We start from the raw sequence: 56,804 nt of genomic DNA on the forward strand, positions 1-56,804 counted from the left end.
CTTCTCGGCGCCGGCCGGCTGCTCGGCGAGCTTGGCGGCGACCTCCCGCTCGGCGGCCTGCGGGGCGGCGGCGGGAGCCGAGGCGCTGCGGGTGGCGCGGCGGCGCGTACGACCCTTCGGCGCGTCCTCTTCGGCGACAGGCTCGGCGACCGGCTCGGCCTGCGCGGGGGCCTCCTCGACGACGGCAGCAGGAGCCGAGACGCTGCGCGTGGCACGGCGACGCGTACGGCCCTTGGGCGCGTCCTCCTCGGCCACCGGCTCAGCAACGGGCTCAGCCTGCGCGGGGGCCTCCTCGACGGCCTTCGTGGCAGCGGCGGGAGCCGAGGCGCTGCGGGTGGCACGGCGACGCGTACGACCCTTCGGCGCGTCCTCCTCGGCCACCGGCTCAGCAACGGGCTCAGCCTGCGCGGGGGCCTCCTCGACGGCCTGCGGCGCGGCGGCGGGAGCCGAGGTGCTGCGCGTGGCACGGCGACGCGTACGACCCTTCGGTGCGTCCTCCTCGGCCACCGGCTCAGCGACCGGCTCGGCCTGCGCGGGGGCCTCCTCGACAGCCGCAGCCGTCTCGTCGGCGGCCTGGGGCGCACCGGCGGGTGCGGAGGCGCGGCGGGTCGCACGGCGGCGCGTGCGCGGGGCGGGGGCGGCCTCCTCGGCGGTGTCCTGCTCCGGCGCGGCGGGCGCGGGGGTCTCGGCGACGGGCTCGGCCGCCTCCGCGGTCTGCGGGGCACCGGCGGGCGCGGAGGCACGGCGGGTGGCGCGGCGGCGGGGGCGGGCGGCCGGTGCGGCCTCGGCCGCGGGCTCGGCGACCGGCGCCGGGGCCTCGACGGCCTCGGTCGTCTCCTCGGTCTCCGCGGCCTCGGGGGCCTCTTCGGCGGCGGGGGCGGCCGTTATGGCCGGGGCCGCGGCTTCGGCGGCACCCGTCGGCGGGCCCGCCGGACGCGACGCGGCACGGCGCCTGCGGCGCGGCGGCAGGGTGTCGCTCGGGGTGTTGTTCTGCGAACCCTCAGTGGGGTCGTTCGGCTCAAGCATGCGGGCTGTTCTCCCGTCACGCTCCCGGGCGCCGCGCCTGGTCCGGTGATGTCCGCGGCTCGCGCTGTGCGCGGGGCCGCCATCCGGGGGCGTGGGCGCCGCACGGGAGCTCTATGTCTTGTCTCGCCGGTTCCGTACGCCCATGTGCGGACGGCCTGGCGAAAGTCTCGGTCAGTGCGCTGCCCGACCCAGGTGGCTCCCGAGTACGAGGGCTGCGCGTCGACGTACGTCCCTAACGGGGGCCTTCCGGCGCCGGCGCCTTCGCGGCGGCAGGTACGGCGGCCGTGGGTGGGGCGGCCGTGTCTGCCTCGCGGTCGGGCGCGAGCGGGTCGGTCACCGTGCCGGTCTCTTCATCGAAAAGCCCCTGCGCCAGCCTGGTCACCGCTGCGGGGACCGGCGGCGCCAGGTCGGCCACAGCTCGGAGACCGGACAGGACGTCGTCGGGTCGTACGGCAGGTGTCACGTGCCGAACAACCAGCCGCAGTATCGCACAGGGCTTGTCGGTCGGCCTATCAGCGTCGTGAGCGACTGGTTCGCCGTCGGCGAGTGCGAGGCTCACGACGGCCTCGCGTGCGTCGAAGGTACGCATGCCGTTCTTCGTGCGGCGCTGGACCTCGACCTGCTCCGCCGCCGTGAAGGCGGCGGCGGCGCGCTCCGCATCCGCGGGCTCCACACCGACGAGGCGCAGCTCCCAGACGGAGGCCGTGAGGCGGTCGGCGAGGCCCGAGGTGCGGGCCTCGACGGCGTCGACGATGTCGAGCCCGGCGGGCATCGACTCGTCGAGGAGCTCACGGAGCTTGTCGGGGTCGCGCGGCGCGGTGAGCGCGATCTCCAGGTACTCGGCCTCACTGCCCGTGCCGGTGGGTGCGGCATTGGCGTACGACACCTTCGGGTGCGGGGTGAACCCCGCCGAGTACGCCATGGGCACCTCGGCGCGGCGCAGCGCACGCTCGAAGGCGCGCTGGAAATCACGGTGGCTGGTGAACCGGAGGCGGCCGCGCTTGGTGTAGCGCAGTCGGATGCGCTGCACCGCGGGTGCGGGCGGCGGGCCTACGGGCTGTCGCTTGCCCAGTGTCGTCAGTCCTTCATGAGTGCCGTCGTACTGCTACCTAGAGTACGTGTCTCGGGCGCGTCAGGTTCCCGCCGGGCCACCGGTACGGGCACCGGCTCCCTCGGGGCGCCGAAGAGCATCCGCCGGACGTCGGCCCTGGCCTGGCGCACGCTGTCGCGCGCGGACGCGAGGGCCTGCCGTGCGGTGCGGCCGACGCTCCGGGCGGCCGCGGCGGCGGGCCGCCAGATCGCGTCGCGGACCGCGTGCCCGACGGGCGTGAGGATCGAGCGGTACGCCCACCGCACCGGCTCGACGAAGATCCACCGCAGGAGCTTGCCGAGGAAGCGGCCGACGGCGAGGGAAATGTGCCCGGCGATCCGCCAGGCGTGTCCGAACGCGGCGCCGACCTCGCGCGCGACGACGGCGATCGCCCGCCCGACCGGGGCGAGCACCCACCGCCACACGGCGACGGCGGGCACGACGAAGATCCAGCGGAACAGCGTCGCGATGCCGTGCCCGACCGGGGTGAGCACGGACCGGTACAGCCAGACGGCGGGCACCACGACCAGTGTCCGCACCAGCCAGGCGAGCGCGACGCCGACCGGCACGACCACGTACCGCCACAGGCCCACCCACGGCCAGACGAAGACCGCCTTGAACAGCCACACCAGGACGGTGCCGATGCCGCGCCCGGCAGCGGCGGCCCCGGCGCCCAACCACCGTGCCAGCCGGCCGAATCCGTGGCCCATCGGTGTCAGCACGCGCGCGTACAGCCACTCGGCGGGGATCACGAACAGGACCCGTCCGAGCCAGGCGATGCCGCGGCCGACGGGCGTGAGCACGCGCGCGTACAGCCACACCGCGGGGACCACGATCAGCATGCGTCCGAGCCAGCCGAGACCCTTGCCGACCGGCACGAGCACGTACCGCCACAGGCCCACCCACGGCCAGACGAAGACGGCCTTGAACAGCCAGGTCAGCACCGTGCCGATGGCGAGTCCGACGGGCCGCAGCACGGTGCGGTGGACGAAACGGCCGCACACGGCGAGCGCGTCCCACACCAGGCGCACGGGGACGACGAGCACGAGCACGACGATCCGCACCGGGATGCGGATCGCGACGGCGAGACACCCTTCGGCCTGCGGGGGCTGCCGGTCGGTCCGCCCCTGCGAGGGCTGCGGGACAGCCTCGTGGTGAGGCCGTTTTTCCAGGTCCATGTAGTCCTAGACGCTCTTGGCGCCGGTTCGGATCCAGTACCGCAGCTTGCCGCCCCGTTCGTCCTCGAACGTGCCGCCCGCCGCCTCGATGACCTTGCGCGAGCCGGTGTTGTCGGTGTCGCAGGTCACCAGGACGGATGCCAGGCCGAGCCGGGCGGCGTACGGGAGGCAGCCGAGCAGCATGCGGGTGGCGTGGCCGCGGCGGCGGGCGGTGGGGCGGACGTCGTAGCCGATGTGGCCGCCGTACTCGCGCAGGAAGCGGGTGGCGACGGTGTGCCGGATGGCCAGCCGGCCGAGATAGTCGGCGCCGTCGACGTACCAGAGGGTGGTGACGGGCACGGAGTACGGCTCGGCGGGGTGGACCGCGGCGCGCACCTCGGTCACGTACCGCTCGAAGACCGCGGGGTCGTGCCACTTGTCGCCGTAGTCGCGCAGGGCGCGGCCGAGCGTCGTGTCGTCGTCGGGCCCGCCCTGCCCCTCGGCCCGGAACTCCTCCATCGCAGCGATGAAGGAGTGGTGCACCAGGCCGGTGGGCGGGGCGAGTCGCGGCACGTACGGCTACTTGACGACCGTGAGCGGCAGGAGCTTCTTGCCGGTGGGGCCGATCTGGATGTGCGTGTCCATCTGCGGGCAGACACCGCAGTCGAAGCACGGCGTCCAGCGGCAGTCCTCGACCTCGGTCTCGTCGAGCGAGTCCTGCCAGTCCTCCCAGAGCCAGTCCTTGTCGAGACCGGAGTCCAGGTGGTCCCAGGGCAGGACCTCCTCGTACGTACGCTCACGCGTGGTGTACCAGTCGACGTCGACGCCCATCTCGGGCAGCGTCTTCTCGGCGCACCGCATCCAGCGCTCGTAACTGAAGTACTCGCGCCAGCCGTCGAAGCGGCCGCCCTCTTCGTAGACGGCGCGGATGACGGCGCCGACGCGGCGGTCGCCGCGCGAGAGGAGGCCCTCGACGATGCCGGGCTTGCCGTCGTGGTAGCGGAAGCCGATCGAGCGGCCGTACTTCTTGTCGCCGCGGATCTTGTCGCGGAGCTTCTCCAGGCGGGCGTCGGTCTCCTCGGAGGAGAGCTGCGGGGCCCACTGGAAGGGGGTGTGCGGCTTGGGCACGAAGCCGCCGATCGACACCGTGCAGCGGATGTCGTTCGAGCCGGAGACCTCGCGGCCCTTCTGGATGACCTTCGTCGCCATGTCGGCGATCTGGAGGACGTCCTCGTCGGTCTCGGTGGGCAGGCCGCACATGAAGTACAGCTTCACCTGGCGCCAGCCGTTGCCGTACGCGGTCGAGACGGTGCGGATGAGGTCTTCCTCGGACACCATCTTGTTGATGACCTTGCGCATGCGCTCGGAGCCGCCCTCGGGGGCGAAGGTCAGGCCGGACCTGCGGCCGTTCCTGGTGAGCTCGTTCGCCAGGTCCACGTTAAAGGCGTCGACGCGGGTCGAGGGGAGGGACAGGCCGATCTTGTCCTCCTCGTACCGGTCGGCGAGGCCCTTCGCGACGTCCGCGATCTCGCTGTGGTCCGCGGAGGAGAGCGACAGCAGGCCGACCTCTTCGAAGCCGGTCGCCTTCAGACCCTTGTCTACCATGTCGCCGATGCCGGTGATGCTTCGCTCCCGCACGGGGCGCGTGATCATGCCGGCCTGGCAGAAACGGCAGCCGCGGGTGCAGCCGCGGAAGATCTCCACGGACATGCGCTCGTGGACGGTCTCGGCGAGCGGGACGAGGGGCTGCTTGGGGTAGGGCCACTCGTCGAGGTCCATGACGGTGTGCTTGGACACGCGCCACGGCACGCCGCTGCGGTTCGGGACGACGCGGCCGATGCGGCCGTCCGGGAGGTACTCGACGTCGTAGAACGCCGGGACGTAGACCGAGCCCGTCCTGGCCAGGCGGAAGAGGACTTCCTCGCGGCCGCCGGGGCGACCCTCCGCCTTCCAGGCGCGGATGATCTCGGTCATGTCGAGCACGGCCTGCTCGCCGTCGCCGATGATCGCGGCGTCGATGAACTCGGCGATCGGCTCGGGGTTGAACGCGGCGTGGCCGCCGGCGAGCACGATCGGGTGGTCGACGGTGCGGTCCTTGGACTCCAGCGGGATGCCCGCGAGGTCCAGGGCCGTCAGCATGTTGGTGTAGCCCAGCTCCGTGGAGAAGCTGAGCCCGAAGACGTCGAAGGCGCCGACGGGGCGGTGCGAGTCGACGGTGAACTGGGGGACCCGGTGCTCGCGCATCAGGGCCTCCAGGTCGGGCCAGACGCTGTAGGTGCGCTCGGCGAGCACGCCCTCGCGTTCGTTCAGGACCTCGTAGAGGATCATGACGCCCTGGTTGGGCAGGCCCACCTCGTACGCGTCCGGGTACATGAGCGCCCAGCGGACGTCGCAGGATTCCCACGGCTTGACGGTGCTGTTCAGCTCACCGCCGACGTACTGGATGGGCTTCTGCACATGCGGGAGCAGAGCTTCGAGCTGTGGGAAGACCGACTCGGCAGACATCGCGAACCTTCATGAGCGGGCAGGGGTGACCATCAAGCGTACCCCGGCGCTCAGCCGCCCAGTGCCGCCCGCACCTTCTCCCCGGACGCCTCGGCCCACACCCCCGGCAGCTCGCGCTCCCGGTCGGCGCCCGCCGCCTCCTCCTGGCCGTACAGCAGCCCCCAGGTGAACGCGGACTCCCCCGCGAGGTGCGCCTGGATCGCCAGGGCGCGCAGGGCCTCGCGCGCGACGACGCTGTCCTGGTGGTCGCCGAGCACGGTCTGCACGGCCTTCATCCGCCTGGCGAACCGCTTGGCGGGCTTGCCGAGCGCGGGCACCGCCGACTCGCCCGCGTACCTGGCGCGCTTGGCGGCCTTGCGGGCGTCGTGCAGGGCGAGGTCGCGCTGCTTGCCCGGCGGCAGTTGCAGGGCGTGCTCGACGCGGGCGGCGAGGCGGGCGTAGTCCTTGAGGGCCGCCTTGGGGAGCGCTTTCGCGGGGGGCGCGGAGGCGGCGGGACGCAGCGGGGGCGCGGCGAGCAGGGCGTCGAGCTTGTCCAGGAGGGCGAGGTAGCGCTTGCTGTCGAGGACGGCGACCGTCCTGCGCCGGGATCCCGCGCTGCGGGCGACGTTCCAGATGCGGAGGCGGCCGCGCACCGGGCCGAGGAGGAGCGTCCTCGGCAGCGCGTCGATGCGGGTGGTGAGCCGCTCGGCGAGGACTTCCTGGTCGCGGTCGACGCCGAGTTCGCCCGCGAGCCACTTGAGCTCGTCGCCGACGGGGTCGGTGGCCGTCCGGTCGAGGAGCTTCCGGTACGACTTGAGTGCGCTGCGCATCCGGCGGGTGGCGACCCGCATCTGGTGCACGGAGTCGGGCAGGTCGCGGCGGACGGCGGGGTCGAGCGAGACGATCGCGTCGCGCTGGGCGCGGAGGTAGGCGAGGACGTGGTCGCCCGCGGTGCCCGTGCCCTTGCCGACGGCCGCGTCGACCGCCTCGGCCACGGCTTCGCCCTTGCCGGCCTTCTTGCCGCTGCGGGTCGCGGTCTCGGGCTCGGCCTTCTCCGTGCCGCTCTTCTTCGTCCCGCTCTTCTGCGTCCCGCTCTTTTTCGTCGTGCTCTTCTGCGGCGCGGTCTCCTGCGGCGCGGTCTCCGCCAGTGCCCTGGCCAGCTTCGACGGCGCGGAGGAGCGTCGCGCGCCCGCCTTCTTCAGCTTCTTCTCGACCCTGTCGAGGATCGCGGGGTCGCCGCCGTCCGCCAGCTCCACCTCGGCCTCGGACCATGCGGCGGTGCCGGTGCCGCCGTCGAGCCGCTCGGCCCGCACCTCGTCGATGCTGACCTCGGCGAGCAGAGTGCCCTCGGCGTCGAGGAGGTGGCACAGGTTCCTGGCGGACCGGAGCCTGACGACGGGGACCAGTTCGGCCTCGCGCACCCGGGAGCGCACGAGGCCGGCGAGGGCGCGCGGCACCGTGTCCGAGAGCGGGGCGTGGACCTCGTCGCGCACGCCCTCCGCGAGGGAGACCGGCAGCTTCAGGTGCCAGCCCGCGTCGTCGCCGCCGGTGCGCCGCCGCAGCGTGACCGACCCCGCGGCGAGGCGCTGGTCGGGGGTGTCCCAGTAGACGGCGTCCAACTCGACGACGCCCCTGTCGACGACGTCCTCGACCCCGGCGACGCCCGACAGGTCGGGCAGCGTCGCGCCCGCCCCGACGTCGTACTTCCGCTCGATCTCGCGCTTCGTCTCCGCCATGAATTGAATCTAGACGCGAAACGCGAGGCCAAACATGCCCGCGACGGGACTTCCGGCAGGGCTACGCGGACATCGGCCGCTGCACCTTGATCGACTGGAGCAGTCCGACGGCCACCCAGACCGCGAACATCGACGAGCCTCCGTAACTCACGAAGGGCAGCGGAAGGCCCGCGACCGGCATGATGCCGAGGGTCATCCCGATGTTCTCGAAGGCCTGGAAGGCGAACCACGCGATGATGCCCGCGGCGACGATCGTGCCGTAGAGCTCGGTGGTCTCGCGGGCGATGCGGCAGGCGCGCCACAGGACGACGCCGAGCAGGACCAGGATGGCGCCCGCGCCCACGAAGCCGAGCTCCTCGCCCGCGACGGTGAAGACGAAGTCGGTCTGCTGCTCGGGGACGAACTGGCCGGTGGTCTGGGAGCCCTTGGTCAGTCCCGTGCCGGTCAGGCCGCCCGAACCGATCGCGATGCGCGCCTGGTTGGTGTTGTAGCCGACGCCCGCCGGGTCGAGGGCGGGGTTGGCGAAGGCGGCGAAGCGGGCGATCTGGTAGTCGTCGAGGACGCCGAGCTGCCATATGGCGATGCCGCCGGCGACGCCGGCGCCGAGCAGTCCGAACACCCAGCGGTTGGAGGCGCCCGAGGCGAGCAGCACCCCGAGCACGATCATCACCATCACCATGACCGAGCCGAGGTCGGGCATGAGCAGGACGATCATTATCGGGACGGCGGCGAGGCCGAGGGCCTGCACCACGGTGCGGTGGTCGGGGTGCTCGCGGTCGCCCGCGTCGACGCGCGCCGCGAGCAGCATCGCCATGCCCAGGATGATCGTGATCTTCACGAACTCGGAGGGCTGGAGCGAGAAGCCGCCGATCACGAGCCAGGCGTGGGCGCCGTTGATGGTGGCGCCGAGCGGGGTGAGGACGAGCAGCACCAGGAAGACGGAGATGCCGTAGAGGATCGGCACGGCCGTGCGCAGGGTGCGGTGGCCGAGCCAGATCGTGCCGGCCATCAGCGCGAGCCCGATGCCGATGTTCATGACGTGCTTGAGCAGGAAGGCGTACGGGTCGTCGCCGACGAGTTCCGTGCGGTTGCGGGTCGCCGAGTAGACGAGCGCGGAGCCGATCACGGAGAGCGCGAGGGCGCAGAGCAGTATCACCCAGTCGAGCCGGCGGACCACCGAGTCGCGGGCGAGGAGCCGCGACATGCCGGAGCGCTCGGGTCCGTATCCGGAGACGGAGAAGCCACTTCCGGTCATCAGTCCCGCCTCCAGTTCGCCGGGGCACCGGCCAGCTCCTGCTGCTCGGTCGGCTCCTTGGGCGGCTCGGGCTTGTACGGCTTGATCTTCGGGGAGTGGATGGAGCCGTCACCCTTGATCCTGGGCAGGGACTTCTGCGGCTCGGGCAGGAGGGCCTTCTTCAGGTCCTGCTTGCCGTTCTCGTCCAGGCCGTAGATCGCGTCGTAGATCTTGCGGACGGCGGGTCCGGAGGCGCCGGAGCCCGTACCGCCCTGGGAGATCGTCATGATGATCGAGTAGTCCTTGGTGTACGTCGCGAACCACGAGGTGGTCTGCTTGCCGTAGACCTCGGCGGTACCCGTCTTGGCGTGCATCGGAATCTTGTCCTGCGGCCAGCCGCCGAACCGCCACGCGGCCGTACCGCGCGTCGCGACGTCCGCGAGGGCACCGTCTATGTCCTTGCGGAGCTTGGCGTCCATCGGCAGTCTGCCGTGCGACTTCGGCTTGATCTCCTCGATCCGCTTGCCGTCGGCGCTGATGATCGCCTTGCCGACGGTGGGGTCGTACATGGTGCCGCCGTTGGCGATGGCGCTGTAGATCGTCGCCATCTGTATCGGCGTGACGAGGGTGTCGCCCTGTCCGATGGAGTAGTTGACGGAGTCACCGGCGCGCATCTTCATGCCTTCGAGGCAGTTCTCGTACGCGATGCGCTCGGCGTAGTCGCCGCCGCTCTTCTTGCCCTGCTTGCACCAGGCGTCCTTGTTGGCCTTCCAGTAGTCCTTCTTCCACTGGCGGTCGGGGACGCGTCCGGTGACCTCGTTGGGCAGGTCGATGCCGGTCTCCTTGCCGAGGCCGAACTGGTGGGCGGTCTTGTAGAACCAGTCCTTGGCGTCCTTCTTCGGCTTGTTGCCGCCGTCCTTGGCCCACTGGTCGTGCGACAGCTTGTAGAAGACGGTGTCGCAGGAGACCTCCAGGGCCTGGCCGAGGGTGATGGAGCCGTGGCCCTTGGACTCGAAGTTCTTGAAGGTCTGGCCGCCGATCGAGTACGAGCTCGGGCAGGGGTAGCGAGCGTTGAAGTCGTAGCCCGCGTTGACCGCGGCGGTGGTCGGGATGACCTTGAAGATGGAGCCGGGGGCCGCCTGGCCCTGGATGGCGCGGTTGAGCAGCGGGTAGTTGGACTTCTTGCCGGTGAGCCGCGCGTAGTCCTTGCCGGAGATGCCGCCGACCCAGGCGTTCGGGTCGTACGTCGGGTTGGAGGCCATGGAGACGATGCGGCCTGTCTTGTTCTCCATGACGACGACGGCGCCCGCGTCGGCCTTGTAGTTCTCACCGGTGTTCTTGTCGAACTCCTGGCGCGCCTTCTTCATCGCGTCGTTCAGCCAGTACTCGGAGACGGCCTGCACGCGCGCGTCGATGCTGGTGACGACGTTGGCGCCGGGCTGGGCCGCGTCGGACTCGGCCTTGCCGATGACGCGGCCGAGGTTGTCGACCTCGTAGCGGGTCACGCCGGCCTTGCCGCGCAGCTGCTTGTCGTACGTCCGCTCCAGGCCGGAGCGGCCCACCTGGTCGGAGCGGAGGAACGGCGAGTCGGTGTTCTCGGCCTTCTTGATCTCTTCGTCGGTGACGGGCGAGAGGTAGCCGAGGACCTGCGCGGTGTTGGACTTGCCGGGCGCGGCGTAGCGCCGCACGGCGGTGGGTTCGGCGGTGATGCCGGGGAAGTCCTCGGAGCGCTCGCGGATCTGGAGGGCCTGCTTGGGCGTGGCCTCGTCGGTGATCGGGATGGGCTGGTACGGCGAGCCGTTCCAGCAGGGCTGCGGCGTCTTGGAGTCGCAGAGGCGGACCTTGTCGGAGACCTCCTTGGGCTCCATCTCCAGGACGTCGGCGAGCTTGGCGAGGACCGCCTTGCCGTCGTCTTTCATCTTCATCAGGTCCGTGCGGGAGGCGGAGACGACGAGCCGCGTCTCGTTGTCCGCCATGGGCACGCCGCGGGCGTCCAGGATCGAGCCGCGCACGGCGGGCTGGACGACCTGCTGGACGTGGTTGCCGGAGGCCTCCTCCGCGTACTCGTCGCCGTTGCGCACCTGGAGGTACCAGAGGCGGCCGCCGAGGGTGAGGAGGAGGGAGACGACGAGGATCTGGATGATGACGAGACGGATCTGCACGCGGGGCGTGCGCCCCGTCTCGGGGATGTTGGTCACAGGCGCTTGACCCCCTTGATGCGTCCGGCGCGGGCGACGCGGGCCTTGGCCGCCTTCGCCCGCAGGCCGCCGCCGCGCTGGTCGCCGATGCGCAGTCCGGTGCCGGACGAGAGCCAGCCGGAGGAGACGTCGGCCGCCTTGTTGGCGGGTGAGTTCTCCCCGAGCGGGTCGTTGTCGGCGCGCCGGGCGAGCGCGATGATCAGCGGCACCGTGAAGGGCGCGAGCAGCAGGTCGTAGAGCGCGGCGGTGAACAGGAGCCCGACCAGGCCCACATGGCGGGCGGCGGTGTCGCCGACGAGGGAGCCGACGCCCGCGTAAAGGAGTGTCGATCCGATGGCGGCGCTGACGACCACGACGAGCGGGCCGGTGGCGGAGCGGAGTCTGCCGCCGTCGGGCTTGGCGAGGCCCGCGAGGTAGCCGATGACGCAGAGCACCAGGGCGTACCGCCCGGCGGCGTGGTCGGCGGGCGGGGCCAGGTCGGCGAGGAGGCCCGCGCCGAAGCCGACGAGGGCGCCGCCGACGTGGCCGTAGACGAGGGCGAGGCCGAGGACGGTGAGCAGCACCAGGTCGGGCACGGCGCCCGGCAGCTGGAGCCGGGCCAGGACGCTGACCTGGATGACCAGGGCGACGACGACCAGTGTGGTGGACAGCAGGATTCGGTTGAAGCGCATGGGTCCGGTCTCCTACTGCTCGTCGTCGGCGGCGCCGTCGGCCGGGGGCTGTCCCGAGGGGGTGGCCGTCACGGTCACCGTCGGGGTCGGCTTGGGCTTCTCGGGCTTCTTCGGCAGGACCGTGTCGCGCGGGTCCTCGCGGGGCGCCTCGACGACGACACCGACGATGTCGAGCTTGGTGAACCCGACGTACGGCTTCACGAAGACGTTGCGGGTGAGGTCGCCGCCCGAGGGGTCGACGCGGACGACCTCGCCGACCGGGACGCCCGGCACGAACGGCCGGTCCTTCTGCGAGCCGAAGGTGACGAGCCGGTCGCCCTTCTTGACCTCGGCCTTGCCGTTGAGCAGCTGGACGGAGAGCGGACGGTCGCCCTGTCCGGTGGCGAAGCCGAGCTCGTCGGTCTTCTCCATGCGGGTGCCGACGGTGAAGTCGGGGTCGTTGGCGAGCAGGACGGTCGCGGTGCCCGGGCCGACCGTGGTGACCCGGCCGACCAGGCCGTCGCTGTTGAGGACGGTCATGTCGCGCTTGATTCCGTCCTTGGCGCCGGCGTCGATGGTGACGGTCCAGGAGAAGCCCTGGGCCGCTCCTATCCCGATGACCTCGGCGCCCTTGATGCCGTACTGTCCGGCGCCCGCCTTCTTGAGCATGCCGTCGAGCTGGCGCACGCGGCTGCGGTTGCGGTCGTCGCTGCCGAGCTTGGCCTTCAACGCGGCGTTCTGCCGCTCCAGTTCGGCGATGCGGCTGTGGCGCTCACCGGAGTCGCGGACCGCGCCGATCGCGTTGCCGATCGGGTCGACGGCGGAGGACATGCCCTCCTCGACCGGCCCGAAGACCGTGGCGGCGGCCCGGCGGGCACCGTCGACCGGCGAGTCCTCACCGCCGCGGATGTCCACCGTGATCAAAGCGAACGCGATGGCGACCAGCAGCACAAGAAGCAGCCGGCTCTCTCGTGTGTCCCTCACGTGCGGCGGCGTGCCTTCCTCAATCGGATTCCGTGGAAACTGCGGGTTCCACGAGGTTCTGGGGAATTGTCGTGCCTTGCGGGAATTGCGTGTCTTGCCTCTATATCAACGATCCGCCGCACGAAGTGGCAGGCACTCGTACGGCGGATGTTCTCGCGTCAGATCATCTGCGCGGCTGGGCGTCGAGCACCTGCTGCAACGCCTCGAACTCCTCGACACACTTCCCGGAGCCGAGCGCCACGCTGTCCAGCGGGTCCTCGGCGATGTGGATCGGCATACCGGTCTCGCGGCGCAGCCGCTCGTCGAGGCCGCGCAGCAGGGCGCCGCCACCCGTCAGCACGATGCCGCGGTCCATGACGTCGCCCGAGAGCTCGGGCGGGCACTTGTCGAGGGTGGTCTTGACCGCGTCGACGATCGCGTTGACCGGCTCCTCGATGGCCTTGCGGACCTCGGCGGCGGAGATGACGACGGTCTTGGGCAGCCCGGAGACCAGGTCGCGGCCACGGATCTCGGTGTGCTCGTCGGCGTCCATGTCGTACGCCGAACCGATGGTGATCTTGATCTGTTCGGCGGTGCGCTCGCCGAGGAGGAGGGAGTACTCCTTCTTGATGTGCTGGATGATCGCGTTGTCCAGCTCGTCGCCGGCGACGCGGATCGACTGTGCCGTGACGATTCCGCCGAGCGAGATGACGGCGACCTCGGTGGTGCCGCCGCCGATGTCGACCACCATGTTGCCGGTGGCCTCGTGGACCGGCAGGCCGGAGCCGATGGCGGCGGCCATCGGCTCCTCGATGATGTGCACCTGGCGCGCGCCGGCCTGCGAGGAGGCCTCGATGACGGCGCGGCGCTCGACGCCCGTGATGCCGGAGGGCACGCAGACGACCACGCGCGGGCGGGCCAGATAGCGCCGCTTGTGGATCTTCAGGATGAAGTAGCGGAGCATCCGCTCGGTGATCTCGAAGTCGGCGATCACGCCGTCCTTCAGGGGACGCACCGCGACGATGTTGCCGGGGGTGCGCCCGATCATCTTCTTGGCTTCCGCACCGACCGCGAGGATGCCGCCGGTGTTGGTGTTGATCGCGACGACGGACGGCTCGTTGAGTACGATCCCCCGACCCCTGACGTACACCAGCGTGTTGGCGGTCCCGAGGTCGACAGCCATGTCACGGCCGATGAACGACATGTTGTTCCCCATGAGGATGCGTCTGGCCTTCCCTATTGGAGCTTGTGATGGCTTTTTAGGTAGGCGAGGTGGGTGCTGAGTGGCAGTGGAGGCTTCCATCGTAGTCTCGGCCGCGCGAAGACGGCGCGAGGGTCTTCGCCATTGTCAGCAGATGATGTGCTGCCCCGCCTTTGGAGACGTGCCATCGGAGGCACGGGTTCCCCCAATTGGGGCGCATATGCCAAAGGACGGCCGAATTCCTTCGGCCGTCCCGGCGCGTGCGGCGCTCTGCTGACGCGAAGTCAGACGTCCGTCGGAGTACTAGGCGACACCCGGGAAGAAGATCTTCAGCTCGCGCTCGGCGGACTCCTCCGAGTCCGAGGCGTGGATCAGGTTCTCCCGGACGATCGTGCCGAAGTCGCCGCGGATCGAACCGGGCGCCGCGGCGATCGGGTCGGTCGGCCCGGCGAGCGCGCGGACGCCCTCGATGACCCGCTCGCCCTCGACGACGAGCGCCACGACGGGGCCGGACGACATGAAGGCGACCAGCGGCTCGTAGAAGGGCTTGCCCTTGTGCTCGCCGTAGTGCTGCTCCAGGGTCTCCTGGTCGAGCGAGCGCAGTTCCAGCGCCGAGATCGTCCAGCCCGCCTTGCGCTCGATGCGGCCGATGATCTCCCCGATCAGGCCGCGACGGACGGCGTCGGGCTTCAGCAGGACGAGGGTGCGCTGGCTCATGTGCGGCTCCAAGAAGGTGTTCGTACGATCTCTGCGATCACGGGGATTGGGCCGCACGATACCGGGGTCGGCTACGCGGCGTTACCTCCGGCCTCCGCCTGCCCCTCCGCCATGGCCGCGAAGCGCGCCTTCGCCTCGTCGATCTTGCCCCCGAAGTGGACCGACGCCCACCACAGGGCGGCGAACACCGCGCCGAGGAAGAACATCGTCGGCACCACGAAACCGCTGGCGATCAGCGCGATCTGGAGGGCCCAGCCGAGCTGGATGCCACCGGGGCGGGTGATCATGCCGCAGAGCAGGAGGCTCAGCAGCATCGCGACGCCGCAGACCGTCCAGACCGTGCCCATGGACAGGTCGTCGTCCTTCATGGCGACCAGACCCGCGAAGCCGATGACGAAGAACTCGCCGATCAGCGTCGAGGCGCAGAGCATACGCACAGGAATTCAGCCTCTCCCCAGGAGCAGTCGGGCCTCGCCGACCGTGATGACGGAACCAGTGATGAGGACGCCGGCGCCGGCATACTCCCCCTCTTCCTCGGCGAGGGTGATCGCCGCCTCCAGGGCGTCGTCCAGGCGCGGCTCGACCTGCACGCGGTCGTCGCCGAAGACCTCGACGGCGAGTCCGGCGAGCGTGTCGGCGTCCATCGCGCGGTGGCTGGAGTTCTGCGTGACGACGACCTCGGTGAAGATCGGCTCGAAGGCTTCGAGGAAGCCCTTCATGTCCTTGTCGTCGCTCGCGCCGATCACGCCGATCAGCCGGCTGAAGTCGAAGACCTCGCTGACCGCGGCGGCGGTGGCGCGGGCGCCCGCCGGATTGTGCGCGGCGTCCAGGACGACGGTGGGCGAGCGGCGGACCACCTCCAGGCGGCCCGGCGAGGAGACCGAGGCGAAGGCCTTGCGGATCGTGTCGATGTCCAGCGTGCGCGCGTGCTGCGAGCCGATGCCGAAGAACGCCTCGACGGCGGCGAGCGCCACGGCGGCGTTGTGCGCCTGGTACTCGCCGTGGAGCGGCAGGAAGATCTCCTCGTACTCCCCGCCGAGGCCTCGGAGCGTCAGGAGCTGGCCGCCGACCGCGACCCGGCGGGCGACGACGCCGAACTCCAGGCCCTCGCGGGCCACCGTCGCGTCGACCTCGACGGCCTTCTTCAGGAGCACCTGCGCGGCGTCCACCGGCTGCTGGGCCATGATCACCGTCGCGTCCGGCTTGATGATGCCGGCCTTCTCCTTGGCGATCTCGCCCGGCGTGGAGCCCAGGCGGTCCGTGTGGTCCAGGTCGATGGGGGTGACGACGGCGACCGAGCCGTCGATCACGTTCGTCGCGTCCCAGCTGCCGCCCATGCCGACCTCGACGACGGCCACGTCCACCGGGGCGTCGGCGAAGGCCGCGTACGCCATGCCGGTGAGGACCTCGAAGAAGGAGAGGCGGTACTCCTGCCGGGCGTCGACCATCTCCACGTACGGCTTGATGTCGTGGTACGTCTCGATGAAGCGCTCGGCCTCGACGGGCGCGCCGTCCAGGCTGATCCGCTCGGTGATCGACTGGACGTGGGGCGAGGTGTACCGGCCGGTGCGCAGCTCGAAGGCGGAGAACAGCGCCTCGATCATGCGGGCCGTGGACGTCTTGCCGTTCGTCCCCGTGATGTGGATCGAGGGGTACGCGCGCTGGGGCTCGCCCAGGACGTCCATCAGGGCGGCGATGCGGCTGAGGGAGGGCTCCAGCTTGGTCTCGCCCCAGCGGGTCGCGAGCTCCGTCTCCACCTCGCGCAGCGCCCGGTCCACCTCCGGGTCGGAGGGGCGCGCGGGGACGTCGCCCTGCGGCGGGCCCCCCTGGGTGCGCAGGGTGCGGCTGCCCGCCTCGATCACCGCGAGGTCGGGGTCCCTGTCGGTCTCGGCGCCCACGATGGTCTCGAAGGCGTCGTCGGCGTCGTCGGCGGGGCGGTCTGCGTGCTCGTCGTGCGGGGGGAGGTCACTCACGCACGCCAGTCTACGGAGCGGCACCGACACTCGGCGTCCGGACCGGCCGGAGGCGTTCACTCCGCCTCGTCGGGACTTTCGGCCCGTCCGATTCGGGACTTTGGTCCCTCCGCTTCGGGCGGCCGCCGGGCAAACTTGGCGATCATGGACATAGGTATCGACCTCGGCACTGCCAACACCCTCCTGTACGTGCGCGGCAAGGGGATCGTGCTCAACGAGCCGTCCGTGGTCGCCGTGCGGGCCGACCGGGGCGGCAAGAGCGGGGTGCTCGCCGTGGGGGCGGAGGCCAAGGAGACCATCGGGCGGACGCCCGGGTCCATCACCGCCATCCGTCCACTGCGGGACGGCGTGATCAGTGACTACGAAGCCGCCGAGGAGCTCATCCGGCACTTCGTGCGCAAGGCCCTGCCGGGGCGCCGGCCCCGTACGCGCATGGTCGTGTGCGTGCCGAGCGGGGTCACACCCGTCGAGCGGCGCGCGATCGTGCACGCGTCGCAGCGGGCCGGCGCGCGGGCCGTCCACCTCATCGAGGAGCCGATGGCGGCGGCCATCGGGGCGGGGCTGCCGGTCTCCGAGCCGCGCGGGTCGATGGTGGTCGACATCGGGGGCGGGACGACCGAGGTCGCCGTCATCTCGCTGGGCGGCATCGTCACCGCCCAGTCCCTGCGGGTGGGCGGCGACCGGCTCGACACGGCCATCACCGACTTCGTCCGCAAGGAGCACGCCCTGCTCATCGGTGAGCGCACCGCCGAGGACATCAAGGTCGCCGTCGGCTCGGCGTGGCCCGTGCCGGGCGACGACGCCCTGGAGATGCGGACGTTCACCGTCCGGGGGCGCGAGAAGGTGGGCGGGCTGCCCAAGACCGTGGACCTCACGGCGCGCGAGGTGCGGGCCGCGCTGGACGAGCCCGTCGAGCAGATCATCGCCGCGGTGAAGGCGACCCTGGAGGAGTGCCCGCCGGAGCTGTCCGGCGACATCATGGAGCACGGGATCGTGCTGACCGGCGGCGGCGCGCTGCTGCCGGGCCTCGACCTGCGGATCGCCTCCGGGACGGGGATTCCCGTCTTCGTCGCCGACGAGCCGCTGGACAGCGTGGCGATGGGCTGCGGGAAGTGTGTGGAGGACTTCGACGGGCTGGAGCGGGTGATGACGGCGGCGTGAGCCTGCGGCGCGGGGTGCCCTTTTTGTCTGCGGGCCGGTGGGGGTTGCTCGCGCAGTTCCCCGCGCCCCTGGGTGGTCCTCCCTCGCCGGATGCGGAAGGTGCCGCCAAAGGGGCGCGGGGAACTGCGCGACCGGCCCCCACCGGCCCGCAGCAGGCGACGGCGCGTCGAGCCTAGGCCAGTTCGCCCGGCGAGAGAGTGGCCCGCACCTCGTAGACCGCCCCCCGCCGCCCCGCGGCAAACGTGCCGCCCACCGCACGGATCCGCTCCGCCATCCCCGTCGTACCCGTCCCGGAGGAGACCGGGGCGGCAGTCGGCGCCTTGGCGGGCAGCGGGTTGCGGACCGTGATCTCCAGGCGGGGGCCGCGCAGGGAGACGTGGACCGTGACCCGCTCCCCCGGCGCGTGCTTCGCCGCGTTCGTCAGGCACTCCTGGACCACCCGGTGCACCGCCGCCTGGCGGAGCGGCGAGAGGCGGTGGGCCGCGTCGTCGATCACGAGGTCGACGGGGCTGCCCGCCCGGACGCTGCGCTCGGCGAGTGCGGGCAGGGCGTCGAGGCCGGGCGTCGGCGTGCCGTCCGTGCCGCGCTGCACGATGATCTCGTTCAGCATCCGGTGCGCGCTGCGCGCCGTCTCCGAGAGCTCCTCGAAGCCGTCCTCGAAGGGGCCGCCTTCGGCCCTGCGCGCGAGGACCTGGGAGCGCACGCTCAGCAGCGTCAGCTCGCGGCCGACGAAGTCGTGCACGTCCCGCGCGATGCGGGTGCGCTCCTGCTGGACGGCGTGCAGCGTGGCCGTCTCGGCGCGCTGGGCCTCCAGGGCACGGACCAGGTCCTGCCGGTTCGCGGCGACGCCGACGCCCGCCGCGAGCACGCCGATCGGGACGACGAGGCTCAGGAACGAGCCGAGCGTGTCCCCGCGGTGCACCGGCCAGCCCGGCAAGTTGAACATCACGTACGCGAACGAGACGTAGCCGATGACGCCCAGCGTCCCCGCCGCGCGCCCCCGGTAGCGGCCGAGGGAGTAGAGCGCGAACTGGGCCAGCGTCAGCTCGTGCAGCCAGCCCAGGAAGAGCAGCGCGACCGCGTAGGTCAGCCAGGGCCACCTGCGGCGCAGCAGCAGCGAGGACGCGCCGCCCACCAGGGCCAGCGCGGCCAGCGGGCCGTTGAGGCCGTTGTCCTCCGCCTCGGCGAGGCCCGGGATGTCCAGGCTCATCAGCGCGAAGGCGCTCAGTGCCGCGAGCACGTCGAGGGCGCGCGGCGCCTGCGACCAGCGCCCGCAGAGGCGGCCGGCCGTGGCCGCCGCCTGGCGGATCGCCTGGGCGGCGGGCAGGGTGCGCATGCCTCCATCATCCAAGGTCTTTCGACCCGTTTCACCGGCCTTACGTCCCTGTTTCGGTGATTTGCCGCACCCCGGGAGGGTGTACTTCCGGCGCGGCTGCCCGCTCCCGGCTTGCGCCGGGGGTCAAATCGGACCATGTGGTATGCCCAAGATCCCGCCAAGAGGACCCATCAGCTCGCCGGTGACGCCGGGGTCCTCGTCTGGACCGCGCTGTGGGCCGCCGCGGCCGTCGTCGCGTACCGGCTGTCCTGTGCGCTCGCCCTCCCCCGCGCCCTCCAGGAACACAGCGCGCCGCTGCCGCTGGTCGGCGGCCGCGTCGACACCGCGCTGCGGCGCGTCGCAGGCGCCGTCGACGCCATGGACCCGGTCCTCGTCAGGACCGCCGTGGCCGTGGGGGCCGTCGCCCTCTTCGTGGTCCCCGTCGGCCTGCTCCTGAACGCGTGGCTGCCGCGCCGGCTGCGGTGGATCCGGCAGGCGGGCGCCGCACGTGACCTCGCCGCGTCCGACGACGGCCGCGAACTGCTCGCCCTGCGTACGCTGCTGCGGCCGCTCCACGAGGTGGCCCTCACCGCGTCGGAGATCCCGGACGCGACGCCCGGCAGCCTCGCCTGGGGCTGGCGGCACGGCGATCCGGAGACGCTGGACGCGCTGGCCGCGGCGGAGCTGGAACGGCTCGGCCTCGACCTCGCACCGTCCCGGACGGATTACGGCACCCTGGCCCACCCGCTGCCGGCCCAGGCCACCGAGACGGTGACGGGCCCGGTGGCCAGCGAGGTCTAGGAGACGCACGAGGGCCCCGGGACCGATGGCGGTCCCGGGGCCCTCGTCTGCGTACGCGGTTACGCCGTTACGCGGCCGGCAGCGCCTCCAACTGCGCCTGGAGGCGGGCGATGTCGGCCTCCGCCTTGGTGAGGCGGCCGCGGATCTTCTCCACGACCTGGTCGGGGGCCTTCGCCAGGAACGCTTCGTTGCCCAGCTTCGCCTCGGCCTGCGCCTTCTCCTTCTCGGCGGCGGCGAGGTCCTTGGCCAGGCGCTTGCGCTCGGCCTCGACGTCGATCGTGCCGGACAGGTCGAGCGCGACCGTGGCGCCCGAGACCGGCAGCGTCGCCGTCGCCGTGAAGGCGTCGCCCTCCGGCTGGAGGCGCAGCAGCTGGCGGATGGCGGCCTCGTGCGGGGCGAGCGCCGTGCCGTCCAGGGTGAGGCGGGCCGGGACCTTCTGGCCCGGCTGGAGGCCCTGGTCGGCGCGGAAGCGGCGGACTTCGGTGATGACCTGCTGGAGCGTCTCGATCTCGCGCTCGGCGGCCGCGTCGCGGAAGCCGCTGTCGGAAGGCCAGTCGGCGACGACGAGCGACTCGCCGCCGGTGAGCGCCGTCCAGAGCGTCTCCGTCACGAACGGGACGATCGGGTGGAGCAGGCGCAGCGTGACGTCGAGGACCTCGCCGAGGACGCGGGCCGAGACCTTCGCGCCGTCGCCGCCCGCCATGAACGTCGTCTTGGAGAGCTCGACGTACCAGTCGAAGACCTCGTCCCACGCGAAGTGGAAGAGGGCATCGGAGAGCTTGGCGAACTGGAAGTCGTCGTAGAGCGCGTCGACTTCGGCGACGGTCGCGTTCAGCCGGGAGAGCACCCAGCGGTCGGTGGCGGACAGCTGCTCGGCCGGGGGCAGGTCGCCCTCGATCGTGGCGCCGTTCATCATCGCGAAGCGCGTGGCGTTCCAGATCTTGTTGGCGAAGTTGCGCGAGCCCTGGACCCAGTCCTCGCCGATCGGCACGTCGGTGCCGGGGTTGGCGCCGCGGGCGAGGGTGAAGCGCAGGGCGTCCGAGCCGTACTTGTCCATCCAGTCCAGCGGGTTGACCGCGTTGCCGAAGGACTTCGACATCTTCTTGCCGAACTGGTCGCGGACCATGCCGTGCAGCACGATCGTGTGGAACGGCGGGGTGCCGTCCATCGCGTACAGGCCGAACATCATCATCCGGGCGACCCAGAAGAAGAGGATGTCGTAGCCGGTGACCAGGACGGAGTTCGGGTAGAACTTCGCGAGCGACTCGGTCTGCTCGGGCCAGCCCAGGGTGGAGAAGGGCCACAGGCCGGAGGAGAACCACGTGTCGAGCACGTCGTTGTCCTGGTGCCAGCCCTCGCCGGTGGGCGCCTCGTCGTCGGGTCCGACGCAGACGACCTCGCCGTTCGGCCCGTACCAGACGGGGATGCGGTGGCCCCACCAGAGCTGGCGCGAGATGCACCAGTCGTGGAGGTTGTCGACCCAGTCGAAGTACCGCTTCTCCATCTCCTGCGGGTGGATCTTGACCTTGCCGTCGCGGACCGCGTCACCGGCGGCCTTCGCGAGCGGGCCGACCTTGACCCACCACTGCATCGACAGGCGCGGCTCGATGGTGGTCTTGCAGCGCGAGCAGTGGCCGACCGAGTGCGTGTACGGACGCTTCTCGGCGACGATGCGGCCCTCGGCGCGCAGCGCGCCGACGATGGCGGAGCGGGCCTCCAGGCGGTCCAGGCCCTGGAAGGGGCCGTGCGCGGTGATGACGGCGTGCTCGTCCATGACCGCGATGTTCGGCAGGGAGTGGCGCTGGCCGATCTCGAAGTCGTTCGGGTCGTGGGCCGGGGTCACCTTGACGGCGCCGGTGCCGAACTCGGGGTCGACGTGCTCGTCGGCGACGACGGGGATCGTGCGGTCGGTCAGCGGCAGCTTGATCTGCTTGCCGACGAGGTGCTTGTACCGCTCGTCGTCGGGGTGGACCGCGACGGCGGTGTCGCCGAGCATCGTCTCGGCGCGGGTGGTGGCGACGACCAGCGTCTCGTCACCCTCGCCGTACTTGATCGAGACCAGCTCGCCGTCGTCGTCCTGGTACTCGACCTCGATGTCCGAGATCGCCGTCAGACAGCGCGGGCACCAGTTGATGATGCGCTCGGCGCGGTAGATCAGCTCGTCGTCGTAGAGCTTCTTGAAGATCGTCTGGACGGCCTGCGAGAGGCCCTCGTCCATGGTGAAGCGCTCGCGGTCCCAGTCGACGCCGTCGCCGAGGCGGCGCATCTGGCCGGAGATCTGGCCGCCGGACTCGCCCTTCCACTTCCAGACGCGCTCGATGAACGCCTCGCGCCCGAGGTCGTGGCGGGACTTGCCCTCCTTGGCGAGCTCGCGCTCCACCACGTTCTGCGTGGCGATGCCGGCGTGGTCCATGCCGGGCTGCCACAGCGTCTCGAAGCCCTGCATGCGCTTGCGGCGGGTGAGGGCGTCGATCAGCGTGTGCTCGAAGGCGTGGCCCAGGTGGAGCGCGCCCGTGACGTTCGGCGGGGGGATGACGACGGTGTACGGAGGCTTCTCGCTCTTCTCGTCGGCGGAGAAGTAACCCCGTTCTACCCAGCGCTCGTACAGCGGCCCCTCTACCTCGGCCGGCGCGTACTGGGTCGGCAGTTCGGGGGTGGTCGCTGGGGGCTGCTGCTGAGCGTTCTCGGTCACGCGGCCAGTTTAGAGGGGTGGTGGAGCGGTCCCGAAACCGGAATCTTCGACATCGCTTGCCGCTGAGGGGTCCGGGGGGCCGGGATTTCCTCCAGGATGACCGGGACACATCAGCGTTCGGAGGGGGACCCCACGCCATGAGCCACAACGAGCCGGGCCCGTACGGGGGCCAACAGCCCCAGCAGCCGGGGCCCTACGGGGGTCAGCCTCCGCAGCAGCCGGGCCCTTACGGGGGTCAGCCGAATCCCTACGGGCAGCCCCCTCAGCAGCCGCCCCAGCCCGGCTACGGCTTCCCGCAGCAGGCGCCGCCGCCGGGCGGCTACAGCCAGCCGCAGCAGGCCGGCCCCTACGGGCAGACCCCGTACCCGGAGCCGCCGCAGGCCTCCGGCGGCGGCAAGAAGAAGACCGGCCTCGTCATCGGCGCGGTCGCCGTGGTCGCCGCGCTCGGCGTCGGGGCGTACCTCGTCCTCGGCGGGGACAGCGGCTCGGCCTCGGTCGAGGACGACGGCGCGCACAAGCTGGTGCCGCCGGCCTCGGTGGGCGAGTACAAGAAGGGGAGCGACGCCGACTCCCCCGACGACGGCCCGCTCGGCTCCGGCGACAAGAAGAACGCCGAGGACATCGGCATCAAGAACCCGGAGAGTGTGGCGGCCGCGTACGAATTCGGTGAAGCCCTCAAGGGGAAGCAGATGAGCTTCCAGGGCATGTACGGCGAGATCGACGACCCGGAGAAGGCCGTCGACGACGGCTTCGCCAAGGCCGACGAGAACGCGAAGAAGGAGTCGGCCGAGGGCGGCGGCGACTCGGACGAGGAGTTCGACCTCGTCGGCAGCCCCGAGGCCGTGGAGCCCGACGGGCTCGACAACGCGATCATGAAGTGTCAGACCGCGAGCATCGCGGAGGACGGCAAGGAGACGAAGCTGCCGATCTGCATCTGGGCTGATCACAGCACGTACGGCATCGTCTTCGGCATCGACGTGGAGGCGATGATGAAGGGCAGCGGCGGCATGGCCACCGACACCGTCGCCTCCTTCGCGGCCGACCTGCGCAAGGCCGCCCGCGTGAAGGCGTAGCGGGGCGGAGACCGAGCGGACACCGTGCGCACGCGGGGTGGCCGCGGAGCTCGGAAGGCGGGGCCCGGGGCGGATGGTCCGCCCCGGGCCCTCGTACGTCCGCTCTCTGGAACAGCCCTTCAACAAGTCCGCATCGATCCGGTCCTGGGCCCCAACCCCGTACGCCCATCCGCCAGGATGTTCGGAACACATAAGCATCGGGAGGGAACCCCAGCAATGAGCTACAACCAGCCGGGCCCATACGGCGGGCAGCAGCCCCAGCAGCCCGGGCCGTACGGCCAGCAGCCGCAGCAGCCTGGTCCCTACGGCCAGCCGCCACAGGCTCCCCAGCCCGGCTACGGGTACCCCCAGCAGGCGCCCCCGCCGCAGGGCGGCTACAGCCAGCCCCAGCAGCCCGGCCCCTACGGGCAGGTCCCCCCGCAGGCCCCGTACGGCCAGCAGCCCCAGGCCCCCTACGGGCAGGTCCCACCCCCGCCCCCGCCCTCGGGCGGCGGCGGCAAGAAGACCGGCCTCGTCATAGCCGCCGTCGCCGTGGTCGCCGCCGCGGCCGTCGGCGGCTACTTCGTCTTCACGGGCGACGACGACAAGGGCGGCAAGAACGGCGGCTCGTCGAGCGTGGCGGGCGGCGGTGACGGGGGCGGCATCAAGGACGACGGACCGCACAAGCTGACGACGCCGGCGACGGTGCTCGGTGAGTTCAAGAAGGGCGACGACAGCGGCAGCGGCGGCGGTGGCATGTCGTCGAGCGACATCGAGGACGCCGAGAAGTTCGGCGTGAAGAACCCCAAGGACGTCAACGCCAACTACCAGTCGGGCGACGAGAGCAACCCGATGGCGGTGAAGGCCCTCAACTTCGGCGGTGTCTACGGCGACATCGAGGACCCGGAGAAGGTCGTCGACGCCCTGTTCGGCGAGATGAAGAAGAACGCGGGCTCGGGCGGCAGCGACGAGGACGTGACGCTCGTCGGCGAGCCGAAGGAGTACAAGCCCGCCGGGCTGGACGGCGCGGTCCTCAAGTGCCAGGAGATGAAGGTCGACCTGGGCGGCGGCGCGGGCACGGCCGGCTCGTCGGCCGGCTCCTCGTCCGGCCCGAGCGAGATGTCCGCGGGCACCTGCGTGTGGGGCGACCACAGCACCGTCGGCTTCCTGGTGAACGTCGACGCGGCGGACGCCCTGGCGGGCAAGGCCGCCGACCTCGACGAGGCCGCGGCCACCACGGCCAAGTTCCGCGGAGAGGTCCGCGTCAAGATCTGACGCCCGTGCACGCGCGACGGCCCGGTCATTCGACCGGGCTCCGTTGCGTCAGGATGTCGGCAGCACCCAAGCGTTTCGGAGGGGAACCCCATGAGCTACCACCAGCCGGGCCCGTACGGCGGGCAGCCCCAGCAGCCCGGGCCGTACGGCCAGCAGCCGCCGCAGCAGCCAGGACCGTACGGCCAGCCGCCGCAGCAGGCCGGCCCCTACGGCCAGCCGCCCCAGGCCCCCCAGCCCGGCTACGGCTCCCCTCAGCAGGCTCCCCCGCCGCCGCCCCAGTCCCAGCCCGGTTACGGCTACCCGCAGCAGGCCCCGTACGGCCAGCAGCCCCAGGCCCCTTACGGGCAGGTCCCGCCCCCGCCCCCGCCCCCGCCTGCGGGCGGCGGCGGCAAGAAGACCGGAATGATCATCGGTGCGGTCGCCGTGGTCGCCGCCATCGGCGTCGGCGCGTACTTCGTCCTCGGCGGCAGCGACAGCGACGGCGGGGGCGGCTCCTCCGTGGCGGACGACGGCCCGCACAAGCTGACGACGCCCGAGACGGTCCTCAGCGAGTACGAGAAGAGCGACAACCCGTCCGGCGGCTTCAACTCCAGCGACATGAAGGCCGCCGAGAAGGCGGGCGTGCAGGACCCCGAGGACGTCGACGCCGCTTACGAGGCGGGGGACGAGAGCAATCCGCTGTCGCAGAAGCTCATCCAGTTCATGGGCGTCCACGGCAAGATCGACGACCCCGGCAAGGTCGTCGACGGAATGTTCGCCAAGGTCAAGAAGGACTCCCAGAAGCCCGGCGCGCAGACGGGCAGGCTGACCGGCAGCCCCCGGGACTTCAGCACGGACGACACCGTCCTCAAGTGCCAGGAGTCAGTGATCAAGAACGACAGTCCGGCCGGCGGCTCGTCCTCGGCCCCCAAGGAGATCCACATGCCGGTGTGCATCTGGGGCGACCACAGCACCGTCGGCGTCGTGGTCCCCATCGAGGTCACCGACGCCATGGCGGGCAAGATCTCGCTCAAGGACGCCTCGGCCACCGCGCTGAAGTTCCGCAAGGAAGTCCGCGTCAAGGCCTGACAGCGGCAACGCGGAAGGGGCGCCCGGCGATTCGATCGCCGGGCGCCCCTTCCGCGCGTGTGCCGCCTACGCGGACTTCTGCTCCCCGGCCCCGGGACCGCGCGCCTCGCGCGGCACCAGCGTCGGGTTCACGTTCGAACGGACGACGTCCGCCGTGATGACGACGCGGGCCACGTCCTTGCGGGACGGCACCTCGTACATCACCGACTGGAGGACCTCCTCCATGATGGCGCGGAGCCCTCGGGCGCCGGTCTGCCGCAGGATCGCCTGGTCGGCGATGGCCTCAAGCGCCTCGCGCTCGAACTCCAGCTCCACACCGTCGAGTTCGAACAGCCGCTGATACTGCTTCACCAGCGCGTTGCGCGGCTCGACGAGGATCTGGAGCAGGGCCTCGCGGTCGAGGTTGTGGACCGAGGTGATCACGGGGAGGCGGCCGATGAACTCGGGGATCATCCCGAACTTCACCAGGTCCTCCGGCATGATGTCCTCGAACTGGTCCTTCTCCTCCATCTCACGCTTCGAGCGGATGGTGGCGCCGAACCCGATGCCCTTCGCGCCCGCCCGCGACTCGATGATCTTCTCAAGGCCGGCGAAGGCGCCGCCCACGATGAAGAGCACGTTCGTCGTGTCGATCTGGATGAACTCCTGGTGCGGGTGCTTGCGGCCGCCCTGCGGAGGCACGGAGGCCGTGGTGCCCTCCAGGATCTTGAGCAGGGCCTGCTGCACGCCCTCGCCGCTCACGTCGCGCGTGATCGACGGGTTCTCGCTCTTGCGGGCCACCTTGTCGATCTCGTCGATGTAGATGATCCCGGTCTCGGCCTTCTTGACGTCGTAGTCGGCGGCCTGGATCAGCTTGAGCAGGATGTTCTCGACGTCCTCGCCGACATAGCCCGCCTCCGTCAGCGCCGTCGCGTCCGCGATGGCGAACGGGACGTTCAGCATGCGGGCGAGCGTCTGCGCGAGGAGTGTCTTGCCTGAGCCGGTCGGGCCGAGCAGCAGGATGTTGGACTTCGCGAGTTCGATCGCGTCGTCGCGGCCCTGCGCGCCGCCGTTCTCTCCGGCCTGGACCCGCTTGTAGTGGTTGTACACCGCTACCGAGAGGGCCTTCTTCGCGGGCTCCTGGCCCACGACGTAACCCTCAAGGAATTCGTAGATCTCGCGAGGCTTGGGAAGCTCCTCCCAGCGCACCTCGCTCGTCTCCGCGAGCTCTTCCTCGATGATCTCGTTACAGAGGTCGATGCACTCGTCGCAGATGTACACACCGGGGCCTGCGATGAGCTTCTTGACCTGCTTCTGACTCTTTCCGCAGAACGAGCACTTGAGCAGATCGCCGCCGTCACCGATGCGTGCCACGAGGTGCTTCCCCTTCGCCTGGGAGACGCCACGTTCAGCGGCTCCTGGTGCCTCTATCCGACGGTACCTTGCCGGGCCCCCCGTTCGGGCCCCCCTTGGCACGGTTCACTTCGACGCGAGTCGTCCGCGAACCGTGCCGAGGAGCGGCAGATGCTACAGCGCTGCCTCAGGCCACCGAGGAATTGTTCATCTTCCGGGTGGAGATGATCTGGTCGACCAGGCCGTACGAGAGCGCGTCCTCGGCCGTGAGGATCTTGTCACGCTCGATGTCGTCGCGGATCTTCTCGATCGGCGTCGTGGAGTGCTTGGCCAGCATCTCCTCCAGCTGCGAACGCATCCGGAGGATTTCGTTGGCGGCGATCTCCAGGTCGGAGACCTGACCGCGGCCGGTCTCGCTGTACGGCTGGTGGATCAGGATCCGCGCGTTCGGCAGAGCCATGCGCTTGCCCGGCGTGCCCGCCGCGAGGAGCACGGCGGCGGCGGACGCGGCCTGGCCCATGCAGACGGTCTGCACGTCGGGCTTCACGAACTGCATCGTGTCGTAGATGGCCGTGAGAGCCGTGAACGAGCCGCCCGGGCTGTTGATGTAGATCGAGATGTCGCGGTCCGGGTCCATCGACTCCAGGCACAGGAGCTGCGCCATGACGTCGTTGGCGGACGCGTCGTCGATCTGCACGCCGAGGAAGATCACGCGCTCCTCGAAGAGCTTCGCGTACGGGTCGTACTCACGCACGCCCTGCGAGGTGCGCTCGACGAAGCGCGGGATGACGTAACGCGACTCGGCGCCGGTGCCGGTGAACTCGGCCTGGCCGCTCTCGGCCTGCGCAGGGCCGTAGAGGCCGCGACCGGGGAAGTTGTTCATCTCTGAATCTCCTGAGAAGGGAGGGGCTTGGGTGTCGGCTTCGGGGCGCTGAGCACAGGGCTCAGGCTCCGGTCCCGCCCCCGCCCGGCATGCCGGCGGCGCTGGACATGATGTCGTCGATGAGGCCGTACTCCTTGGCCTCCTGCGGGTCGAACCAGCGGTCGCGGTCCGAGTCGCGCGTGACCTGCTCGACGGTCTGGCCGGTGTGGAACGCCGTGAGCTCGGCCATCTTCTTCTTGGTGAGAAGGAGGCGCTCGGCGTGGATCTTGATGTCCGACGCGGAGCCGGCGAGGCCCGCGGACGGCTGGTGGATCAGGATCTCGGCGTTCGGCAGGGCGAAGCGCTTGCCGGGCGTGCCCGCGCTGAGCAGGAACTGGCCCATGGAGGCCGCCATGCCCATCGCGATCGTCACCACGTCGTTCTTGATGTACTGCATGGTGTCGTAGATCGCCATGCCGGCCGTGATCGAGCCGCCGGGGCTGTTGATGTAGAGGTAGATGTCCTTGTCCGGGTCGGAGGCAAGGAGCAGCAGCTGCGCGGTGATCTTGTTGGCAATGTCGTCGTCGACCGGCTGGCCGAGGAAGATGATCCGCTCGCCGAGCAGCCGGTTGTAGACCTGGTCGCCGAGGCCACCACCGATGGAGGGGTCGCCGGCGGCGGAGGGCATCAGATTCGTCACGTATCCACCTGCTCGTCTTACGACGGCGCCGGGCCGTCTCACGTCTTCAGCTGGGGCGCGGGGGCCCGCGTGCGGCGCCGCTCCGGGGCGGCGTCGGGGACTCCCCTGCCCTCGTATTCATGGACCCTAACGCGCGGGGCCCTTCGGGGAATCCCGGAGGCCTGACTGTTCGCTGTGAGCGCAGGTTGCGCCCCGTAAGGGGCGCGGGGAACTGCGCGCTCAGCCCCCGCCGGGCCGCGGGCGCGTCTGCCGCGGCAGGGTCTATGGCGGGTGCGGCTTGTTTGTGGTTGCTCGCGCAGTTCCCCGCGCCCCTGAAAAGCACCGGGCCCCCGGGACCGAGAAGTCCTGGGGGCCCGGTGTGCGAGCGTCAGAGCGAGGCTCAGGCCTCGGTCTTCTCGTCGGCCTTCTCCTCGGCGGAGTCCGAGGTCGCCTCGACGGTCTCGGCCGTCTCGTCCTCCTCGTCCTCGAGGTCGACGACCTCACCGTTCGTGTCCTTGACCGTGGCGGCCTCGACGACGACCGCGAGGGCCTTGCCGCGGGCGACCTCGCCGACGAGCATCGGGACCTGACCGCCCTCGACGACGGCCTGGGCGAACTGGTCGGGGGACATGCCGGAGGACTGCGCGCGACGCATGAGGTGCTCGGTGAGCTCCTCCTGGTTCACGTTCAGCTTCTCCTTGTTGACGAGCTCGTCGAGGACGAACTGCGTCTTGATGCCCTTCTCCGCCTGCTCCTTGGTCTCGGCGTCGAACTCTTCCTCGGTCTTGCCCTGGATCTCCAGGTACTTCGCGAGGTCGAGGCCCATCTGGCCGAGCTGGTGGTTGACCAGGTTGTGCTTGCGGGTCTGGATCTCGTCCGCGAGGAGCTTCTCGGGGACGGGGACCTCGACCAGGTCGAGCAGCTTCTCCAGGACGCGCTCCTGAGCCTGCGTGGCCTGGTCGTACTGCTTCATGTTCTCGAGGCGCTTGCGGCTGTCGGCCTTGAGCTCGTCGAGGGTGTCGAACTCGGAGGCGAGCTGGGCGAAGTCGTCGTCGAGCTCCGGCAGTTCACGCTTGGCGACCTGGGTGACCTTGACGGTGACCTCGGACTCCTTGCCGGCGGCCGAGCCGCCCTTGAGCTCGGAGGTGAAGGTGGCCTCGCCACCGGCCTCCAGGCCCTTCACCGCGTCGTCGATGCCTTCCAGCAGCTCGCCGGAGCCGATCGTGTAGGAGACGCCGGAGGCGACGCCGTCCTCCAGGACCTCGCCGTCGACCTTGGCCTGGAGGTCGATCGTCACGACGTCGCCGTCCTCGGCGGCGCGCTCGACCGGGGACGTGGAGGCGAAGCGCTCGCGCAGCTCCTCGACGGCCTTGTCGACGTCCTCGTCGCTGACCTCGATCGCGTCGACCTCGACCTCGATGCCGGAGTAGTCCGGGATCTCGATGGTGGGGCGGACGTCGACCTCAGCGGTGAAGTTGAGGGTCTCGTTGTCCTTGAGCTCGGTGATGTCGACCTCGGGCTGGCCCAGGACGTTGAGCTCGGCCTCGTTGACGGCCTCGGTGTAGAACTTCGGGAGCGCGTCGTTGACGGCCTCTTCGAGGACGGCGCCACGACCGAACCGCTGGTCGATGACCCGGGCCGGGATCTTGCCCTTGCGGAAGCCCTTCACCGTGACCTGCTGGTTGATCTTCTTGTAGGCCGCGTCGAGGCTGTCCTTGAGCTCCTCGAAGGGCACCTCAACAGTGAGCCGAACCCGAGTCGGGTTCAGGGTCTCCACGGCGCTCTTCACGGTTCGGTCTCCTTGGGGCTGACTTCTTGGGATTCTGCCCGGCTCAGAGACACACGGGCACACAACTTGCATAGTAACGGCAAGCGGGAGCCGAGCCACAATGCGATCTTGCGAGGGAGGATTCGTTGGTCGGGGTGGCGGGATTTGAACCCACGGCCTTCCGCTCCCAAAGCGGACGCGCTACCAAGCTGCGCCACACCCCGTCGGTGCGACACGTAGGGTACATGCCCGCAGGCAGTGCGGCTCCCGGTTGAACGGGGCCGGATGTGAGGGGGCACGTGCGCCGGGCCCCGGGGACCCGCTACGATGCCTGTCGTGCCGCGGCTTGTGCCCGTGGCGCGAACTGTGCGGGCGTAGCTCAATGGTAGAGCCCTAGTCTTCCAAACTAGCTACGCGGGTTCGATTCCCGTCGCCCGCTCTGCCGATGAAACCCCAGGCCGGTGACGGTCTGGGGTTTCGCCGTTCCGGAAGCCGATCGATCAGAAGCCGACCGATCAGAAGCTGATCGAGTTGATGGTCTCCGCCACTTCGTTGAGAAAGCGGTTTATGGACGGAGCCATGCCGGTGGAGGCGAGGAAGAAGCCGAAGAGCACCGCGACGATCGCGGGGCCCGCCTTGAGCGATCCCCCGCGGATCAGCACCACAAGGATGATCGCCAACAGCAGCACCACTGACAGCGAAATGGCCACACTGATCACACCCTAGGTCGGTCGCTCTCCCGGCCCGGGGGGTACGGCCCCGCACACCCCCGCCAGAACCCATCGTGCCACCAACGGGCGGCCTCCATGCGGCCGGTGACACATCGTCGGCCAAGGCTTTGCGACCCCGGCGCACGGGGGCGCCCCGCGGGGGCCCGTGCGGCGCACGGTCGTACAGCAATTCGACGATGTGCGGACACCGGAAATTCGACGTGATCGTTGCCGTCGCCACACACGACGTTCGCAAGAAATTCCCATTCGGCCAACCGGACATTTCACCGGAGTCGCCTGGGGGCGTTATGCACCATTTAAACCGGATGAGTTGTGACGTACCGGACGTGACAACCGCGCATACCGCCGCATCTCTTTGTCGACTCCCTTTGGCGCCTCAACCGATTCCCGGGGATTGTCCGGGGATTGGGTCGACGAAAGTGACGGGGGTTTTACGAATACACCGCAGCGACGCTAGGGTGCCTCAGATGTTCCACGCTGCCACCACCCCCGCAGGCGCAGTGCGGTCCCGGATCGTCTCACCGAGCTCCTGGTGGGAGGGCCTGTGACCAACTCGGTGCACCCGCACGAACGCCACCGGGCGCCGCTCCCCCCGGCCCAGGTGCCGGCGACCGGAGTCTCCCTCCCCCGCGCCCACTATCCGCCCCCGCAGGCCGCCCCCACAGCTCCCCCCACCCCGGCCGGCCGCAGCGCCGCCCCGAGCGCGTCGAAGCCCGCCAAGCAGCGGGACGCGTTCTTCGACAACGCCAAGTACCTGGCGATCGTCCTCGTGGCGATGGCCCACGCATGGGAACCGCTGACGGATCACAGCCGCGCCGCCGAGGCGCTGTACATGACCGTCTACACCTTCCACATGCCGGCGTTCATCGTGATCTCCGGCTACTTCTCGCGCAGTTTCGACATGCGCCCCGACCGCCTGAAGCGGCTCGTGAACGGCGTCGCCGTGCCGTACGTCATCTTCGAGGTCGCATACAGCCTCTTCAAGCGCTGGGCCGACGACGACCCCGGGCATCCGATCAGCCTGCTCGACCCCTGGTACCTCACCTGGTTCCTGGTCGCGCTCTTCGTGTGGCGGCTCACCGTGCCGCTGTGGAAGATCGTGCGCTGGCCGGTGCCGCTCGCGCTGGCCATCGCCATGCTCGCCGTGATCTCACCCGACATCGGCGACGACCTCGACCTCCAGCGCGTACTCCAGTTCCTGCCGTTCTTCGTACTCGGCCTCTTCATGAAGCCCGAGTACTTCCAGCTGGTGCGCCGCCGTGAGGTGCGGATCCTGTCCGTGCCGGTCTTCGCCGCCGCGGTGCTCCTCGCCTACTGGGCAGCGCCCCGGATGACCTCCGTGTGGTTCTACCGCCGCGACAGCGCGCAGGAGCTCGGCGTGCCGTGGTGGGTCGGCATCGTGATGACGCTGGCGCTCTTCGGCTGCTCCGTCGTCCTCACCGCGTGCTTCTTCGCGTGGGTGCCGCGCCGCAAGATGTGGTTCACGCTCCTCGGCGCCGGCACGCTGTACGGCTATCTGCTGCACGGCTTCCTCGCCAAGGGCTCCCGTTTCTGGGGCTGGTTCGAGGAGTACGAGTGGCTGCACAAGCCGCTCGGCGAGATCTTCGTGACGGTGGTCGCCGCAAGCGTGGTGACCCTGCTGTGCACCCCGCCGGTGCAGCGCGTGTTCCGCTTCGCGATGGAGCCCAGAATGGAGTGGGCCTTCAAGCGGGACGCGGCGCAACTCGCCAGGGAGCGGGGCAGGTCCGGCTAGCGGTCCCTCAGCCGATCCCCAACAGGGCGCGCATGGTGGCGTACTTCGCCGTCAGGCGCGCCCTTGTCGTCGCGTCGAGCACCGCGAGGCGGGCCGGGTCCGCGTTGTGGGCCAGGTCCGCCTCCTTCACGAGGCGGGCGCCGGGGGTGGCGAGAACGCGTTCCGCGTACGCCTCCTGGGACTCCCCCGCGCGCTTGGTGAGCGCCAGGACGATGTCCTTCGTGCGCGGGGCGAGGGGGGCCTCGCGCAGCCACCGCTCCGAGAGGGCGTCGTCCTCGACGGAGTCGTGCAGCCAGGCCGCGGCGATCTGCTCGGCGTCGCCGCCCCTCGCCCGCACCCCGTCGGCCACGGCCATCAGGTGCTCGGCGTAGGGGCGGCCCGCCTTGTCGGTCTGGCCGGCGTGGGCCTCGCGGGCGATCGCTTCCACCTCGGGAAGGGTCAGGAGCTGCGGGCCCTGCTCGGCGTGCGTCATGCGGCCGACTTTAGTGCCGCCCTCGCCGGGATCGTCGCCGAGGCCAGGCCGAGGACCAGGACCCCGCCCACGAAGGAGCCGTACAGCAGCGGCGGGATGTACGGGGCCTCGCCGGTCAGGCCCTTCATCATCGGGACGAGCGTGGCGAGGGCGATCGCCGAGCCGATGACGATGCCCGCGCAGGCGACGAGCAGCGCCTCCCAGCTGATCATGCGCATCACCTGGCGGCGCGTGGAGCCGATCAGGCGCAGCGTGCCGAGTTCGCGGCGGCGGTCGAGGACCGTCATGACCAAGGTGTTGATCGCGGCGATGGCCGCGAAGCCGCCGAGCACGGCCGCCATGGTGGTGTTGGCCCAGGCGTTGAGCTCACGGTCGAGGGACTGGGCGGTGGCGTAGCCGTCGCGGTCCTGGAGGGTGCCGAGGGCGGCGAGTGCCTGCTCCGAGCCGCCCTTCGTCCAGATCTCGGTGGCGAAGGACGAGGTGACGTGCGGCTTGAGGTCGGCCGCGGACATGGTGGCCTGGGCGAGGCCGAGGCCCCTGCCGTACGTCGCCACGACCTTCGGCGCGGCCTTGGTGCCGTCGGGCAGGCGGAGGTGAAGGCGGTCGCCGGTCTCCACGTGCGCGGACCGGGCGAGGTTGGCGTCGATGGCGATCTCCCCCTTGCCGAGCTTCAGGGTGCCGGTCTCGACCTTCAGGTCCTGGACCTTCGCGAGGTCGGCGGCGGAGCCGGTGACGCCCTGGGTCGACGCCGACTCCAGCCAGCGGTCGGCGCCGGAGCCCACGGGGACGAGCACGGAGGTCTTGAGCAGGCCGACGGCGGAGGTGACCCCTTCGGTGCCGGCGGCCTTCGTCACCGCGCCCGGGGCGAGGCCCGCGTCGGAGGTGACGATGTGGTCGGCGGTGATGCCCTCGCGCTGCTGGTCGGCGGCGACCCGGTCCTGGCTGGTGTGCATGAAGACGAGGACGGAGGAGAAGGCCATGGCGAGGACGATCGGGGTGATCGCGGAGGCGAGACGGCGGGCGTTGGAACGGGAGTTGGCGGCCGCGAGCGAGGCGGACGCTCCGGCGCCGCGCAGCGGGAGGCCGAACAGGGCGGCGCAGCCGCGGGCCACGAGCGGGCCGAGCAGGGCGACGGCGAGCATGAAGAGCATGACGACGCCGAGGGCCGCGTTCGCCGCGTCGTCGCCGGTGTTGCTCGCGGCGAACCCGGCGAAGACCGCGCCGCCGACGGCGGCGGCGATGCCCAGCGGCGTACGGATCCAGCCGAGTTGCACGCGCTCCACGGCGGCCTCGCTGAGCGCCTGGCCCGGCTTGATGCGGGAGGGGCGGCGGGCGGCCATGTATCCGGCGCCGAGTGCGGTGAGGACGGCGACGCCGACGGCGGCGGCGAGCGGGAGGAAGGAGACGGACAGGTCGACGGCCTCGGGGACCGCGCCCTTCTCCTTCAGCTGCCCGAACCACCAGGTGGCGAGGGCGATGCCGGGCAGCACGCCGACCGCTCCGGCGACGGGTGCGACGAGCAGGGTCTCGGTGGCGATGGTGCGGCGGATCTGGCGCGGGGTGGTGCCGATGGCGCGCAGCAGCGCGTATTCGCGGGCGCGCTGGCCGACCGAGAGGGCGACGGTGCCGGCGGAGGTGAAGACGGCGGTGAGCGCGGCGATGCCGCCGAAGGAGCCGCCGAGCGCGGTGAGCAGGTTCTTGGCGTAGGCGAGCTGGGGGCCCTCGGCCGCGCTGCGGTCGTCGCCGGTGTGGACGTCGGCCTTCTCGCCGACGGCGTGCGCCACCTGGTCCTTGAGGGTGTCGGCGGAGACGCCCGCCTTGGGCAGTACGGCGATGGCGTCGACGCGGCCGGGGTGTCCGGAGACGCGGACGGCCTCGGCGTCGTCGAACCAGGCGGTGAGCGCGCCCTGGCGGGGCTCGACCGTGCCGGAGACGCGGAAGTCGCGCGGTCCGTCAGCGGTGGTGAGCGTGGTGCGGTCGCCGACGGAGGCGCCGGGTGCGGCGAGGACGACCTCGCCGGGGTGCGGGGCGCGGCCGGCGGTCAGCTTCTCGCCGGTGAAGGCGGTGGAGCCCCAGCCGTGCGCGGTGACGTCCTTGCCGCCGGAGTGCACGGGGAAGGTGACGTCGGGGACGGCGGCGCGGGCGCCGGGCACCGCACCGGCCTTGGCGACCAGGGAGTCGTCGAGCCGCGCCTGGTCGGGCAGCGGGATGTCCGACTCGGTCCTCTCCTCGCCGCTGCCGCTGACGAAGTGGACGGACTGGTCGGCGGCGGCGACCACGGGTGCGCCCGCGTAACGCTCGGGCGGCACGGAGGCGCGCAGTCCCGTCTCCAGGAGGATGCCGCAGGCGGCCACGATCAGCGAGGCCATCATGAGGGCGACGAAGGTGCCGACGAAGGCGGCGGGCTTGAAGCGGACGGCCGCGCGGGCGAGGCCGTTGGGTACGTATGCCATTACGCGGCCACCCCCGCGTAGGAGGGCGCGGTCAGGGTCGTCATGCGGGCGGCGATCTGCTGGGCGGAGGCGCGCTCCAGGCAGTCGACGATGGAGCCGCCGGCGAGGAAGAGGACGCGGTCGGCGTAGGCCGCGGCGGCCGGGTCGTGGGTGACCATGACGACGGTGGCGCCCATGCGGTCGACGGCGGAGCGCAGGAGGTCGAGGATCTCGGTGGCGGTGGTGGTGTCGAGGGCGCCGGTCGGCTCGTCGGCGAAGATCACGTCGGGCTGCGTGACCAGGGCGCGGGCGATGGCGACGCGCTGCTGCTGGCCGCCGGAGAGCTGGCCGGGGCGGCGGCCGCCCTTGTCGCCGAGGCCGACGCGGGTGAGCATCTCGGCGGCCTTGCGGTGGTCGGGGCGGTGGCCTGCGAGGCGCATCGGCAGGACGACGTTCTGTTCGACGGTCAGCGACGGCAGCAGGTTGAAGGCCTGGAAGACGAAGCCGAGGCGGGTGCGGCGCAGGGCGGTGAGCTTGTTCTCGCTCATGCCGGTGATCTCGGTGCCGCCGAGGTGGACGGTGCCGCTGGTGGGGCGGTCGAGGCCCGCGGCGCACTGAAGGAACGTCGACTTGCCGGAACCGGAGGGCCCCATGACGGCGGTGAAGCTGCCGCGCGGCAGGGCGAGGTCGATGCCGGCGAGGGCGTGGACGGCGCCGGAGCCGCGGCCGTACTGGCGGCGGACGCCCCGGAGTTCGACGGCCCAGTCGCCGTGTGCCGGCGCGCCGATGACGCGTACGTCCTCGACGACCTGGTTCTTCTTCCGCCGCAGCCCCATGTTCCTGTCCATTTCTCCGTGCGAATGCGATGTATCGAACCTACGGAGAGGGGGGTGGTGTGGACCATGACGGCTGCTGGCCGATGCCAGGTAGGGGAAACCCCACCCCTCTGGTCACCCTCACCCCAGGGAAACCCTTTGGTAAGCTAACTATTGACGCGTTCTTTACGAACCCTTGACCAACAGACCTACGCGAAGGAGCGGGCCCATCGGACACGCGGACACCCTGATAGCCATGGGCGGTGCCTTTCTGGCCGCCGCCGTCCTCGCCCGCCTCGGCGGCCGCATCGGACTCCCCACCATCCCCCTGTTCATCCTGGCCGGGATCCTCCTCGGCCCCCACACCCCCGGCGTCGTCCTGGTCTCCGACCCCCACGACCTGGCGATGCTCTCGGCGCTCGGCCTGGTCCTGCTGCTCTTCTACCTGGGCCTCGAGTTCCACATGGACGACCTCAGGACCGGTGGCCGCAGGATGGCCGTCGCCGGAGGCACCTACCTCGCCCTGAACGTCGGCGCCGGCCTGGGCTTCGGATTCGCGCTCGGCTGGGGCACCTCCGAAGCGCTGGTCCTCGCCGGAGTGCTCGGCATCTCGTCCTCCGCGATCGTCACGAAGGTCCTGGTCGACACCGGCCGCCTCGGCAATCCGGAGACCAGGCCGATCCTCGGCATCATCGTCGTCGAGGACATCTTCCTGGCCCTCTACCTCGCGGCGCTGCAACCGATCCTGTCCGGCGCCAACAGCCTCTCGGCGGCCGTCCTCGACGGCGGCAAGGCCTTCGGCTTCCTGCTCCTGCTCGCGCTCGCGGCCCGCTTCGGCACGCGGCTCGTCGGCCGGCTCATGGACACCCGCGACGACGAACTGCTCGTCATCTCCTTCCTCGGCGTCGCCGTCTTCGTCGCCGGGGTCTCCGAGTGGTTCGGGGTGGCCGACGCGATCGGCGCGTTCATGGTCGGTCTGATGCTGGGCAGCACGGCGTCCGGCGAACGCATCCGCAAGCTGGTGCATCCGCTGCGCGACGCGTTCGGGGCGATCTTCTTCTTCGCGTTCGGGCTCTCCATCGACCCCGGCGACCTGCCGGTGGTGCTCTGGCCGGTCCTCGCGGCGGTCGCGGTGACCCTCCTGATGAACGTCCTCGCGGGACTCGGGGCGGCGCGGGTGTACGGCTTCGGGGCGGGCCCCGCGGCGAACATCTCCACGACGCTGCTCGCCCGCGGCGAGTTCGCCCTCATCCTCGCCACGATGGCGGCGGGCGCGGGCCTCGACGAGCGGCTCTCCCCCTTCATCGCGGGGTACGTGCTCCTGCTCGCGGTCCTCGGACCGCTGGCCGCGGGCCGGTCGCAGTGGCTGGCGCGGGTCCTGCCCGGCGGCCGGGACCACGTGGCGGCGGAGCCGAGGTCGGCCGTGCCCTAGGTCCTGTCGTCACATTCCCGTCGTCCGCCCGCCGGGCAGGCGGGAATGTGACGACAGGGCCTAGGGCTGTGCCGGGGGGCGGTTCACGCCTCCCGGCAGATGAGCAGCAGCGCCCTGTCGTCGTTCACGTCCTTCGCGACCGCCTCGATCAGATGCCAGGCCGCGCCGTGGAAGCCCCCCGCCACGTACCGGTCGGCCTCGCCCGTCAGGCGGTCCATGCCCTCGGCGATGTCGCGGTCGGACGTCTCGACGAGACCGTCCGTGAAGAGCATCAGGACGTCGCCGGGGCGCAGGACGCCCTTGACGGGGTCGAACTGCGCCCCGTCGTAGACGCCGAGGAGCGGGCCCTGCCCCGCCTTCTCCTCCCAGCGGCCGCTGCCCGCGCTGAGCTGGAGGCCGGGCGGGTGGCCCGCGGAGAACAGTTCGTAGTCGCCGGTCTCCAGGTCGAGGACGAGGTGGATGGAGGTCGCGAAGCCCTCGTCCCAGTCCTGGCGGAGCAGATAGCCGTTGGCGGCGGGCAGGAAGGCGTGCGGGGGCAGGGAGCCGAGCAGGCCGCCGAAGGCTCCGGACAGGAGCAGCGCGCGCGAACCCGCGTCCATGCCCTTGCCGGAGACGTCGGTGAGGACGGCCTCCAGGGTGCGGCCGCCGTTCGTGCGGGCGGCGACCACGAAGTCGCCGGAGAAGGACTGGCCGCCGGCCGGGCGCAGCGCCATCTCGCGGTGCCAGCCGCGCGGCAGCTTCGGCAGCTTGCTCTGGACGCGGATGCGTTCGCGCAGGTCGAAGAGCATGGTGCCGCCGCCGCGCCAGGGGACGCCGACCCGGCTGCGGAACTGGGCGATGAGGAGCCCGAAGAAGCCGCAGGCGGCGACCACCAGGACGACGCCGGGCGTGACGCGGGAGGCGCCTTCCGTGTACGGGCCGAGCCGGACGGACTCCACGATGAGGGCCACCGCCGACGCCGCGTAGAGACCGAGCAGGCTGGCGGGGCGCAGCAGCAGGCCGCCCGCGACGATGGGCAGGACGAGCGCGGCCGGTGAGAACCAGACGTTGTTGACGATGGTGCAGCAGGTGATCACCGGCACGGTGAGGAGCAGGCCGGCCAGCGCCACCCAGTCGGAGCCGTCGCCGCGGAAGTAGTCGACCCCGGATTTGCGCAGCACGATCCGGACCCGGTGCACCCTCTTCTTCATCCGGGCCGTGAACGTCTCGGCCGCCGCCCGCCGTTCGCGGCGTGCGCGTCCTTCTCCTCGTACCACCATTGCTCGTGGACCTTATCCAGCGGGGCGCGTACTTCGCACGGGAGGTCCCGGTTGTCCCCCGTCGGAGGGCGGGCCGCGGGCGTGGAAATCCTGTCGCACCGGGCGGTATCGCCCTGGTAGGCATGGCATATGACGACAGACTTGCGCGTGCTCGCGAAGACCGAATGGGACACCTGGTACAGGACATTGGATGTCGCGTTCGGCGGCGTGCCGGAGTCCGCGGAGGAGCAGGAGCTGTGGCGCGAGCTCGTCGAGTTCGACCGGTCGATGGGCGTGTGGGACGGGGACGCCTGTGTCGGTGCGGCGGGGGCGTTCTCCTTCCGGCTCTGTGTGCCGGGCGGCGCGCTGGTGGACGCGGCGGGCGTGACGATGGTGGGCGTCGCGGCGACGCACCGGCGGCGCGGGATCCTGACGTCGATGATGCGGCGCCAGCTCGACGACGTGCGCGCGCGGGGCGAGGCGCTGGCCGTGCTCACCGCCTCCGAGCCGGCCATCTACGGCCGCTTCGGGTACGGCGCGGCCACCCAGCAGATGCGGGCCGACATCGACACGACCCGGGTGCGGCTGTCCGTCCCGGCGGGTACGGATGACGTATCCCTGAGGTACGCGGTGGCCGCCGACGTCCACGACGCGTGCGAGGCGCTGTACGCGCGCCGGGTCACCGGGCGGCCGGGGATGCTGGCCCGGCAGCCGGGGTGGGAGCGGCTCGGGCTGCTCGACCCGAAGGACGACAGGGACGGCGCGTCACCGCTGCAATGCGTGGTCGCCGAGCGCGCGGGGGAGCTCGTCGGGTATGTGCGGTACGCCATCAAGCCGGAGTGGGACACGCAGGGCCCCAAGGGCGTGGTGCGGGTGCGCGACATCGAGGGGCTGGACCCGGCGGCGTACGCGGCGTTGTGGCGGTTCCTCTTCGACATCGACCTGACGTCGTCGGTGATCTCCCGGAACCGACCGGTGGACGACCCGCTGCTCCAGCTCGTCTCGGACGTCCGCCGGTGCGACCTGCGGGTGGGCGACTCGCTGTACGTGCGGCTCGTCGAGGTGGGCGCCGCACTTGAGGCGCGTACCTACCAGACGCCCCTCGACGTGGTGTTCGAGGTCGAGGACGCCTTCTGCCCCTGGAACGAGGGGCGTTGGCGGCTCACCGGCGACACGAAGGGCGCCTCGTGCGAGCGCACGGACGACGCGGCCGATCTCGCCCTGTCCGTACGGGAGTTGGGCGCCGCCTACCTCGGCGGCACCTCCCTGACGTCACTGGCGGGCGCCGGCCGGGTGCGGGAGCTGCGCCAGGGCGCCCTGACCGAGGCCTCGGTGGCCTTCGGCTCCGACGTGGCGCCGTGGCTGCCGCACGGTTTCTAGGCGGTCCGGGGCACGGAGGCCACCTTCGGCCGGCGGGTGGCGAGGTAGAGGGCGATCAGCCAGCCGATGACCGAGGCGCCGAAGACGAGGTTGATGACGAGGACCAGCCAGCGGTGCTCGGCGCCCCGGTTGAAGGCGATGAGCGACGGCAGCAGATAGAAGGCGAGGAAGAGCACGCCGATCACGATGGCGACCGGCCCGTCGATCCATGTGGTGCCGAACATGCGAGAACCCCCGTTGAGCTGGTGAAAGCGGTCAGTGGATCTTAAGGGGGCGGGAGGCCCGGCTCAGCTCGGGCGCTGGCAGGTGGGGCACCAGAAGAGGTTGCGGGCGGCCAGGTCGGCGGTGCGGATGTCGGTGCCGCAGAGGTGGCAGGGCTGGTTCGCCCTGCGGTAGACGTAGACCTCGCCGCCGTGGTCGTCGACGCGCGGCGGGCGACCCATCGCCTCCGGGGTGTGCTCGGGCCTGACGGTGTCGATGCGGTTCAGCCGCACTCCCTCGCGCATCAGCTCCACGAGGTCCGCCCAGATCGCGTTCCACCGCGCCTCGGTGAGCTCCTTGCCCGGCGTGTACGGGTCGATGCCGTGCCGGAAGAGGACCTCCGCGCGGTAGACGTTGCCGACGCCCGCGATGACCTTCTGGTCCATGAGGAGGGCGGCGACGGTGGTGCGGCTGCGGGAGATGCGGTGGTAGGCCTTGGCCGGGTCGTCGCCGTCGCGCAGGGGGTCGGGGCCGAGGCGGTCGTGTATCGCCCGCTTCTCCTCGTCCGTGATGAGGGCGCAGGTGGTGGGGCCGCGCAGGTCGGAGTAGTACGACTCGTTCCGCAGGCGGAGCCGGACGGTGTCCGTGGGGGGCGGGGCGGGGCACTCGCCGAGGGCGTACTTGCCGAAGAGCCCGAGGTGGATGTGGACCCAGCCGGTCCCGGCGAAGCCCAGGAAGAGGTGCTTGCCGTGGGCCTCCGCGGTGTCCATCACCTGGCCGGTGAGCAGGGCGGCGCTGTCGGAGAACTTGCCCTGCGGGCTGGTGGCCAGGACCGGGCGGCCCTGGAAGCGCTCCCGGTGGTCGGCCGCCAGCCGGTGAATCGTGTGCCCCTCCGGCACGGGTCCCTCCGGGGGTGGTGCGGTGAATGAATCGCCTTGAGGGCTCGTCCTCAAACGCCGGACGGGCTGAAAAACTCCAGCGCCGCCCGGCGAAGGTTCAACTACGGCTGAGGGTGGTGCGCCGGGATTTCGGGCAGCTCGCCCGTCTCCTCGTACCGCGACAGCATCTCGATGCGGCGCGTGTGACGCTCCTCACCCGAGTACGGCGTGGCCAGGAAGATCTCGACGAACTTCGTCGCCTCTTCCTGGGTGTGCATGCGGCCGCCGATCGAGATGACGTTGGCGTCGTTGTGCTCGCGGCCGAGCGCCGCGGTCTGCTCGCTCCAGGCCAGGGCCGCCCGCACGCCCTTCACCTTGTTCGCGGCGATCTGCTCGCCGTTGCCCGAGCCGCCGATGACGATGCCGAGGGCCTCCGGGTCCGCGGCGGTCTTTTCCGCGGCGCGCAGGCAGAACGGCGGGTAGTCGTCCTGGGCGTCATAGATGTGGGGCCCGCAGTCGACGGGCTCGTGGCCGTGGCTCTTGAGCCATTCGACCAGGTGGTTCTTGAGTTCGTAGCCGGCATGATCCGAGCCGAGGTACACGCGCATGGGACCGAGTGTGGCATGTCGCGGGGCGGGTAGCCGCGACCGGGCAGGACCTTGGTCTTGTCGGGAGCTCGCCGGGATCACCATGGACGGGACGTTGGTCCAGGCCATTGGCCGGAATACAACGATCCGGATTCAGGACTTCCGTCCCGTTCACCCCTGAGTTTGAATGCGGGGGCTCGTGACCCGAGAACTTAAGGATTCGTCCATGACCTCGCAACCCTCCCTTGCGAAGGCAGACAGCAGCCCCACATCCCCTGGGGATCCGCAGTCCGGCCAGAGTGGTGACACCGGCGACGGCCTCAAGGCGGGTCTGAAGAACCGCCACCTCTCGATGATCGCCATCGGCGGCGTGATCGGCGCCGGTCTCTTCGTCGGCTCCAGCTCCGGCATCGCCGCCGCCGGGCCCGCGATCCTCATCTCGTACGCCCTCGTCGGCACGATGGTCGTCCTCGTGATGCGGATGCTCGGCGAGATGGCCGCCGCCCGGCCCGCCTCCGGCTCCTTCTCCACCTACGCGGACCAGGCCCTCGGCCGCTGGGCCGGCTTCTCCATCGGCTGGCTGTACTGGTTCTTCTGGGTCGTCGTGCTCGCCGTGGAGGCCACCGCGGGGGCCGTCATCCTCAACGGCTGGATACCCGCCGTCCCGCAGTGGGGCTGGGCGCTGATCGTGATGGTCGTCCTCACCGCGACGAACCTCGTCTCGGTGGGCTCGTACGGCGAGTTCGAGTTCTGGTTCGCCGGGATCAAGGTCGTCGCCATCGGCGGCTTCGTCGTCATCGGTCTGCTCGCCGTCTTCGGCCTGCTGCCCGGCTCCGACAATCCCGGCGCCGGGTTCGCGCACCTCACCGACGCGGGCGGCTTCATGCCCAAGGGCGCGGGCGCCATCCTCACCGGTGTGCTGATGGTCGTCTTCTCCTTCATGGGCAGCGAGATCGTCACGCTGGCCGCCGGCGAGTCCGAGGACCCGCAGCGCGCCGTCACCAAGGCGACGAACAGCGTCATCTGGCGCATCGGCGTCTTCTACCTGGGCTCGATCTTCGTCGTCATCACGCTCCTGCCGTGGAACGACAAGTCGATCACCGAGCACGGCAGTTACGTCGCCGCGCTGAACTCGATCGGCATCCCGCACGCCGGCCAGGTCATGAACGTCATCGTCCTCACCGCCGTGCTCTCCTGCCTCAACTCCGGCCTCTACACCGCCTCCCGCATGGCCTTCTCGCTCGGCCAGCGCGGTGACGCGCCCAAGTCCTTCGCGCGCACCAACGCGCGGGGCGTGCCGATGGCCGCGATCCTCGGCTCCGTCGTCTTCGGTTTCGTCGCCGTCTGGTTCAACTACCAGTGGAAGGACACCGTCTTCGACTTCCTGCTCAACTCCTCGGGCGCGGTGGCCCTCTTCGTGTGGCTGATCATCAGCTTCACGCAGCTGCGGATGCGCGGCATCATCCTGCGCGAGGAGCCGGAGAAGCTCGTCGTGAAGATGTGGCTCTTCCCGTACCTGACGTGGGTGACGATCGGGATGATCTCGTTCGTGCTCGTCTACATGCTGACCGACGAGGCCGGCCGCAAGCAGGTGCTGCTCTCGCTCCTCGCCGCCGCCTTCGTCGTCGTCTTCTCGCTCGTGCGCGAGAAGGTGCGGCCCCGGGGTTCCGACGGAATTCCGGTGGAGTCGCAGAAGAGCTGAGGCCGGGGCGGTCCACCGGTGCGCGATGCTCTCCGTGTCAGACGAGACAACGGAGGCACCCGTGGACCACACCGCCCAGCGACTCGTGTTCCGGCCGGACGACGCCGGATACGAAGCGGAACTCGCCGGAATGCAGACCGGCTTCGCGACGCGGCCCGCCGTCGTCTTCGGCGCGCGGAACGCCGACGACGTCGTCGCCGCGGTGTCGTACGCCGCCGAAGCCGGCCTGCCCGTCGGCGTCCAGGCCACCGGGCACGGCGTGCCGGGAGCCTCCGAGGGCGGCGTCCTGATCAGCACGCGGCGGATGGACTCCGTGCGCGTCGACCCCGAAGCGCGCTCCGTCACCGTCGGCGCGGGCGCCCGCTGGGGCCAGGTCGTCGAGGCCGCGGTGGCGCACGGCCTCGCCCCGCTGAACGGCACGGCGCCGAGCGTGGGCGCCGTCTCGTACACCCTCGGCGGCGGACTCGGCATCCTCGGCCGCGAGTTCGGCTACGCGGCCGACCACGTCCGCTCGCTCGACGTCGTCACCGCGGACGGCGTCCTGCGCCACGTCACGGCGGACAGCGACCCGGAGCTCTGCTGGGGGCTGCTCGGCGGCGGCGCGAACCTCGGGGTCGTCACCGGCCTGGAGATCGGCCTGCTGCCGGTGGCCAGGGTGTACGGCGGCGCCCTCGCGTTCGACGGCGGCGCGGTCGACCCGGCCGCCGTGCTGCGCGGCTACGAGCAATGGACGCGGACCCTGCCCGACGAGGTGACCTCCTCGCTCGCCGCGCTCGTCTACCCGGACCTGCCGCAGCTCCCGCCGCACCTGAAGGGCCGCTACCTCCTCCTGATCCGGGTCGCCTCCACCGTCCCGGCGGCCGAGGGCGAGCGGCTCGTGGCTCCCCTGCGGGAGATCGGGCCCACCGTCTCGGACACGCTGCGCGAGCTGCCGTACGCCGAGAGCCCCTCCATCCACGGCGACCCGGACTTCCCGCACGCCTTCTACGGCGACAACGTGCTCCTGAGCGGGCTCGACGTCGACGCGGCCGCCGACGTCCTCGCGCTCGCCGGGCCCGGCGCGGCCACCATGCACGTCCTGCAACTCAACCACCTGGGCGGGGCGCTGGCGCGGCCCGCGCAAAACGCGGTGCCCCACCGCGAGGCGAACTGGCTCCTGCGGCTCCTGTCGCCGCTGGACGGGACGGACGTCGAGACCCAGCGGAAGGTGCACGCGGAGGCGTTCCGGCTGCTCGCGCCGCAGGTCCTCGGGCGCTCCCTCAACTTCGTCTTCGGCGGCAACGACCGGCCGGAGGGCCTGTACGACCCGGAAACGCTGAAGAGGCTCGCCGCGTTGAAGGCCACGTACGACCCGGCGAACCTCTTCAGGCGCAACTACAACATCGGATAGCCCGGCCGGCGGCCGGAGCGACCGGTCAGCGGTCGAGGAGCTTCCACGCCGTGGGCAGCGCGCCCATCGCGAGCGCGGCCTTCAGGGCGTCGCCGATCAGGAAGGGCGTGAGCCCGGCGGCGACGGCCTGGGTCAGCGACATGCCGGTGGCGGCGGCCAGGTAGGGGACACCGACCGCGTAGATGATCGCCGAGCCGAGGACCATCGTGCCCGCCGTGCGCAGCACCGAACGGTCGCCGCCGCGGCGGGCCAGCGCGCCCACCACCGTGGCGGCGAGCAGCATGCCGAGGACGTAGCCGAGGGACGGCGCCGCGACGCCGGAACCCGCCTGGGCGAACCAGGGCATGCCCGCCATGCCCACGAGGGCGTACAGCGCGAGCGAGAGGAAGCCGCGGCGGGCGCCCAGCGACGTGCCGACGAGCAGCGCGGCGAAGGTCTGACCGGTCACCGGCACCGGGGAGCCCGGCACGGGCACCGCGATCTGGGCGGCGATCCCGGTGAGCGCGGCGCCGCCGAGCACGAGCGCCGCGTCCTTCACGCGGGACGCGGGCAGCAGGTCCGCGAGGACCTGGCCGGGACGGGTGGTGGCAGCGGCGATGCTCATCGGGGACTCCGCGAGGACGTGGGCAGGTGGGGAACGCGTCGACGCTATCCCAGGCGGCGGCGCGGCAACACGGTCATCGGCCGACAACCCGGGGGCGGGGCCTTGGTGGGCTCCGTACAAAGGGGCGTTCGTACACCTCGGGAGGCGTGACGCTCGTCACGGAGGTCGGCGGGTGGGTGCCCCGTTTTGCGCGAGGGGCTGCCGCCCGGGGAGACTGTAGGGTCCCGCTAAACCACTGAGCACCCTGAGAGCAAGCTGAACGCCATGCACGACCAATTGCCGCCCGACAAGACGGCACCCGGCGCCGGGGGTTGTGCCCACCCTTCCCCGAGCTCTCGGCTTCGCTCGGGCAGGGGAGGCCCCACTCGCCGTGCGGGACGCCTGCCCACAACAGCAAGCCGCCCCGAGCCTCTGGGAGGCGGTCTCAAGCAGCGGCACCTGACCATGCTCGGGCTCGGCGGCGTCATCGGCGCCGGGCTGTTCGTGGGGTCGGGGGCGGGGATCTCGGTCGCGGGCCCCGGCATCGTCGTGTCGTATCTGATCGCGGGCGCGCTCGCGATGTGCGTGATGCGGATGCTCGGCGAGATGTCGGCCGCGATGCCCGCGTCGGGCTCCTTCTCCGTGCACGCGGAGCGCGCGCTCGGCCGGTGGGCCGGGTTCAGCGTCGGCTGGCTCTACTGGTTCCTGCTGGTGGTCGTGCTCGCCGTGGAGGCGACCGGCGCCGCGCAGATCGCCAACGGCTGGGCGCCCGCGGTGCCGCAGTGGGCCTGGGTCCTGATCTTCATGCTGGTCTTCACCGCGGCCAACCTCGCCTCGGTGAAGAACTTCGGCGAGTTCGAGTTCTGGTTCGCGGCCCTGAAGGTCTTCGCGATCGTCGCGTTCCTGGTCCTCGGGCTGCTCGCGGTCTTCGGCGTGCTGCCCGACACGGACCCGGTGGGCCTCACCAACCTCACCGGGCAGGGCGGGTTCCTGCCGAACGGCTGGGAGGGCGTCGTCTCGGGCGTCCTCGCCGTCGTCTTCGCGTTCGGCGGCCTGGAGGTCGTGACCATCGCGGCCGCCGAGTCCGACGACCCGGTGCGCTCGGTGGCCCGCGCGGTGCGCAGCGCGGTCTACCGCATCCTCTTCTTCTACGTCGGGTCGATGCTCGTCATCGTGACCGTGCTGCCCTGGACGGCGCAGCGGGCCGGGGCCAGCCCGTACGTGACGGTCCTCGACGCGATCGGGGTGCCGTCCGCCGGGACCATCATGAACATCGTGGTGTTCGTGGCGCTGCTCTCCGCGCTCAACGCCAACCTCTACGGCTCGTCCCGGATGGTCTTCTCGCTGGCCGAGCGCGGCGAGGCGCCGAAGGCCCTCCTGACGGTCTCCGGCGGCGGCGTGCCGCGCCGCGCGGTCCTCGCCTCCGTCGCCTTCGGCTTCGTCTCCGTCGTCCTCAATCTGAAGTGGCCGGACTCCGTCTTCCTCTACATGCTCAACTCCGTCGGCGCGGTGCTCCTCTTCGTCTGGGCGCTGATCGCGGTCTCGCAGCTGCGGCTGCGCCGGCGCGTCGAGCGGGAGGCGCCGGAGCGGCTGGTGCTGCGGATGTGGGCGTTCCCGTATCTGACGTGGGCGGCGCTGGCCGCGATGGCCGCCGTGCTGGGGCTGATGCTGACGGACGAGGGGGCGCGGCCGCAGCTGCTGTGGTCGGCCGGGGCGACGGGGCTCGTCCTGGTGATCGCGGGGCTGCGGGAGTGGCACGCGGCGCGCGTGAAGGGCAGATGAACTTGTTGTGCACATTTCTTCACAACGTGTGAGCGTCGTGTCCGTATAGCGGTCAAGTGTTCCCTGTCAGCGGTACCGGAGCTCAGACTGTGGGCCGCTCGCTCCCCCGTCTCGGCTACTGAACAGGGCACGCCCATGTCTCGGACGTCCACCCAGCAGGACGCAGCACCCGAAGAGGCCCCCAAGGCCGACTCGCCGCTCGTGCACGGCCTCAAGCAGCGGCATCTTTCCATGATCGCTCTCGGTGGCGTGATCGGGGCCGGTCTCTTCGTGGGGTCCGGGGCGGGCATCGCCGCGGCCGGTCCCTCGATCGTCCTCGCCTACGCGCTGTCCGGCGCGCTCGTCATGCTGGTGATGCGCATGCTGGGCGAGATGTCGGCCGCCAACCCGGCGTCGGGCTCCTTCTCGGTCCACGCCGAGCGGGCCATCGGTCCGTGGGCGGGCTTCACCGCGGGCTGGGGCTTCTGGTTCCTGCTCTGTGTCGCCGTCGGCCTGGAGGGCATCGGCGCCGCCAAGATCATGGTGGGCTGGTTCCCCGACAGCCCGGAGTGGGCGTGGGTCGCCCTCTTCATGCTGGTGTTCTGCGGCGCGAACCTGACGGCCGTGAAGAACTTCGGCGAGTTCGAGTTCTGGTTCGCCGCCCTCAAGGTCGGCGCCATCACGCTGTTCCTCGGCATCGGCGCCCTCGCGATCCTCGGCATCCTGCCCGGCTCGGACGCCCCGGCCCCCGGCCTGGAGAACCTCAGCGGCGAGGGCGGGTTCATGCCGAACGGCACGGACGGCCTGATCATCGGCCTCCTCGCCTCCGTCTTCGCGTACGGCGGCCTGGAGACCGTCACGATCGCCGCCGCCGAGTCCGAGAACCCGGTCAAGAGCGTCGCCAAGGCCGTGCGCACGGCGATGTGGCGCATCGCCGTCTTCTACGTCGGCTCGATGCTCGTCGTCGTCACGCTGCTGCCGTGGGACAACAAGGAAGTCGTCGCCAAGGGTCCGTACGTCGCCACACTCGACCACCTGGGCATCCCCGCCGCCGGCGAGATCATGAACGTCATCGTCCTGGTCGCCCTGCTCTCCGCGATGAACGCCAACATCTACGGCGCCTCGCGCATGTCGTACTCCCTGATCGAGCGCGGCCAGGGCCCGAAGGTGCTCGGCCGCGTGTACAGCGGCGTGCCGCGCCTCGCCGTCCTCGCCTCCTCGGTCTTCGGCTTCGTCTGCGTCCTGCTCAGCTACTGGCGCCCCGACGACGTCTTCCCCTGGCTGCTCAACATGATCGGCGCGATGATCCTGGTCGTCTGGATCTTCATCGCCGTCTCGCAGCTGATCCTGCGCCGCAGGACGGAGCGCGAGGCCCCGGAGAAGCTGGTCGTGAAGATGTGGGGCTTCCCGTTCCTGACGTGGGTGGCGCTGGCCGCCATGGCGTACGTCTTCTACCTGATGACCGACCAGCCGGACACGCGCAAGCAGTTGCTCGCCACGGGCGCGCTGACGCTGGGGCTCGCCGTGATCGGGTTCGTGCGGCAGAAGATGGCGGAGAAGCGGGCGGCAGTCGTCTAGGACGTCTCAGCCCGAGACGTACGAGAAGGCCCCGGACCTTGTGGTCCGGGGCCTTTCCGCGTCCCGGCCGCCGACCCGCGGACCTAGGACGAAGGGCTGATCAACTTCTCGGGTTTCCTGCTGCTAGCCTGCACTTGCGAGATAGTTGCAATAACTTGGGCAACACAAAAGCGCACCACAGCAGAGCAGCAGTCGGAGGGCTCGGACTCATGGCCATTTACACGCTTCCTGAACTTCCGTACGACTACGCGGCGCTCGAACCCGTCATCAACCCGCAGATCATCGAGCTGCACCACGACAAGCACCACGCGGCGTACGTGAAGGGCGCGAACGACACCCTTGAGCAGCTGGAGGAGGCTCGCGACAAGGAGACGTGGGGCGCCATCAACGGCCTGGAGAAGAACCTGGCCTTCCACCTCTCCGGTCACATCCTGCACAGCATTTACTGGCACAACATGAACAGCCCGAAGGACGGCGGTGGCGGCGAGCCGCTGGCCGCCGACGGTGTCGGCGACCTCGCGGACGCGATCACCGAGTCCTTCGGCTCCTTCGCCAAGTTCAAGGCCCAGCTGACCAAGGCCTCGGCGACGACGCAGGGCTCCGGCTGGGGCGTGCTCGCCTACGAGCCGCTCAGCGGCCGCCTCATCGTCGAGCAGGTCTACGACCACCAGGGCAACGTCGGCCAGGGCTCCACGCCGATCCTGGTCTTCGACGCCTGGGAGCACGCCTTCTACCTTCAGTACAAGAACCAGAAGGTCGACTTCATCGAGGCCATGTGGCAGGTCGTCAACTGGCAGGACGTGGCGAAGCGTTACGCCGCCGCGAAGGAGCGGGTCAACAGCCTGCTGCTGGCCCCCTGAACCAGGGCTGTCGTCCGCTCCCCCGGTGACAGCCCGTGAAGGTCCTGCCTCGTGATCATCTTCTCAACCTTCACCGGGGCAGGTGAATGGAGAAAGGCCCCCGTGAGGACGTGACTCACGGGGGCCTTTCGGCATGCCGGGGCGCGGTACGGGTGCGGTTCCGGGTGCGGCTCAGTCGAAGATCGGGCCCTGGGTGCGGGTCCGCTTGATCTCGTAGAAGCCCGGCGTCGACGCCACGAGCAGCGTGCCGTCCCAGAGCTTCGCGGCGGCCTCGCCCTTGGGGGCGGGGGTCACGACCGGGCCGAAGAAGGCGACCTGCGAGCCGTCGGCGCCGGGGACGGCGATGACCGGCGTGCCGACCTCCTGGCCGACCTTGTCGATGCCCTCCTTGTGGGAGGCGCGCAGCTCCGTGTCGTACGCGTCCGAGTCCATGTAGTCGACGAGGTCGGCGGGCAGGCCTGCGTCCTCCAGTGCTCCGACGACCGCCTCGCGGGTCGGGCCCTCGCCGCGGTTGTGGAAGCGGGTGCCGAGCGCGGTGTAGAGCTTGCCGAGGATCTCGTCGCCGTGCTTCTGCTGGGCGGCGATGACGACGCGGACGGGGCCCCACGCCTGGGTCGCCAGCATCTCGCGGTACTCCTCGGGGAGCTCGTCGAGCTTGTCCTCGTTCAGGACGGCGAGGCTCATGACGTGCCAGCGGACCTCCACGTCCCGGACCTTCTCGACCTCCAGCATCCAGCGGGACGTCATCCAGGCCCAGGGGCACAGCGGGTCGAACCAGAAGTCGACGGGGGTCTTGCTGCCGTTCTCGGACATGTCTCTCCCTAGGGAATCCGTTCGCATCTGGCCGGGGAAACGTCAGTGGCGCACCGGGGCATTCCCGGATGTCGGCCGCAGACGGCACATGCGAGGATCGTAGACATTCGTACGGGTCACGCGAGTCGTACGAGTCGTGCCGATCGTGCGCATCACAGTCATGCGAGTCACAAGGGAGTGCCGCCCGTGCCCGGTGAGAATCTGTCCCGCGACGAGGCCCGCGAGAGGGCCGCGCTGCTCTCCGTCGAAGGCTACGAGATCTTTCTCGACCTGCGCTCGGCGGTCGGCGAGAGCGGTCAGGAGCCGCGCACATTCCGCTCGGTCACCACGATCCGGTTCCGCAGCGCCGAGCCGGGCGCCGCGACCTTCGCGGACCTGATCGCGCCCAGCGTCACGGCACTCTCGCTCAACGGCAAGGACCTGGACCCCTCCGAGGTCTTCGACGGCACCAGGATCACCCTGGAGGACCTCGCCGAGGAGAACGAACTGGTGGTGGACGCCCAGTGCGCCTACAGCCGCACCGGTGAGGGCATGCACCGCTTCGTCGACCCGGAGGACGGTGAGGTCTATCTCTACACGCAGTACGAGCCCGCGGACTCCCGCCGCGTCTTCGCCAACTTCGAGCAGCCCGACCTGAAGGCGCCCTACCGCTTCTCGGTGCAGGCCCCCGAGGGCTGGACCGCGTGGTCCAACGGCGTGGGCGAACTCTCCGACGGCGTGTGGAGGTTCGCCGAGACGAAGCCGATCTCGACGTACATCACGGCGGTCGTCGCGGGTCCCTACCACTACGTCACGGATTCGTACTCCCGCGTCCTGCCCGACGGCACGCGCCTGGAGATCCCGCTCGGCGCGATGTGCCGCAAGGGCCTCGCCCCGCACTTCGACGCCGACGACATCTTCCTGGTCACCAAGCAGGGCCTGGACTTCTTCCACGACCACTTCGACTATCCGTACCCCTTCGGGAAGTACGACCAGGCGTTCGTGCCGGAGTACAACCTCGGCGCGATGGAGAACCCGGGCATGGTGACCTTCCGCGAGGAGTTCATCTTCCGCGGCAAGGTGACCCAGGCGTCGTACGAGCGCCGGGCCAACGTCATCCTCCACGAGATGGCCCACATGTGGTTCGGCGACCTCGTCACCATGCGCTGGTGGGACGACCTGTGGCTCAAGGAGTCCTTCGCCGACTTCATGGGGTCCTTCTCGATGGTGGAGGCAACCCGCTTCACCAATGGCTGGATCACCTTCGCCAACAACCGCAAGGCCTGGGCCTACCGCGCCGACCAGCTGCCCTCCACCCACCCGGTCACGGCCGACATCCGCGACCTGGAGGACGCCAAGCTCAACTTCGACGGCATCACGTACGCGAAGGGCGCCTCGGTCCTCAAGCAGCTCGTGGCGTACGCGGGCCGTGACGCCTTCCTGGAGGGCGCCCGCCGCTACTTCAAGCGGCACGCGTACGGGAACACGGTCCTCGACGACCTCCTCTCCGTCCTGGAGGAGACGTCCGGGCGCGACATGGGTTCCTGGGCGCGGTCCTGGCTCCAGACGGCCGGCGTCAACGCCCTGACGCCGCAGGTCATCCTGAACGCGGAGGGCCGGATCACCGAGCTCTCCGTCCTCCAGGAGGCCGCCGAGTCCCACCCAGAGCTCCGCCCGCACCGCGTCGCCGTCGGCCTCTACCGCAGGACGCCGGGCGGCGACCTGGAGCGGTACGCACGCGCGGAGATCGACGTCGACGGGCCGCGCACCGTCGTGGCCGAGCTGGCCGGGGAGGCCGCGCCCGAGCTCGTCCTGGTCAACGACGACGACCTGACGTACTGCAAGATCCGCTTCGACGAGAACTCCCTCGCCACGCTCCGGGACCACCTCGGCGACATCACCGACCCGCTGGCCCGCGCCCTGTGCTGGTCGGCGCTGTGGAACCTCACGCGGGACGGCCTGATGCCCGCGCGCGACTTCATCGGGCTGGTGCTGCGCTTCGCCGGGCAGGAGAGCGACATCGGCGTGCTTCAGATGCTCCACGCGTGGATGCGGTCCGCCCTCACGCACTATGCCGCGCCCGAGTGGCGCGAGGAGGGCGGCCGGGCGCTCGCCGAGGGCGCGCTGCGGGAGCTGCGGATCGCGGCGCCGGGCAGCCAGCACCAGCTGACATGGGCGCGGTTCTTCGCCGCGGTGGCGTCGTCGGCCGCCGACCTCCAGCTGTTGCAGGGGCTGTTGGCGGGCAGCGCGAAGATCGACGGCCTGGACGTCGACCAGGAGCTGCGCTGGGCCTTCCTGAACCCGCTGGCCGCGCACGGCGTCGCCGACGAGGAGGTCCTCGCCGCCGAGCTGGCCAGGGACGACACGGCTTCCGGCAAGCGGCACCAGGTGCGGTGCCTGGCCGCGCGGCCCTCTGCGGCGGTCAAGGCGCAGGCGTGGGCCGCCGTGGTCGAGTCCGACGCCCTGTCGAACGCGCTGGTCGAGGCGACCATCTCGGGCTTCACCCAGTCCTCGCAGCGCGAGCTCGTCGCGCCGTACGCGCCGAAGTACTTCGCCGCCATCGAGCGGGTCTGGGCGGAGCGGTCCATCCAGATCGGCATGGACGTGGTGAAGGGCCTCTTCCCGCACTTGCAGGGGGACGCGGTGACGCTCGCGGCGGCCGACCAGTGGCTCGCCACCCACGAGGCGGCCGCGCCGGCCCTGCGCCGTCTGGTCCTGGAGGCGCGCGACGACCTGGCCCGCTCACTGCGGGCACAGGCGTGCGACGCGGGGGCCGCGGCCTAGCCGGCCCCAGGTGGTGCGGGCGTGTCACCGTGTTCCACGGGCACGGTGGTGCGCCCGCGGGCGCAGGTCAGGGGGTCGGTCGGCGCGGGCACTCATCGGCTGTCGAACGTCCGTGCTTTAGGGCGAGCTTGTCCGGGTTTGTCGACGGGCTTGTAACAGCGGTTAGCGGGGCGACCGGCCGAGGGAACGACCGGGGCATGAACCACAACACCCCGCTCTCCCCCCTCTCCCTCCCCCTCCCGCTCAGGCACCTCGCCGACGCCCGGCCCCGCGTCATGAGCACCGCCCAGCTCGGCGAGCACGGCGTCTCCGCGGCGGACGCCGGCGCCCACTGCCGGCCCGGCGGCCCCTGGCAGCAGCTGCTGCCGGGCGTCTGCCTGCTGCACCTCGGCCCGCCGACCAGCGAGGAGCGGCTGCACGGCGCACTGCTGTACGCGGGGCGGCCACCGGCCAGGCAGGCGGGGGCCGTGCCCGCCCAGCCCCGCGCGGGCGAGCCGCACGCGCCGTACGCGGACGCGATGATCACGGGCCTCGCCGCGCTCGCCCTGCACCGCTTCTCGTCCGCTCCCCCGCTGCTCTCCCTGGACCGCATCGACGTGCTGGTGCCCCGCACCCGGCGGCTGCGTTCGGTGGGCTTCGCCCGGCTCGTGCGCACCTCGACGATGCCGACTCCGCAGCAGGTCACGGGGGTTCCGGTCGCTCCCGTGCCGCGGGCCGTCGCCGACGCCGTGGCGCGGCTCTCCGAGGCGGGTGCGGTGCGCCGGCTGCTCACCGAGGCGGTGCGCGGCGGGCACTGCGAACCGGCCGCTGTCGTGCGGGAGTTGACCCTCGCCCGGCTGCTGACCCGGCCGCATGTGGTGGACGCCGTCGACTCGCTGCTCGCCGAGGGGCGGGCCATCGCCGAGGACCGGCTGTACCGGATGGTCGACGAGCACGGGCTGCCCGCCCCGCTGTGGAACGTCGACCTGCGCCTGCCCGGCGGCCCGCCGCTCGGCGGTGTCGACGCCTACTGGCCCGACCAGGCCGTGGCGGTGGAACTGGACACGCGCGCGCCCCGCCAGGGCCTGCGGCAGGACGACGACGCGCTGTGGTCCGAGTGCGTGCGCAAGCGCGAGCACCTGGAACGGCTCGGCATCACCGTCGTCCACATCACCCCGAGGAAGCTCAGGGACGCGCTGGAGCAGCAGGCCACGGTGGTGCGGACGGCGCTCATGGCGGCGACGGACCGGGAACCGGCGGCGTATGTGGTGGTGCTGCCCAGGTAGGAGCGGCGCCCGAGCCGTTTCTCAGCCCTTGCCGCAGAACTCCGCGTTGAGGACCGCCGCCGCTCCGTCGCTGGGACCGTTGAAGTTGAGGGCCAGCGCGTGGCGGCCGTCCGCCGTGGCTCCGGCCGCGGACGACGAGCCGTGTATGTCGCCGCCGTGGCCCCAGACGACCGTGCCGCAGTGGGTCCTGAAGGGTTCCAGGCCGAGCCCGTACCGCTGGCCGGGCCGGTCGTCGCCCTTCGGCACGGTGGTCTTCATCGCGGCGAGCTGCCGCTTCGGCAGGAGCTTGCCGCGCAGCAGGGCGCTGTAGAAGCGGTTCAGGTCGGCCGAGTCGGAGATCATCTCCCCGGCCGCGCCGGCCACGGACGGGTTCATCTCCGTCACGTCGTGGTTCTTGGCGCCGGGGGCTTCGGAGAGCCTGGTGTAGGCGCGGGAGCTCGGCCGCGGCACGGTCGGGTCGGTGCCCGGGACGGTGGTGTCGTGCAGGCCGAGCGGTTCGACGATGCGCTGGCGGACCGCCTGCGCGTAGGGCGCGCCGGTGACCTTCTCGATGATCAGGCCGGCGACGACGTAGTTGGTGTTGGAGTACTTCCAGCCGGTGCCGGGCGCGAAGTCCGGCTTGTGGCGCATGGCCGTCGCGACCTGCTGGCGGGCGGTCCAGGTGTCGTAGCGGTGGCGGAGGAAGTCCTCGGTGAACACCTTCCGCCGGAACTCCGGGTCCTCCGTGATGTTGAAGATGCCGCTGGTGTGGTTGAGGAGTTGGCGCACGGTGATGCGGTCGCCGTCGTGTCCGTTGCCCTCGACGACGCCGGGCAGCCACTGCCCGACCGTGTCGTCCAGGGACAGTGCGCCCTCCGCCTCCAGCTGGAGGAGGACCGTCGCGACGAAGGTCTTGGTGATGCTGCCGACGCGGTAGTGGTCGTGGGCCCCGCGCGGCGTGCCCCGGTCCAGGTCGCCGATCCCCGCGGCGGCGTTCCAGGGGCCGCGCCGGTCCGTGACCTGGGCCGTCACCCCGGGAGCGTCCTCGTTCAGGGCCGCCTCCATCGCGCGCAGGGTCTCCCGGTGCCGGTCCCCGTTCCCGGGGGCCGCGACCGCCGCGGACGCCGCGAGCGTGCCCGCCAACGCCGCCGCGGCCAGCGCCGCCGCCACGCCGGCCCGCCGTCTCTTGAGTACCGCCATGTCCGTACCGTCCCTCCGGTCGCCGCAGCAGGGCTTCGCCGCCCTCGGCCGGTGGGACCCGTGGCCCGTGGCGCCGGGTTGAGCGGCGCCCGGGGGTTGGGCGGGTTTCAGCCCTTCCGCAGCACCAGTTCGGTGTTGCGGTCGCCCGCCTCGCCGCCCAGGGCGGGCTTCGCGCCGGGGGCGTTGAAGGACAGTTCGCGGTAGAGCGCGGCCAGGCCGGTCTGTGAGAGGTCGGCGAAGTCGGTGCGGTGCGGGGCGGCGGACTCGATGAGCGTGGTGTGGACGGAGACCGTGCCGTCGTGGTTGTCGCTGATCTCCACCACCCGCGCGAGCTGCGGGAAGTCGATGTGCGAGGCGGTGGAGACCTCCCAGAAGGCGCCGTGCGGGGTGCGGTGCGGGGTGATCCTGTTCCGGTGGCTGTGGCCGTTGACCCAGGCGAGGACGGAGCGGTACCGGCCGAGCAGCGAGACGACCTCGTCGCCGCCGTGCCGGGCCTCGCCGGGGCGTGCCGGGTCGTGGCGGAGGTTGCGCATGGTCCTGCTGGTGTGGTGGCTGAG

General features: G+C 71.0%; 47 protein-coding genes and 2 tRNA genes (2 of these 49 cut by a window edge). 16 read left to right on the top strand and 33 right to left on the bottom strand.

The window, feature by feature from the left end:
- The 14 genes from ACZ4Z4_RS02430 to folC all read right to left on the bottom strand — a co-directional run.
- Positions 1-1,026: the 5' portion of an Rne/Rng family ribonuclease gene (locus ACZ4Z4_RS02430; protein ID WP_468321053.1), read on the bottom strand. The gene continues 3,435 nt to the left of window position 1, outside the view; only the first 1,026 of its 4,461 coding nucleotides appear in the window; it begins with the start codon at positions 1,024-1,026; the stop codon falls past the left edge of the window.
- Between the two features lie 232 nt (positions 1,027-1,258).
- The gene (locus ACZ4Z4_RS02435) at positions 1,259-2,056 is read right to left on the bottom strand and encodes a TIGR03936 family radical SAM-associated protein (protein WP_468321056.1); all 798 of its coding nucleotides are present in this window, start codon (positions 2,054-2,056) and stop codon (positions 1,259-1,261) included.
- A gap of 47 nt (positions 2,057-2,103) precedes the next feature.
- Positions 2,104-3,294, bottom strand: a complete 1,191-nt coding sequence (locus ACZ4Z4_RS02440; protein WP_468321058.1) for a hypothetical protein — start codon at positions 3,292-3,294, stop codon at positions 2,104-2,106.
- 6 nt (positions 3,295-3,300) lie between these two features.
- Positions 3,301-3,846: a GNAT family N-acetyltransferase gene (locus ACZ4Z4_RS02445; protein ID WP_468321061.1), complete on the bottom strand. Its 546-nt coding sequence runs from the start codon at positions 3,844-3,846 to the stop codon at positions 3,301-3,303.
- A 6-nt stretch (positions 3,847-3,852) separates the two neighbouring features.
- Entirely contained in the window at positions 3,853-5,778 is a 1,926-nt protein-coding gene (locus ACZ4Z4_RS02450) for a TIGR03960 family B12-binding radical SAM protein (RefSeq protein ID WP_468321063.1), read from the bottom strand.
- Between the two features lie 50 nt (positions 5,779-5,828).
- On the bottom strand, positions 5,829-7,493 hold the full coding sequence (locus tag ACZ4Z4_RS02455) for a CYTH and CHAD domain-containing protein (RefSeq protein WP_468321065.1): 1,665 nt from the start codon (positions 7,491-7,493) through the stop codon (positions 5,829-5,831).
- 61 nt (positions 7,494-7,554) lie between these two features.
- Complete coding sequence (gene rodA, locus ACZ4Z4_RS02460) at positions 7,555-8,748, bottom strand: rod shape-determining protein RodA (protein WP_468321068.1); 1,194 nt, start codon at positions 8,746-8,748, stop codon at positions 7,555-7,557.
- Complete coding sequence (gene mrdA, locus ACZ4Z4_RS02465) at positions 8,748-10,925, bottom strand: penicillin-binding protein 2 (protein ID WP_468321071.1); 2,178 nt, start codon at positions 10,923-10,925, stop codon at positions 8,748-8,750. Before mrdA ends, rodA begins: the two co-directional genes overlap by 1 nt.
- Positions 10,922-11,596, bottom strand: a complete 675-nt coding sequence (mreD, locus tag ACZ4Z4_RS02470) for a rod shape-determining protein MreD (protein WP_362995793.1) — start codon at positions 11,594-11,596, stop codon at positions 10,922-10,924. The genes mrdA and mreD overlap by 4 nt, the downstream gene beginning before the upstream one ends.
- Before the next feature lie 12 nt (positions 11,597-11,608).
- Positions 11,609-12,559, bottom strand: a complete 951-nt coding sequence (gene mreC / locus ACZ4Z4_RS02475; protein WP_468321075.1) for a rod shape-determining protein MreC — start codon at positions 12,557-12,559, stop codon at positions 11,609-11,611.
- 163 nt (positions 12,560-12,722) lie between these two features.
- A complete protein-coding gene (locus ACZ4Z4_RS02480; RefSeq protein ID WP_030362602.1) occupies positions 12,723-13,742 on the bottom strand; it encodes a rod shape-determining protein in 1,020 nt (339 codons plus the stop codon).
- A gap of 300 nt (positions 13,743-14,042) precedes the next feature.
- Entirely contained in the window at positions 14,043-14,456 is a 414-nt protein-coding gene (gene ndk / locus ACZ4Z4_RS02485) for a nucleoside-diphosphate kinase (protein WP_127911807.1), read from the bottom strand.
- Positions 14,457-14,527: 71 nt separating this feature from the next.
- Positions 14,528-14,893, bottom strand: coding sequence for a DUF4233 domain-containing protein (locus ACZ4Z4_RS02490; protein ID WP_468321078.1), 366 nt, complete (start codon positions 14,891-14,893; stop codon positions 14,528-14,530).
- 6 nt (positions 14,894-14,899) lie between these two features.
- Positions 14,900-16,429, bottom strand: a complete 1,530-nt coding sequence (gene folC, locus ACZ4Z4_RS02495) for a bifunctional tetrahydrofolate synthase/dihydrofolate synthase (protein WP_468321080.1) — start codon at positions 16,427-16,429, stop codon at positions 14,900-14,902.
- A 144-nt stretch (positions 16,430-16,573) separates the two neighbouring features.
- On the opposite strand from folC, the gene ACZ4Z4_RS02500 reads away from it, so the two are divergent.
- Complete coding sequence (locus tag ACZ4Z4_RS02500; protein WP_468321083.1) at positions 16,574-17,590, top strand: rod shape-determining protein; 1,017 nt, start codon at positions 16,574-16,576, stop codon at positions 17,588-17,590.
- A 172-nt stretch (positions 17,591-17,762) separates the two neighbouring features.
- Here the strand turns inward: ACZ4Z4_RS02500 and ACZ4Z4_RS02505 are convergent, their stop codons facing one another.
- On the bottom strand, positions 17,763-18,926 hold the full coding sequence (locus ACZ4Z4_RS02505) for a sensor histidine kinase (protein ID WP_468321085.1): 1,164 nt from the start codon (positions 18,924-18,926) through the stop codon (positions 17,763-17,765).
- Between the two features lie 135 nt (positions 18,927-19,061).
- On the opposite strand from ACZ4Z4_RS02505, the gene ACZ4Z4_RS02510 reads away from it, so the two are divergent.
- Positions 19,062-19,706, top strand: coding sequence for a hypothetical protein (locus ACZ4Z4_RS02510; RefSeq protein WP_468321088.1), 645 nt, complete (start codon positions 19,062-19,064; stop codon positions 19,704-19,706).
- A 67-nt stretch (positions 19,707-19,773) separates the two neighbouring features.
- Here ACZ4Z4_RS02510 and ACZ4Z4_RS02515 read toward each other — a convergent pair whose 3' ends face one another.
- Positions 19,774-22,398 carry a valine--tRNA ligase gene (locus tag ACZ4Z4_RS02515; RefSeq protein ID WP_468321091.1) on the bottom strand — a complete coding sequence of 875 codons (2,625 nt, stop codon included), beginning with the start codon at positions 22,396-22,398 and terminating at the stop codon, positions 19,774-19,776.
- 137 nt (positions 22,399-22,535) lie between these two features.
- On the opposite strand from ACZ4Z4_RS02515, the gene ACZ4Z4_RS02520 reads away from it, so the two are divergent.
- From ACZ4Z4_RS02520 to ACZ4Z4_RS02530, 3 genes are all read left to right on the top strand, one after another.
- Positions 22,536-23,471: a hypothetical protein gene (locus ACZ4Z4_RS02520; protein WP_468321094.1), complete on the top strand. Its 936-nt coding sequence runs from the start codon at positions 22,536-22,538 to the stop codon at positions 23,469-23,471.
- A gap of 216 nt (positions 23,472-23,687) precedes the next feature.
- A complete protein-coding gene (locus ACZ4Z4_RS02525; protein WP_468321096.1) occupies positions 23,688-24,725 on the top strand; it encodes a hypothetical protein in 1,038 nt (345 codons plus the stop codon).
- Between the two features lie 90 nt (positions 24,726-24,815).
- A complete protein-coding gene (locus tag ACZ4Z4_RS02530) occupies positions 24,816-25,793 on the top strand; it encodes a hypothetical protein (protein ID WP_468321099.1) in 978 nt (325 codons plus the stop codon).
- A 66-nt stretch (positions 25,794-25,859) separates the two neighbouring features.
- Here the strand turns inward: ACZ4Z4_RS02530 and clpX are convergent, their stop codons facing one another.
- The 5 genes from clpX to ACZ4Z4_RS02555 form a co-directional block, all read right to left on the bottom strand.
- Complete coding sequence (gene clpX, locus ACZ4Z4_RS02535; protein WP_361715445.1) at positions 25,860-27,146, bottom strand: ATP-dependent Clp protease ATP-binding subunit ClpX; 1,287 nt, start codon at positions 27,144-27,146, stop codon at positions 25,860-25,862.
- A gap of 166 nt (positions 27,147-27,312) precedes the next feature.
- Positions 27,313-28,008 (bottom strand): ATP-dependent Clp protease proteolytic subunit, encoded by a 696-nt coding sequence (locus ACZ4Z4_RS02540; RefSeq protein ID WP_468321103.1) that lies wholly within the window; start codon positions 28,006-28,008, stop codon positions 27,313-27,315.
- A 61-nt stretch (positions 28,009-28,069) separates the two neighbouring features.
- The gene (locus tag ACZ4Z4_RS02545) at positions 28,070-28,675 is read right to left on the bottom strand and encodes an ATP-dependent Clp protease proteolytic subunit (RefSeq protein ID WP_190329594.1); all 606 of its coding nucleotides are present in this window, start codon (positions 28,673-28,675) and stop codon (positions 28,070-28,072) included.
- 391 nt (positions 28,676-29,066) lie between these two features.
- Positions 29,067-30,455 (bottom strand): trigger factor, encoded by a 1,389-nt coding sequence (gene tig / locus ACZ4Z4_RS02550; RefSeq protein ID WP_468321106.1) that lies wholly within the window; start codon positions 30,453-30,455, stop codon positions 29,067-29,069.
- Positions 30,456-30,581: 126 nt separating this feature from the next.
- Positions 30,582-30,658, bottom strand: a tRNA-Pro gene (locus ACZ4Z4_RS02555).
- 144 nt (positions 30,659-30,802) lie between these two features.
- Between ACZ4Z4_RS02555 and ACZ4Z4_RS02560 the strand changes: the two genes are divergently transcribed.
- Positions 30,803-30,873, top strand: a tRNA-Gly gene (locus ACZ4Z4_RS02560).
- A gap of 76 nt (positions 30,874-30,949) precedes the next feature.
- Here ACZ4Z4_RS02560 and ACZ4Z4_RS02565 read toward each other — a convergent pair.
- Entirely contained in the window at positions 30,950-31,144 is a 195-nt protein-coding gene (locus tag ACZ4Z4_RS02565; RefSeq protein ID WP_055570088.1) for a hypothetical protein, read from the bottom strand.
- A gap of 565 nt (positions 31,145-31,709) precedes the next feature.
- Between ACZ4Z4_RS02565 and ACZ4Z4_RS02570 the strand changes: the two genes are divergently transcribed.
- On the top strand, positions 31,710-32,918 hold the full coding sequence (locus ACZ4Z4_RS02570; protein WP_468321109.1) for an acyltransferase family protein: 1,209 nt from the start codon (positions 31,710-31,712) through the stop codon (positions 32,916-32,918).
- 7 nt (positions 32,919-32,925) lie between these two features.
- On the opposite strand, the gene ACZ4Z4_RS02575 is transcribed toward ACZ4Z4_RS02570, so the two are convergent.
- From ACZ4Z4_RS02575 to ACZ4Z4_RS02585, 3 genes are read right to left on the bottom strand one after another with little or no spacing between them, the layout of a single operon-like run.
- Positions 32,926-33,390 carry an HD domain-containing protein gene (locus ACZ4Z4_RS02575; RefSeq protein WP_468321111.1) on the bottom strand — a complete coding sequence of 155 codons (465 nt, stop codon included), beginning with the start codon at positions 33,388-33,390 and terminating at the stop codon, positions 32,926-32,928.
- Positions 33,387-35,843, bottom strand: coding sequence for an FtsX-like permease family protein (locus ACZ4Z4_RS02580; RefSeq protein WP_468321113.1), 2,457 nt, complete (start codon positions 35,841-35,843; stop codon positions 33,387-33,389). Before ACZ4Z4_RS02580 ends, ACZ4Z4_RS02575 begins: the two co-directional genes overlap by 4 nt.
- The gene (locus ACZ4Z4_RS02585) at positions 35,843-36,658 is read right to left on the bottom strand and encodes an ABC transporter ATP-binding protein (RefSeq protein WP_468322081.1); all 816 of its coding nucleotides are present in this window, start codon (positions 36,656-36,658) and stop codon (positions 35,843-35,845) included. Before ACZ4Z4_RS02585 ends, ACZ4Z4_RS02580 begins: the two co-directional genes overlap by 1 nt.
- A gap of 235 nt (positions 36,659-36,893) precedes the next feature.
- Between ACZ4Z4_RS02585 and ACZ4Z4_RS02590 the strand changes: the two genes are divergently transcribed.
- Entirely contained in the window at positions 36,894-38,069 is a 1,176-nt protein-coding gene (locus tag ACZ4Z4_RS02590; RefSeq protein WP_468321115.1) for a cation:proton antiporter, read from the top strand.
- An 83-nt stretch (positions 38,070-38,152) separates the two neighbouring features.
- On the opposite strand, the gene ACZ4Z4_RS02595 is transcribed toward ACZ4Z4_RS02590, so the two are convergent.
- Positions 38,153-39,328: a PP2C family protein-serine/threonine phosphatase gene (locus ACZ4Z4_RS02595; protein WP_468321118.1), complete on the bottom strand. Its 1,176-nt coding sequence runs from the start codon at positions 39,326-39,328 to the stop codon at positions 38,153-38,155.
- Positions 39,329-39,457: 129 nt separating this feature from the next.
- Between ACZ4Z4_RS02595 and ACZ4Z4_RS02600 the strand changes: the two genes are divergently transcribed.
- Positions 39,458-40,687, top strand: coding sequence for a GNAT family N-acetyltransferase (locus ACZ4Z4_RS02600; protein WP_468321121.1), 1,230 nt, complete (start codon positions 39,458-39,460; stop codon positions 40,685-40,687).
- Here ACZ4Z4_RS02600 and ACZ4Z4_RS02605 read toward each other — a convergent pair.
- From ACZ4Z4_RS02605 to ACZ4Z4_RS02615, 3 genes are all read right to left on the bottom strand, one after another.
- Positions 40,684-40,911 (bottom strand): superinfection immunity protein, encoded by a 228-nt coding sequence (locus tag ACZ4Z4_RS02605; protein ID WP_468321124.1) that lies wholly within the window; start codon positions 40,909-40,911, stop codon positions 40,684-40,686. The genes ACZ4Z4_RS02600 and ACZ4Z4_RS02605 overlap by 4 nt on opposite strands.
- Positions 40,912-40,974: 63 nt before the next feature.
- Positions 40,975-41,787 carry an Fpg/Nei family DNA glycosylase gene (locus ACZ4Z4_RS02610; RefSeq protein ID WP_468321126.1) on the bottom strand — a complete coding sequence of 271 codons (813 nt, stop codon included), beginning with the start codon at positions 41,785-41,787 and terminating at the stop codon, positions 40,975-40,977.
- Positions 41,788-41,888: 101 nt separating this feature from the next.
- Complete coding sequence (locus tag ACZ4Z4_RS02615; protein ID WP_468321129.1) at positions 41,889-42,374, bottom strand: ribose-5-phosphate isomerase; 486 nt, start codon at positions 42,372-42,374, stop codon at positions 41,889-41,891.
- 205 nt (positions 42,375-42,579) lie between these two features.
- On the opposite strand from ACZ4Z4_RS02615, the gene ACZ4Z4_RS02620 reads away from it, so the two are divergent.
- Together ACZ4Z4_RS02620 and ACZ4Z4_RS02625 are read left to right on the top strand one after the other, a co-directional pair.
- Positions 42,580-44,055: an amino acid permease gene (locus ACZ4Z4_RS02620; RefSeq protein WP_468321131.1), complete on the top strand. Its 1,476-nt coding sequence runs from the start codon at positions 42,580-42,582 to the stop codon at positions 44,053-44,055.
- Between the two features lie 130 nt (positions 44,056-44,185).
- A complete protein-coding gene (locus ACZ4Z4_RS02625) occupies positions 44,186-45,445 on the top strand; it encodes an FAD-binding oxidoreductase (RefSeq protein ID WP_468322084.1) in 1,260 nt (419 codons plus the stop codon).
- Positions 45,446-45,470: 25 nt separating this feature from the next.
- Here ACZ4Z4_RS02625 and ACZ4Z4_RS02630 read toward each other — a convergent pair whose 3' ends face one another.
- Positions 45,471-46,049 (bottom strand): biotin transporter BioY, encoded by a 579-nt coding sequence (locus ACZ4Z4_RS02630; RefSeq protein ID WP_398297800.1) that lies wholly within the window; start codon positions 46,047-46,049, stop codon positions 45,471-45,473.
- 444 nt (positions 46,050-46,493) lie between these two features.
- Here ACZ4Z4_RS02630 and ACZ4Z4_RS02635 point away from each other — a divergent pair, with 444 nt between their 5' ends.
- From ACZ4Z4_RS02635 to ACZ4Z4_RS02645, 3 genes are all read left to right on the top strand, one after another.
- Entirely contained in the window at positions 46,494-47,810 is a 1,317-nt protein-coding gene (locus tag ACZ4Z4_RS02635; protein ID WP_468321134.1) for an amino acid permease, read from the top strand.
- A 135-nt stretch (positions 47,811-47,945) separates the two neighbouring features.
- Complete coding sequence (locus ACZ4Z4_RS02640) at positions 47,946-49,367, top strand: amino acid permease (protein WP_468321136.1); 1,422 nt, start codon at positions 47,946-47,948, stop codon at positions 49,365-49,367.
- Positions 49,368-49,576: 209 nt separating this feature from the next.
- Positions 49,577-50,227, top strand: a complete 651-nt coding sequence (locus ACZ4Z4_RS02645; RefSeq protein ID WP_362339562.1) for a superoxide dismutase — start codon at positions 49,577-49,579, stop codon at positions 50,225-50,227.
- A 171-nt stretch (positions 50,228-50,398) separates the two neighbouring features.
- Here the strand turns inward: ACZ4Z4_RS02645 and ACZ4Z4_RS02650 are convergent, their stop codons facing one another.
- Complete coding sequence (locus ACZ4Z4_RS02650) at positions 50,399-51,040, bottom strand: mycothiol-dependent nitroreductase Rv2466c family protein (protein WP_468321139.1); 642 nt, start codon at positions 51,038-51,040, stop codon at positions 50,399-50,401.
- A gap of 186 nt (positions 51,041-51,226) precedes the next feature.
- Here ACZ4Z4_RS02650 and pepN point away from each other — a divergent pair, with 186 nt between their 5' ends.
- Both pepN and ACZ4Z4_RS02660 read left to right on the top strand, forming a co-directional pair.
- Entirely contained in the window at positions 51,227-53,803 is a 2,577-nt protein-coding gene (gene pepN / locus ACZ4Z4_RS02655; RefSeq protein ID WP_468321142.1) for an aminopeptidase N, read from the top strand.
- A gap of 197 nt (positions 53,804-54,000) precedes the next feature.
- Positions 54,001-55,068, top strand: coding sequence for a hypothetical protein (locus tag ACZ4Z4_RS02660; RefSeq protein ID WP_468321145.1), 1,068 nt, complete (start codon positions 54,001-54,003; stop codon positions 55,066-55,068).
- 21 nt (positions 55,069-55,089) lie between these two features.
- Here the strand turns inward: ACZ4Z4_RS02660 and ACZ4Z4_RS02665 are convergent, their stop codons facing one another.
- Together ACZ4Z4_RS02665 and ACZ4Z4_RS02670 are read right to left on the bottom strand one after the other, a co-directional pair.
- On the bottom strand, positions 55,090-56,247 hold the full coding sequence (locus ACZ4Z4_RS02665; RefSeq protein ID WP_468321147.1) for a serine hydrolase domain-containing protein: 1,158 nt from the start codon (positions 56,245-56,247) through the stop codon (positions 55,090-55,092).
- Positions 56,248-56,354: 107 nt separating this feature from the next.
- On the bottom strand, positions 56,355-56,804 hold the end of the coding sequence (locus tag ACZ4Z4_RS02670; RefSeq protein WP_468321150.1) for a TIGR03767 family metallophosphoesterase. The gene runs 1,326 nt beyond the window's last position; the window shows 450 of its 1,776 coding nt (coding positions 1,327-1,776); its start codon lies beyond the right edge, outside the window; the stop codon is at positions 56,355-56,357.

The sequence above is a fragment of the Streptomyces sp. NPDC030245 genome, from assembly GCF_055572995.1.

What these genes read in the sequence shown, in the direction of transcription:
- ACZ4Z4_RS02440 (WP_468321058.1), bottom strand. Translation starts at nt 3,294, where the DNA reads ATGGACCTGGAAAAACGGCCTCACCACGAGGCTGTCCCGCAGCCCTCG.
- ACZ4Z4_RS02450 (WP_468321063.1), bottom strand. Translation starts at nt 5,778, where the DNA reads ATGTCTGCCGAGTCGGTCTTCCCACAGCTCGAAGCTCTGCTCCCGCAT.
- ACZ4Z4_RS02455 (WP_468321065.1), bottom strand. Translation starts at nt 7,493, where the DNA reads ATGGCGGAGACGAAGCGCGAGATCGAGCGGAAGTACGACGTCGGGGCG.
- rodA (WP_468321068.1), bottom strand. Translation starts at nt 8,748, where the DNA reads ATGACCGGAAGTGGCTTCTCCGTCTCCGGATACGGACCCGAGCGCTCC.
- mreD (WP_362995793.1), bottom strand. Translation starts at nt 11,596, where the DNA reads ATGCGCTTCAACCGAATCCTGCTGTCCACCACACTGGTCGTCGTCGCC.
- ACZ4Z4_RS02480 (WP_030362602.1), bottom strand. Translation starts at nt 13,742, where the DNA reads ATGTCGTTCATCGGCCGTGACATGGCTGTCGACCTCGGGACCGCCAAC.
- ndk (WP_127911807.1), bottom strand. Translation starts at nt 14,456, where the DNA reads ATGAGCCAGCGCACCCTCGTCCTGCTGAAGCCCGACGCCGTCCGTCGC.
- ACZ4Z4_RS02500 (WP_468321083.1), top strand. Translation starts at nt 16,574, where the DNA reads ATGGACATAGGTATCGACCTCGGCACTGCCAACACCCTCCTGTACGTG.
- ACZ4Z4_RS02505 (WP_468321085.1), bottom strand. Translation starts at nt 18,926, where the DNA reads ATGCGCACCCTGCCCGCCGCCCAGGCGATCCGCCAGGCGGCGGCCACG.
- ACZ4Z4_RS02510 (WP_468321088.1), top strand. Translation starts at nt 19,062, where the DNA reads ATGTGGTATGCCCAAGATCCCGCCAAGAGGACCCATCAGCTCGCCGGT.
- ACZ4Z4_RS02520 (WP_468321094.1), top strand. Translation starts at nt 22,536, where the DNA reads ATGAGCCACAACGAGCCGGGCCCGTACGGGGGCCAACAGCCCCAGCAG.
- ACZ4Z4_RS02525 (WP_468321096.1), top strand. Translation starts at nt 23,688, where the DNA reads ATGAGCTACAACCAGCCGGGCCCATACGGCGGGCAGCAGCCCCAGCAG.
- ACZ4Z4_RS02530 (WP_468321099.1), top strand. Translation starts at nt 24,816, where the DNA reads ATGAGCTACCACCAGCCGGGCCCGTACGGCGGGCAGCCCCAGCAGCCC.
- ACZ4Z4_RS02540 (WP_468321103.1), bottom strand. Translation starts at nt 28,008, where the DNA reads ATGAACAACTTCCCCGGTCGCGGCCTCTACGGCCCTGCGCAGGCCGAG.
- ACZ4Z4_RS02545 (WP_190329594.1), bottom strand. Translation starts at nt 28,675, where the DNA reads ATGCCCTCCGCCGCCGGCGACCCCTCCATCGGTGGTGGCCTCGGCGAC.
- ACZ4Z4_RS02575 (WP_468321111.1), bottom strand. Translation starts at nt 33,390, where the DNA reads ATGACGCACGCCGAGCAGGGCCCGCAGCTCCTGACCCTTCCCGAGGTG.
- ACZ4Z4_RS02580 (WP_468321113.1), bottom strand. Translation starts at nt 35,843, where the DNA reads ATGGCATACGTACCCAACGGCCTCGCCCGCGCGGCCGTCCGCTTCAAG.
- ACZ4Z4_RS02585 (WP_468322081.1), bottom strand. Translation starts at nt 36,658, where the DNA reads ATGGGGCTGCGGCGGAAGAAGAACCAGGTCGTCGAGGACGTACGCGTC.
- ACZ4Z4_RS02590 (WP_468321115.1), top strand. Translation starts at nt 36,894, where the DNA reads ATGGGCGGTGCCTTTCTGGCCGCCGCCGTCCTCGCCCGCCTCGGCGGC.
- ACZ4Z4_RS02595 (WP_468321118.1), bottom strand. Translation starts at nt 39,328, where the DNA reads ATGGTGGTACGAGGAGAAGGACGCGCACGCCGCGAACGGCGGGCGGCG.
- ACZ4Z4_RS02600 (WP_468321121.1), top strand. Translation starts at nt 39,458, where the DNA reads ATGACGACAGACTTGCGCGTGCTCGCGAAGACCGAATGGGACACCTGG.
- ACZ4Z4_RS02605 (WP_468321124.1), bottom strand. Translation starts at nt 40,911, where the DNA reads ATGTTCGGCACCACATGGATCGACGGGCCGGTCGCCATCGTGATCGGC.
- ACZ4Z4_RS02615 (WP_468321129.1), bottom strand. Translation starts at nt 42,374, where the DNA reads ATGCGCGTGTACCTCGGCTCGGATCATGCCGGCTACGAACTCAAGAAC.
- ACZ4Z4_RS02620 (WP_468321131.1), top strand. Translation starts at nt 42,580, where the DNA reads ATGACCTCGCAACCCTCCCTTGCGAAGGCAGACAGCAGCCCCACATCC.
- ACZ4Z4_RS02625 (WP_468322084.1), top strand. Translation starts at nt 44,186, where the DNA reads ATGCAGACCGGCTTCGCGACGCGGCCCGCCGTCGTCTTCGGCGCGCGG.
- ACZ4Z4_RS02630 (WP_398297800.1), bottom strand. Translation starts at nt 46,049, where the DNA reads ATGAGCATCGCCGCTGCCACCACCCGTCCCGGCCAGGTCCTCGCGGAC.
- ACZ4Z4_RS02635 (WP_468321134.1), top strand. Translation starts at nt 46,494, where the DNA reads ATGCTCGGGCTCGGCGGCGTCATCGGCGCCGGGCTGTTCGTGGGGTCG.
- ACZ4Z4_RS02640 (WP_468321136.1), top strand. Translation starts at nt 47,946, where the DNA reads ATGTCTCGGACGTCCACCCAGCAGGACGCAGCACCCGAAGAGGCCCCC.
- ACZ4Z4_RS02645 (WP_362339562.1), top strand. Translation starts at nt 49,577, where the DNA reads ATGGCCATTTACACGCTTCCTGAACTTCCGTACGACTACGCGGCGCTC.
- ACZ4Z4_RS02650 (WP_468321139.1), bottom strand. Translation starts at nt 51,040, where the DNA reads ATGTCCGAGAACGGCAGCAAGACCCCCGTCGACTTCTGGTTCGACCCG.
- ACZ4Z4_RS02660 (WP_468321145.1), top strand. Translation starts at nt 54,001, where the DNA reads ATGAACCACAACACCCCGCTCTCCCCCCTCTCCCTCCCCCTCCCGCTC.
- ACZ4Z4_RS02665 (WP_468321147.1), bottom strand. Translation starts at nt 56,247, where the DNA reads ATGGCGGTACTCAAGAGACGGCGGGCCGGCGTGGCGGCGGCGCTGGCC.